Raw genomic sequence first — 57,671 nt, forward strand, 5'->3', positions numbered from 1 at the left:
AAGTTGTGCTCATCTACATTGTTCTTACTATAATATAAAACAAAATACCTCGGGAACTTCCCGAGGTCTTAATAATTTGTAATAACGATTAGGGTTATAGCAGATCAGCTGCCAACTGTGCGAGTTTGGAGCGCTCTCCTTTTTCCAACATAATATGCCCGCTAATCCCTTCTTGCTTGAATCGCTCCACCACATAGGTCAAGCCGTTACTGGCTGCATCCAGGTAAGGGTGGTCAATTTGCTCCGGATCGCCCATCAGTATAATCTTGCTCCCCTCACCTACCCGAGACACAATCGTTTTGATTTCGTGGCGGGATAAATTTTGCGCCTCATCAATAATGATAAATTGCCCAGGTATCGAGCGTCCCCGAATATAAGTGAGCGCCTCCACCTGTATACTGCCTAAGCCCATCAAAATTTTGTCGATATCGCCTGATTTTTTGGCATCAAACAAATACTCCAAATTGTCGTAGATTGGCTGCATCCAGGGGCGAAGCTTTTCTTCCTTTTCTCCCGGTAAATAACCGATATCCTTGCCCATAGGAACAACAGGCCGAGCAATTAACAGTTTCTTAAAGCGGTGCTCATCCTCTACTTTAAGCAACCCCGCCGCCAGGGCCAGCAGCGTTTTGCCAGTGCCTGCTTTTCCGGTAATCGTCACAAGAGGAATATCATCATTAAGCAAAAGCTCCAATGCCATCCGTTGCTGAGCATTACGCGCGCTGATTCCCCATACCGACTCGTTGCTTAAGTACAAAGGTTCTAATCGTTCTGCCTCCTGGTTTACTTTTAGCAGTGCCGATTTTCCAGTGCCCATTTCATCTTTCAATATAACGAATTCATGTGGATACAGCGTATAAGGTAGCTTCAGTGGTTTGATTGGTAAAAAACGGTTAGAGTAAAATTCATCTATGATGGACGGATGCACCTGTATTGCCGAGTATCCGGGGTACAATTCACTTGGATCGCCTGTTCTATCGGACAGGTAGTCTTCTGTCAGCAGCCCCAATACATCTGCCTTGATCCTGACCAGTACGTCCTTGCTAACCAGCACCACCGAACGCGGTTCAGATTGCTCCTGTTCTTCCAAATGATAATTTAAGGCGACCGCCAAAATTCGGTTATCGTTGGAAACCTCCCCGAACATCTCTTGAACTTTCAAAAAACTTCGGTGATTTAACTCAACCTTAAGCCTCCCCCCTTGGGGAAGTGGAACGCCACTATGAAGATGACCCACTTCTCTCAACCCATCTAACAATCGCGATACATTGCGGGCATTCCGTCCAATCTCATCCGCGTTGCGTTTTTTGGAGTCGATTTCTTCCAGAACAACAGCTGGAATAATAACTTCATGTTCTTTGAAGGTAAAAATGGCTTTCGGATCATGCAGCAGCACATTCGTATCCAGCACAAAAATTTTCTTCATTAAATCCCCTCCAAAGCGGCGTGGACAATCTCGTGTTTCATACCTATACCTATTCACCGGCTACCCAATACTTGCTGATTCTCTGGAAAAAGAACTCCAAAACAGCATAAGGAAACGAAAAGTCTAGCTGAAGATAGTCTCAGAGCCTGTACATTTTAAAATTAGACACAAAAGGCCCAGTGATTTCTCACTGGACCTAGACTGCGTTCACCCTACATTTAGACATACCTCAACCCCCTTATGTTATATAAGAGTTTTACTCGCTGAGAGTATAACATAAGCAGGGAAAAAGATACATACTCAGGAATTGGAAGAAGCTTCAGTGCTGTCGCTTGCTTTTTTGGCTAATTCCTCTTGTAGCGCTTGTTTGGCCGAATCGAGCTGTTGCTCATCAATGTACACATAAGGGCTACGCCACGTTCCTGCTACGGGGGTGTATTTTACATTTTGCTTGGAAATATTCCAATAGGTTTGTACGATATTTTTCATTTGCTGTGATTCGATATCCGTCATCATATTCTTATCAACCGATTTAATAATTGCACTAAACTTGGTCAAAGCGTTGAAGGTTTGCATTTGGTCAATTAGGGAATGAAGTACCTGATTTTGTCGGCGATTGCGATCAAAGTCGTCAGATTCAGCTGTTCTCGGACGACAATTCGATTTGCGGTAGCGGACAAAATCAAGAGCCTGATCACCGTTCAAATGCTTGGCCCCAGCTGTCAGGTTAATATCGGTACCGTCAGCACGGTCTCGGTAACACATGTTTTTATCAACCGTGACATCTACGCCACCTAGATTATCTACAACATCTCTAAAGCCCTGGAAGTTAATAACCGTTACATAATCAATATTAATGTTTAAATATTTGCCGATCATCTTCTTCATTTGCTCTTCAGCAACTTCGCCAGATTCTTTCTCTCTAGCCTTAAACACCGGATAATACTCATTCAGCTTGCGCGGTTTATATCCATCCATTTCCAGACGTGTATCACGAGGCAAGGACACAATGGTAGACGATTTAGTATTAGGATTCAATGTAGCTACCATAATAACGTCTGACAAATAAGTTGGATGGTCAGGCCGATAGTCGGTTCCAAGCAATAAGATAGTCAAAGGCTTAGTCTCAGCCAATTGCGTTTTGGGTACTTCCTTGTTGATTCCAGTATCCAAAACATCTTCTACCTGATTGTAAATATAGTAGGTATAACCAGCTGCCGCCAAGATCCCTATAATAAGCAGAAATAAGACAAACTTCATAAACGATCTGAAAAAGCTTTTTTTCTTTTTCGTTTTTTTCGGCTTGGCGGATTTTTTCCCACTTTGTGTCCGGGGAGGCAATCCGTTCGAAAGATTACTCATGCTTCAACACCTTTTCCTGCGTTTTGAGAAATATAGCTTTCTCCAAGTTTACAATCCTAAAACACATACAGCGGCGCATCCCGTTCCCAGGTGTCGCCGCTGTGGCTAAAGACCATCCAATTAATTACATATTTGCTTGTGCTGTCTTACGTTGTTTCTCCGCACGCTCGCGCTCACCTTTGTTCAAGATCTTTTTACGCAAACGAATGGATTTAGGCGTAATTTCACAATACTCATCATCATTCAGATATTCAAGCGCCTGCTCTAATGAGAAGATAACAGGTGTTTTCAATTTAACCGTATCGTCTTTTGTTGCGGAACGAACGTTGGTCAATTGTTTTTCTTTACAGATGTTAACGACAATGTCGTTATCACGTGTGTGCTCACCAACGATCATGCCCTCATAAATTTCAGTTCCTGGCTCCAAGAACAAAATACCGCGATCTTCTACGCCCAGCATACCATAAAATGTAGAGGTGCCGTTTTCTGTAGATACAAGTACACCTTGATGACGTCCACCCACTTGACCGCCAACAAATGGTCCATAGCTGTCAAATGCATGGTTCATTACACCATAACCACGAGTCAAAGTCAGGAAGTTTGTAGTGTAACCGATCAAACCACGTGCTGGAATCAGGAATTCCAAGCGAACTTGTCCGGTGCCGTTATTAATCATGTTGACCATTTCGGCTTTACGGGAGCCCAGACTTTCCATAACTGCGCCCATGCTTTCTTCCGGAATATCAATGAGGAGACGTTCAATTGGTTCCATTTTCTTACCGTCAATTTCCTTGACGATAACTTCCGGTTTGGACACTTGCAGTTCATAACCTTCACGGCGCATGTTTTCAATCAGGATTCCCAGATGCAATTCACCACGTCCAGACACAATAAAGGCATCCGGGCTATCGGTTTCATCAACACGCAAGCTGACATCTGTTTCGAGTTCTTTCAGAAGACGCTCACGCAATTTACGGGATGTTACCCACTTACCATCACGACCTGCGAATGGACTGTTGTTAACCAAGAAGGTCATTTGCAGTGTAGGCTCATCAATTTTCAGTACAGGCAACGCCTCAGGATGATTAGGATCGGCAATGGTTTCACCAATGTTGATGTCCTTAATCCCCGCAATCGCAACAATGTCACCCGCGCCCGCTTGATCCGTTTCAATCCGTTTCAGTCCTTGGAAGCCGAACAGCTTCTCAATACGAGCAGATTTACTGCTGCCATCACGTTGGATAACTGTGACCGCTTGTCCTTGCTTGATGATACCGCGGTTCACACGACCTACTGCAATTCGGCCCAGGTATTCGTTATAGTCCATCAATGTTACGAGGAATTGAAGAGGCTCATCTACTTTTTCAGTTGGAGCTGGGATATGCTCTACCACTGTTTCGTACAATGCTTGCATGTTGTCATCTTGCTTCTCAGGGTCCAAGCTGGAGGTTCCGTTCAACGCCGAAGCATACACAACAGGGAATTCTAATTGATCATCATTTGCGCCCAGCTCGATGAACAGATCCAGTACTTCATCAATAACTTCTGCCGGACGAGCTGCCGGACGGTCAATTTTATTGACTACAACGATAGGCGTCAGATTTTGCTCCAGCGCTTTACGCAATACGAATTTTGTTTGCGGCATGCAGCCTTCGTAAGCATCAACGACGAGCAAAACTCCGTCAACCATTTTCATAATCCGTTCCACTTCACCACCAAAGTCGGCGTGCCCCGGTGTATCTACAATGTTAATCAGGTAATCTTTGTAAGTGATAGCTGTATTTTTAGCCAAAATCGTAATACCGCGTTCACGCTCCAGATCGTTGGAGTCCATGGCGCGCTCCTGAACAGCCTCGTGTTCTCTAAATGTTCCGGACTGTTGAAGCAGCTTATCGACAAGTGTCGTTTTTCCGTGGTCGACGTGGGCAATAATCGCAATATTGCGAATGTTCTCTCTTGCATGCATGGTTTGTATCCATATCCTTTCCGTATATCAAAATAGTGTCTCTATCCTGAAGCAGTGCTCATTCCAAGGCTAACAATCGTTCTTTAGGCCCACTCCCTGCCAGCCTTCTATATGTTTCAGGCTTTATACAGACAGCTTCTCTCTCCGATTCGCGTGAAAACCTTAAAATAAGCGTCAGAAATCATTCCGACGCTCTTATCATATCCCTTATATTATAGTAGAAATATGTCATAAAGCAAGACATTATTGCCTGTACCGTAATTTACCGCCATGAAATCTGCACAGCTTGTCGGTTTACCATTTGTGTTTGCTACGGTTGCCGGCGACCAGCCAGACTCCAGCTCCGATCAGTAAAACGGCAATAATATACATAATGCCCGTACTCAGCAAGGTAATAATCAATAAAATTACCGATATCAAGCCTAGTAGTACGCCCCCTGTATATACATTGCGAGAAAGCGAATTATCATTAATGGCATACTCCCATAATCCAATCGCTATACCCAGAAGGAACAAGGGCCATAAGTAGGCCATTAAATGCCATCCCCAAGTATTGCAGAGAAAAAAGAGGAAGCCGTATACCGACAAAATTCCTGCTGGCAGCAACATAAAAGGTGATACTCTGCGCATCATGTACATTACATGCAGCACGATTCCTGGTATTAAAATCAGCAAGGGCCAAAGGTTTCGTCCCAAGAAGGAAAATATCCCTAATTTGCCCAACAAAATAATCAGTCCTACGGCAACAATGCCTACTCCGATCATACGCTCTTTTCCGGAATTCATCGTGGTCTCCTTTGTTTGCTGGATTTGTTTTTGTGTCATTAAATATAGTTGTTTTTAAGTACACTTTTATGAATATAGAATTTTTACAAAAACCGAGCAGACTCCCCGGCATTCGCAAAACCCTATGTCTAGTTTAGCCGATGTTTTCCAAAAAAACCACGTTCAAATATGACGGGCACGTAGGTGCTGGTATATTCCTGCTATGACAACTACTGCGGCCAACAAAGCCGGTAACCACGCATGCATGACCTCGCCCATGCTTGTTAACCATATGCCCAATTTGGGATCACGCAGTAGCATTTCTCCTGCCGTGAAGGCCAGGATGGCCGATCCGAGCAAAACAAGGATCGGGAACCGATGAAGCCAGATTGCTATCACATTGCTGCCCCAGACAACAATCGGAATACTAATCGCAATACCAATGACAATAATAGCAATGTCTCCATTAGCTAAAGCTGCAATAGCTAATACGTTATCCAAACTCATGACAAAGTCTGCTACGAGTATCACTTGTATCGCCTTCCATATGGTTGCTTCAGCCCTTACCCCCGCATGATCATCATTCTCATAGAGCAGCTTAAACGCAATCCATAACAGAAGTAAACCACCCGCCGCCTGAATGAAGGGTATACCCAGCAAAATAACAGCTATGAAAGTCAACACACAGCGTAGAAGAACCGCACCGACTGCCCCCCACCATATCGCTTGACTTCGCTGCCTTGCAGGCAGGTTTTTGCTCGCCATAGCTATAACAACTGCATTATCACCACTTAGCACAAGATTAATCATTAATATTTTCAACAGCAAAATGACATGCTCCATATGTACAAACACCCCCATCCTACATGTATGCGTAATCGGACGAGGCTATGCTTGCAAGCTTTTCGCGAATAATTCTTCATTTAGTAATAACTAACGGCAAATTGGTTGAGTATAAACCTTGAATCCAATAACAAACAGCAATATAATGAATCGTATTTCCGATAAACGGGTATTAACATAAACAACATGCAATGTTTTGAGGTTGTTTAATCAGGGAGATGAGAACGATTGAAATGTCTGGACTTCAGTTCTTTTGGCTACTGCTTAATGTGATATTTATTGATCTTTTGCTCGCAGGCGATAATGCAATTGTCATTGGACTTGCCGCCAGAAAGCTGCCTCCTGCAACGCAAAAAAAAGCGATTCTATACGGTACTGGTGGTGCCCTGCTTATCCGTATAGCAGCCACTATTGTGGTACTATGGTTGCTCCAAGTACCGTGGTTGTTACTCATCGGGGGTGTGATGCTAATCTGGATCGCGTATAAGCTGCTCGTGGACCAAGAGGACCATACCGAAGTTAAAGCTGGAACCACGCTATGGGGTGCTATTCGCACCATTATAGTCGCCGACGCAGCTATGGGTCTGGACAACGTGATTGCTGTTGCTGGCGCCGCCCAGCAGCATTTGCTACTTGTAGTGCTAGGCCTGTTAATCAGTGTGCCAATCGTTGTATGGGGAAGCACTCTTTTTATCAAGCTGATCAATAAATTCCCCTGGATTATCTATTTAGGATCGGCTGTGCTTGGTTATACGGCCTCTAATATGATCACCGAGGAACGTAAGCTGGAGCCCTATTTTACAGAGCATCCGGCACTCCGTATCTTGTTTATTGTCACCGTAATGGCTGGTATTTTGCTCACAGGATATCTTCAAAATCGCAGAGCAGTATCCCGTCGAGAAAAAGCCGTCTAAACAGGTTTCAAAAGAACCCACGCAACTAAAAAAGGCAGACCCAACATTGTTGCGAGTCTGCCTTTTTTAGTTAAAACCATTCTTCCTGTATAACTTCCTCTTTACGCCCCTCTACAGCTCCGCCTGCCTCAAGGACAATTGTCTCCGTTGTAGCTACAGCCTGATCGATCAAAGTATTTAAATCTCGAATAGAGGCTTCAATCTTTTGAACTACCCACAAATTTGGATTGGTCGTGGGAGATTTGGGAACAAACAATGTACAGCAATCCTCATACGGGAGAATGGATAAATCGTAGGTGCCAATTTGCTTCGCGATTTCTGTAATCTCCTGCTTATCCATCATGACAAGAGGTCGCAGCAAGGGGAGTTCCGTCGAACGACCAATCACATTCATGCTGGATAACGTTTGACTAGCAACTTGGCCCAGACTGTCGCCCGTCACGAGTGCCAGGGCCCCTTCTCTCTCTGCCAGCATCGTTGCAATTCGCAGCATTGACCGCCTCATTAACGTAATAATTAAATTATCCTGACCGGTACGTGTAAAGGCCGTCTGGACTTCTGTAAACGGTACGAGGTGGATTTTGATTTGACCCGCGTAGCCTGCTAATACTTTTGCCAGGTCAATAACCTTCTCTTTCGCACGCTCGCTTGTAAAGGGATAGCTATAGAAATGAACACATTCGATTTCCAAACCTCTACGCATGGATGACCATCCTGCGACCGGGCTGTCAATGCCACCAGATAGCAGCAACATTGCTTTGCCATTCGTTCCTAACGGAAAGCCCCCTACAGCCATAATAACATCACTAAAAATATAAGCCGCTTGCTCTCTTACCTCCACACGCAACTCAATATCAGGTTGACGCACATCGACCCTCAGCGCTGGAAACTTCCGCAATATAGGAGAACCAATTAAGTGATTCATCTCTTGTGAAGAATGGGGGAACCCTTTCCATACTCTGCGAGCATTGACCTTGAAAGTCGTTCCCTCGTCCACGTTCAGCTCATGCATTAAAGCCACAGCGCTCTCAATGATAGCATCCAGCTCAACAGGAGCCATTTTGACAGGACTGATCGTCGTGATGCCAAACACCTTTTGCAACACTTGAATGATCTGTTCATAAGGCTCTCCTCCGAGAACCACATAAATCCGTCCAAATTCCTTGCGCAGTGAAGCACCTGGAAACGGCTTCAGCAGCAGCTTTACATGTTTCAGTACAGCCTTTTCAAAACGAGCGCGATTCTTCCCTTTTAATGTAAATTCACCGAAGCGAAGCAACAGCATATCATAGTGCATTTTAACGTTTCCACCTTTCAAGGGATTCCAGCTTGGCTACAGCTTGTCGAAGTGCGAGTATGAGCTCATCGATATCCTGCTCCGTATGTTCATCACCAAAGCTGATACGAATGCCGCCGGATGCTTCGGCCTCATTGCGGCCCATTGCCAGCAGGACACGGCTGGGCTCGGCTAATCTTGAAGAGCAAGCCGATTTGGTGGACACCGCCACACCCAATTGCTCCAGCGTATGCAGCAGCACCTCGGCCTTCATGCCTGGATATGAAAAGTGTACAATATGGGGCGCTTCTTCCCCGCTGTTCAGCCGCAATTGCGGGATTGTTTTCACTTCTGCGGCTACCCGTTCTCTCCACTCGATCATGCGCTGTGCTGTCTCTGCTTGTCGTTCGCCCGCCAAACGTACCGCCTTGGACATACCGACAAGCAGCGGCACATTTTCGGTACCTGCACGAACCCCTTGCTCCTGAGAACCACCACTAAGCAAGGGGAAAAGCTCTACACCTTCCCGAACGAATAACAATCCTGCTCCTTTGGGTCCCCGCAGCTTATGCGCTGAAAGGCTATACAAATCAGCCTGCCAGCCCCGGATATCTACAGGCAGCTTTCCAAACCCCTGCACACCGTCAATATGAAACAGGACACGAGGGAACTGTTTCTTCAGCGCAGCTCCGATATCATGCACCAGTTGGATCCTTCCCGTCTCATTATTGACATGCATAATACTGACTAAAATCGTATCTTTGCGAACAGCTGCACAAACCTGTTCGGCACTCACATGACCTTCCTCGTCTACAGGCAGAAAAGTAACCTCAAAACCCAAATTTGTCAACTGTTTGCATGCTTCATACACAGACGGGTGCTCTGTCGATACAGTAACGATATGTTTGCCTCTGGTCTGATACTGCAAAGCCGCTCCCTTAATGGCAAGATTGTTGCTTTCCGTTGCCCCGGATGTAAAGACAATCTCCGAAGGAGATACTCCTAAAGCTGTGGCACATACTTCGCGCGAGCGCTTGATCAACTTATCTGCATCTTCTCCATATCGGTGCATGGAAGACGGATTGCCATAATGGCGCCTCATTACCTCGGCAACGGTTGTAATCACCTCTTCAAAAGGCGGAGTTGTCGCTGCATAATCAAAATATTTCATTAAACTCCCCTTTCTGCCCCGCAACTGCTACAACAAAAAAAGACCAAAACAGGGAAAGGCCGCTTCATTACAGCGACACCCTTTCCCCATATTGATCCTGCCTGCGGACCTCATCTAATTTGAATTACGCACTTTTATGCCATAAGCTGTAGGGCTTAGATCGTATATTTTTCACGTGCATTCTGAATTTTGGTAATATATCGTTGTGTTTCGGCCGGAAGCTTGTTCAGTACAGACATCAACTGCTCATCAGTACTTACACCAAGCCGCTGCACTCGTCCGGGACCTGCATTATATGCAGCCAGCGCCATATTTTCCTGCCCGTTAAAACGTTTAATCTGGTAAGACAAGTAGCGTACACCAGCGTCAATATTTTGTGCAGGATCATAGGGGTCACTAACTCCTAGACCTTGAGCTGTGGCGTCCATCAACTGCATAAGTCCTTTGGCTCCCGCTGAAGAAGTAACTGATGGATTAAATGAAGATTCTGTATCAATAACTGCTTTAATCAAAGCTACTGGAACGCCGTATTTCTGACTAGCCTCATTAATCAAACTATCATACGCTGTAGCTTTTGTAGGTCCATCCGTTGCTGTATTGGAAGAAGCAGGATAGACTGTCAATGGCGAAGCCGTTCCTCTCGAGGGTCCCAATTGAAGCCAGAGCAAGCCGTTCTCATCTCTGGTAACATCGCCTGAATTTTCTTGAGTGACAGCATCATCTGTTTCCAGCTGACCTACTTGTTCCAGTAATCCAGAAAAAGCGTCCGCTGTACCCGTCTGGGTCGTAGCACTCATATTATTTAACAGCTGCATGTCTAACATGGACTTGGACACGCGCGGATCAATTTGCATGTGGTGTTCCCAACTTTCTATTGTTGTTATATCCCAAATAGCTTGTCGTTATTGATATGATACAACTTTTTACTATGTACTTCCATACTTTTCAATGAAAAAAAGCTCCGTTTCTGTCGAAAAGACAACGGAGCTTTAGAAATTAGCTTAATGTAATTATATCACTAGGATAATCTTCCTCAGATATATACAGAAGATAACAGAACCTTTACCCAGCAGGGTTAACGCACAAACGGGATAAAAGCAAAATAACTCAATGTTGCCAGTGCACCAAGGCCTATTGACCAAATGCCAGTGGTTTTACTTCCATTCACATAAGCAAAAAAACCTAACACTGCAGCAAGGGGTCCCAGTACAATAGACCACATAAACAAGGATGCGATACCAGCAGCGAGCCCAACATAGCCGGAAATGCGGCCACTATTGTTGATAACCTGATCTTGACCCTTATCCTCATTTCGGTTCGCCACTGGCGAGCCAGGCGCAACCTCTGCTGCATATTCCTCACGATGATGACGCTTGGCAGAGCGTTCCTGAACGTGACGGGGATAATCTACACGTTGGCGGCTAACAGGGTCCTCATGCTTATGCTTGTCGTTTGTATGATCTTCCATTATTACGGCACCTCCAAATGTGAAATCAATCGAATTATAAATTTACAGGGACTTCGGCTTAAAGGTGTGGCAACAGGTTGCGGCAGACGAAGCAGCCTTATCACGTTCTTCTGAACTAAAGCTTTCCCCCGCGTATTCTTCTTTAAATTTCTTCTCGGCATGACCGTCTACTTCAATCATGATCAAATCTGCCTTGCAAAAGTTGTTTTCTCCCCAATAATGGCAATTGGCTACGCTACATTTTACGATTGGCTTGGCCTCTTGGCTCATGATCATCACCTCGGATTCATTGTCCCCCCACTGCACTACACCTATGCGTTCATGACATATGGCAGTTGGTGACATACGAAAAAAGCCGCTTTCCTTCGCCTCCTCCAGTCTGGCAGGAAACAAGTAGAAAACGGCTTGCTTGTCTTGTTTTAGTTTTTGATTAGAAATGGAAGTTGTTGGTTGAATGCTTTAGGCATGAGTACGGCGAGTCTGCATCCGACGCTGTGTCAAATAATCACTTTCATAATAAGTCAGGTCATCACGCAATTCTTCAAAGTTTTTCGTAATGTCCATGATCACTTCGCGTGCGGCTGGCACTGGCGTTTTACGGAAACGGATAGCATCTTGTCCCGTATAAGCATAGCGTCCGTCCTCTGCGTAAGATTCATTTTTGGGATAAAAAAAGCTGTTCACGCAGTCATGGTATACGTTATACAATGCCTTTTCCGCAAAATCGACGTCAAAGTTGGCACGGCGCAAAGCCACACCCAGCTTTTCATAGGATACTTCGGAGAAAACAAGGACATGGCGAAGGTCCGACAAAAAACCTTTGTAAAAAAGTACGGACTCCTCACTGCTATCCACAGCCAATTGTGGCAAAGCATGCTCATTGAGGAATGTTTCCACACGTTTCACGGCATTTTTCAGTTTCTCCTGCGCCGACTCACATAATTTTTGTACGTTGACTGCTGACATCAAGGCAGCTCCCCCTTATTTGTTGCTTGTTCATCAATTTGGTTACCCGAAAATTGTCCCTTCTAACCGAAAGAGCTGTAATTTTCAGTATTTATCCTACCACAAATAAGCATTGAAAGGTATAAAAACATGCCAACCTCCTCACGCTAAACCATAAATTTATGAATACTCAAGGAGGACGGTTCCATGTCTCGGCGAAAATGGTTAAAACCCCTGCTCGGAGCAGCTGCCGGAGTGCTTCTCATCACACTGATGCTACCTTCCCGTGATCACCGCCACACACCGCAGCCCGAATATACGACCAAAATGTTACCTCAGCAAGAACATCAGCTCAAAAAAGGAATGTTGGCTTCAGACCTGTCCGCTACAGATACCCTCACACGGATGGACGCAAGGCAGGACATTCAATACGTAATGCGGGAGCTTAATGGTAAAACTGCCGATCAGAAAAGAAAGTTTACTCACACATTGCAGCAATCACACAGTCATCTTCATACGCTCCAGTGGATTCACACTAGGGACGGGAAGACTAGCACCTACACAGGCGACAAAGCACAGACAAGTCTGCTGAACCATCCTCAAATCCAAAGCAGCTTGGCTGCAGCTCGTCGTTCTGTCATGCAGAACAAATCCTACGAATCCACTGCTTTTCAGGTGGAAGGCGGTAAATACTTTGTCATGGGTGAACCATCCGGGGACGGAACATGCGGCGTTGCTGCCCTCGTCAGTCAGCAAGTATTGCGTGACGTGGAGAAGCATCAGCGCAAGAATTTGCGCTTGATTCCCTATCCAAAAGAAGGAAGCTACAAAATTGAATCCGTACATCCCGACACATTGCACGATATCACTGTCAAGACGGGTCACGACAACGAAAATGCGAGCCATTATTTTGAAAACGAAATTGTCGTTCGCTTCCGTCACAATCCTGATGCACGACAATTGCAGGAAATTGCGTCAGATTTGCACTGTGAACCAGGCCGCAAGCTTGGTTATACTTATGTATTTCATTCGGATAAGATGAACTTTAAAGAGCTAAAGCAATATTTTTCACGAAAGTGGAACCCACTTTATGCTGAGCCTCACTATATGTATCTGACCAATGAAAAAGCGCCTATCAAAGCGGACAGCACTATTCCCAATGATCTGCTCTTTTCTCGGTATCAATGGAACCTACCTGCTACCGAAACCAACAAAGGTTGGAAATTAAGCAAAGGCAGCAAGGATGTAATTGTTGCTGTCGTAGACACAGGAGTAGATATGGATCATCCCGACCTGAAGGGTCAGATTCTTCCGGGACGCAACGTAGTAAAACCGTCTGAGAAACCTTATGATGACGTCGGTCACGGAACGCACGTTGCCGGTATCATTTCCGCGCTCGTAAATAATGGTGAGGGAGTCGCTGGTATGACATGGTACAACAAAGTCATGCCGGTCAAGGTACTTGACCAATCGGGATCTGGTACAACTTACTCGGTTGCAGAAGGTATTATATGGGCAGCTGATCACGGGGCCAAGGTCATCAATTTGAGCTTGGGCAACTATGCGCAAGCTTCATTTTTGCATGATGCGATCAAATATGCCTATGACAAAGATGTTGTATTGGTTGCAGCCACAGGCAATGATAATACAGAGCGACCTGGTTATCCAGCAGCGTATCCTGAAGTATTTGCCGTTTCCGCTACAGATTCTTCTATGCACCGTGCATCCTTTTCTAACTATGGTGATTACGTGGACGTCATGGCTCCAGGCGCAAGTATTGCCAGTACGTATCCTGGAAATCAATATGCTGCGCTGTCAGGTACTTCAATGGCCAGTCCACATGTATCAGCGCTTGCTGGCCTGATTCGATCCATTAACCCTGATCTAACCAATAAAGAGGTTATGGATTTAATGAGGGACAACGTCATTGATTTAGGCACACCAGGCCATGACAAATATTTCGGTTATGGTCAAATCGACGTGTATAAAGCATTGAAAGCAGCACAACGTCCATATGTTCCCCTGCAGCTCTATCCTCAGCACCTAAGTGAAAAGCTAAAATCCATCTTAAAAAAACTAGAAATCTAGGATATCTCTTTTTAGAAAAAGCAGCCATGGTCTCTCCATGGCTGCTTTTTCAGGCTTCTTAACGCTTTGAACTAGTACGGACAGGCCGCTTCCCAAGACTGCGAGTATGACAGCATGGATCACCAGGGTCCTTAACAACCACCGGAAATACGTGGTGAGGTACAGGCACAACGTGCGCCTGATTGATGATTTCAATGGGATGAACAACAGGCACCACTTGTGGGTAAAATTGATGATTTACAAATTGAATCGGCGGGCACACAACCGGATCGTAATGGCAATGACTCATAAAGTACAACTCCTTTCGGTGAATTAGTACAGCATATTAAGGAGGCGTATGCTGTGCTTGGATGTTTACCCCCCAATACAATTATCCCTTATAAAATAGGCTTTCGTTCCACAATGATCGAATGATCAAGAATTTCGCCCAACAAACTACATAGCTTGCGCAGACCTGATTTAAGCGTTTCCTTGTCCGCATACGAAAAAGAAATGCGGATATGGCTGCTGTCCATACCACCTGCATAGCACACGGTACCAGGTAAAAAGGAAATTCCTTCACGATCAGCCATCCGCTCTAACTCTGGAATATCCACTATAGAAGGGAGCTTAATCCATACATTGAGACCACCTTCAGGGGCATACCAGGTGACCTCTGGCGGAGCATAGCGATGGAGCGTGTTCAATGCAACAGTTAGACGATCTCGAAGTTGTTCCCGCAATGTAACGAAATGCTGGTCAAGCCGGTTCCTAATAAAGGGTAGCAATGCTTTTTGCGTTAATAGAGGGCTTCCCAAATCCGTAGTTGACTTGGCAGCCACCAAACGATCCATTACACTCCCCGTTGCCGCTACACAAGCTATACGGCAGCCAGGGGCAACAGTTTTGCTAAAGCTTTTGATATAAACAACATGCCCGGACTGATCGTGCGCCTTGATAGAGAGTGGTGGTTTTGTTTTGTAATACAGGTCAGAAAATGGATCATCCTCAACAATGAGGCAGTGATAACTTTGAGCCAAATCCAGTAATTGCGTGCGTCTGGTCATCGTTAAAGTTATGCCGGTAGGATTGTGAAAGGTAGGTATCGTATAGATCAATTTTGGAGGATGAGTATCACAGAGACGTGTTAAAATGTCAGTCCGCATCCCCTCCTCGTCCATGGGAATCATAATTACTTTGGCACCACGACTAGTGAACACATCAATGGCCCCGGTATATGTAGGAGCTTCCATGTAGACCACATCTCCCGGACCGACAAACGTACGTGCCACCAGGTCAATCCCCTGTTGTGCTCCGCTGGTCACAAGCAGCTGCTCTGCTACTATAGGTATCCCTCGTTCATTCAAGTGGTCTGCAAACACTTCCCTTAGTTCTGAATCACCTTCAAAAGCTCCATATGCGGCCAGTACATCGGAATTTACAGAGGATAAACGTTGTGTATCAGCGATGATTTCGCGCGTGGGAAGAAGCTCCGGCTGTATTGCAGCTATATGAAAAGAATAGGCAGCCCTTCGGCTATGGTTAAAGTTTCTCCATAACTGTGCGCGCGGCAAATAATCGATTAGCGACATCTGCCAGGACAAATCCTGCTTCCCCTCACGATGAACCGGTATAGAAGGTTCTGCCACATAGCAACCCTTTCCCTGCGTACATGTAACCAGATTCATGGACTCCAGCTCGGCATACGCCTTGCTTACAGTTACAGGACTCACCGCAAGCAAGCTGGACAGATGACGGACAGAGGGAAGCTTGGTACCCTGAGGTAATAACCCTGACTGAATGCGATCCGCTAATGTTTTAGCAATCTGTAAATATAATTTGACACTGCTATTGCGGCTGAGATCAATATGCATCGGAACCCTTCCCTCCAAAAAAATCAACTGTTACATTTAGACGTTTACTGTTATACTTCATTATCGATATAATACAACAAATTTAATAGCACAGTATAGAACACAGGAGATGATTGGATTGGAATACAAATTTTCGGGTATGGCTCGTACTCAGGGCTCGTCCATGGTAAGGGACATTTTGAAGCTGACACAGGGAACAGATGTATTATCTCTCGCAGGTGGCCTTCCGGCCGATGCCTTCTTCCCCGTCGACGCGGTTGCTAAAGCCTATGAGCGGGTATTCCGCCTCGGCGGTACCACTGCACTTCAATACGGCCTAACCGAGGGATATATTCCTCTACGGGAGCGTCTTGCAGCAATCATGTCTTCCCAAGGCATCTCCGTCACCAGAGATAACATCCTTATGACAACAGGCTCGCAGCAGACCATTGATCTAGTTTCACGTGTGCTGCTTGATCCACAGGATACTGTATTGGTGGAGTCCCCTACTTATTTGGCAGCTCTGCAGGTATTTAATTCCTATGGCGCAAATATTGTAAGTGTAGATACAGACGCTAACGGTATGAAATTAGATGATCTTGAGGCCAAGATCAAACAGCATCAGCCCAAATTCGTGTATGTCATCCCTACCTTCTCTAACCCGGCAGGAAGTGTATGGAGTATGGAACGCAGAACAGGCGTTGTTGAGCTATGCCGTAAATACGGAACTTTGATTTTTGAAGACGATCCTTACGGACGTCTCAAATTTGATGAAAATCTTAACTTCCCATCCTTATTTTCTATTGATCAACAGCTAGGTGGCGCTGGTCATGTAATGTACACTTCTACATTCTCTAAAACTGTCGCTCCAGGTGTTCGCTCTGGCTGGCTGGTAGCCGATCAAGCCATCGTCGTTAAGACCGCAAATGCCAAACAATCTGCCGATCTGCACTCCAGCAGTATTGACCAGCGTGCTTTGAACGAGCTGTTGGACTTCTTTGATTTGGAGGGACATATACGTACCGTGTCCGCTGAATATCACACTCGTATGTTGCGTCTTACATCGCTGATGAAAGAACGCCAATGGGAAGGAATTACCTGGAATGATGCACTTGGCGGCATGTTTATGTGGGTTACCTTACCTGAAGGCTTCCGTTCTGAGCAGTTGCTGCAACTCGCGATTCAGGAAGGAGTCGCATTTGTGCCTGGACAAGTCTTTTATGCTGATCTAAGCGGCAGCAACCATATGCGAATCAACTTCACGCATACCGATCCTACCCTGCTTCCAAAAGCAGTTGACCGATTGGATCGGGCCCTGAAGAAGTATATGGAGGAAAATGTAGTAAAAACCATGCGTTAATAGATTGCTGACTCTACGCTTATGCTTGCACGTTTTTACGTCAGAAGAATTGTAAGTTGAAAACACGCTAAAGCCCCCATTGACTATGCTGGGGGCTTTAGTCTATACAAGTACGAATTGCGTAATCCGGTCTATACACTAAAAAAGGTGCTTCATGATTCCCACAGGAATATGAAGCACCTTTTTTAGTTCAATAAATACAGTTGGATTAAAGATTACGCATGCAAACAGGTCATTAATAAAAGTTAAATTCATACATTGTAAGGTGTTGCAGTGGGGAAAGTTTTCCGTAAGCCGGGTTCTGTGCTATTCGTGGTACAAACGGGAACTACCCTCCCACTAAAAGCGACAATCATCTATCTAGGCCGAACATTGCTATTCAGCTCCAGCGACCAACCTAGACACGCCTCGGGCTAAGGCTGCTTCGCGAAGAAGCTGTGTCCCTTTAGGTCTTGCTCCAGATGGGGTTTACCAGGAACGAAGTCACCAGCGTTCCTCGGGGTCTCTTACACCTCGGTTCCATCCTTGCCTGTGCCGCAAGCGGCCATCGGCGGTCCATTTCTGTGGCACTATCCTTCAACTCGCGCTGACTGGACGTTATCCAGCATCCTGCCCTATGGAGCCCGGACTTTCCTCTCGTGGCTTACGCCACCAGCGATTGTCTGTCAAACTTTCCGAACAACATTACATAGTATACAGGGAACATGCGCAGGATACAACCCTGAAAATATTGTAAAACATAGAGATCTCTCTTTAATTGCTCAAATAAAATGGATGTACCTTTTTCTGTAATGAATCATCTGCTACATAATAAGCAGACCTTCCCACGTATAACGGAATAGAAAGCTTACTAAAATCTGGCATATCCTCATCCAGAAATAGTTCTTCATCCCGGTAGGTCTGCTGTATTTCACCGACAATCCAATCATGATCTCCGTAGGTATGAATATCCACTACTTTACACTCATAGGCAAGATACGCTTCCAGCAATATTGGCACATCCACTGAAATTCCGTCCTCATATGCAATCCCAAACTGCTGAAACTTATCTACATCTTTGCCGCTAAAGGTACCTACAGCCTGAATCCATTCCGATCTGTGCGCAGGCAAAAACTGAACACCAAAACCTCCGCTTCTCTTAATCAGTCCGTGAGAATACGTTTCCTTCCTCAATGAAATGCCATACATGCCCGGTGATGACCCGATATATGTATGCCAGCCTGAGGCCATGACATTATTTACTCCCTCATAGCGGGAAGTAACGACTGCAACCATGCCTGGATAAGCATGAATGGCAGACTCGGCTATCAACGTTCGCATACAACCTCTCCCTACGAAAAAATGTAATAGAGCATCTTTATTTTCTCATAGATGTGAAGGTTTTACAAAAATTGAAAAGGTTCGGTGTTCACTTCAGATACATATACTTCCGTTGAGTATCGACCTTCTGCCAAACGTTTGCGCATCCACTCTGCCGTTTTAGGCTTCATAATCTTTTCTGCGTTATGTCCAGGGTCAATAATAGCTATACCTGCCATCAGGGCATCGTGAGCCGTGTGATAGTCGATATCCCCCGTCACTAATACATCAGCGCCTTTAAAGAGCGATTTATTCACATAACGGCTGCCAGAGCCCCCAAGCACGGCTGCTTTTTTAACCACACGATCCAAGTCACCTACTACACGTACATGCTCAACGTTGAGACCGTCTTTCACAATGTCTACAAATTCCCTTAGCGTGCGGGCTTCCTTGAGCTTACCCACTCGTCCCAAACCAAAGGTGCGGCCTTTCAAATCCATAGAATACAGGTCATAAGCCACCTCTTCATAAGGATGAGCCTTCAGCATCGCTTGAACAACTTTATTACGTACACTCTGCGGTACAATGGTCTCAATACGAACCTCTTCACTACGTTCCATTTTACCAGGCTCGCCCAAAAACGGCTGTGTGCCTTCGCCTGGCACGAAAGTTCCGTAGCCATCAATGTTGAAGCTGCAATGGCTGTAATTGCCGATATGTCCAGCTCCAGCATTCAGAACGGCATCCAGCACACGTTGATGATGTGTTTTGGGTACGAAAACGACCAGCTTGAATAATTGCTCGGTGTGAACATCCTCCAGTGTACCTTCACTTTGAATACCCAGTGCTTCCGCCATCCAGTCGTTCATGCCGTCCTCTGCCGTATCCAGATTCGTATGACTGATGTAGACAGCAATATCATTCTTGATCAGCTTTTCATACAATTTGCCCGCAGGCTGATCCGTGTTCAATGCTTTAAGTGGGCGGAATATAATCGCATGATGCGCAATAATGAGGTCAGCCTTTATGCGGATCGCTTCTTCGACAACCTCATCATTGACATCCAGGGCCACTAATATGCTTTTGATGTCTTTTTGCAGGCTGCCCAGTTGAAGTCCGATTCTATCGTCTGGAACTGCCAAGTATTTCGGAGCCAGCTGCTCCATATAACTGATTACTGTCTGTCCTTTGGCAAACATGCAAGTACCTCCTCCAGCTGTTCAATTTGCTTGCGCAATTGCTCCTGCTTCTGCTGCGCGGATTCCTGATCTGACCGTGCCACTTGGGCCAGTACATCCTGAAGCTTGCGAATCTCCAATTGCCATTTCAAAAAAAAGATTTCATTTGGTGCTTTAACCAATAACGGTCCAAGCTGTATCAACAAATCCTCTGTTAGTACCAGCGAACTACCTGGAAGTTCCCATGGCCGATACAGGTCATCCTGTTTCAGTGAGCTTTCAGAAGCAGGTACTGCCGTTAGAACTTCGTATACTTTACCATCCTCTTCCATGATATGTTCGTTTGTGAGTACCCATTGATGCTTGATGAGCCAGCGTCGTAAAATATCCTCGCCCACGTTGGGCTGTAAAACAAGCTGTTTCACTGAAACAAGTTTGTCTTTCCCTTGCTCCAAAATGGAAGCAATCAAGGCACCACCCATGCCTGCTATCGTAATAACATCTACCTCATTAGCCTTAATTACAGCCAAGCCATCCCCTTTTCTAATCGCAATGCGATCTGTAAGGCCTGCTTCAGCCACCTGCTTTTGAGCCGCACGCAATGGTCCATCATTGACCTCACCTGCTACCGCTTGCGGTACTCTGCCACAACTCACTGCAGCCACAGGGAGTAGTCCGTGATCCGAGCCAATATCAGCTAGTCTGCTACCGGCAGGAATCTGTTCCAAAATATATTGTAATCGCTGAGAAAGTTTCATGACGTCACCCACGTAATCCATTTTTTTCGAGTCCAAAATAAAATCCCTACAACAAAAGCCAACTTCAGTATACTAAAAAACACCACTTCCCCCGCTGGTTGATGGCGCAGGATAATCGTGTCCGCTTCCGCCATGAACACTAGGGTTATGCCAATAGCAAAATAAACTAGCGCAAGACGCGGAAAGCGGTGATGCACCCACCAGCTTAAGCCAATCAACAATACTGCGTGTAAAATCCAAAATACCTCAAGCATCGCTAAAGTAGCTGTAGGCCAATAGCGGCCTATAAGAACCGCATACACTAAAAGCAGCCCCGCAAGACCACAGTAATGAAGCAAGCTGATACGCAAAGTTGATCCCACGAGACACCATATCAAACCGCATAGCCCCACAAGCACTAGAAACCAAACCTTAGCTTCACCTTGATGAAGCTGAATGATCCATACACCCGAACCCAGCATAATCGCACTGCCTAAAGTGCTCAACATTGCACTCATACTCTTTTCGGAAGACCGCCAAATTGCGGCCATTCCATAGCAAATCGCAGTAACTGCACTTGCCGAGAATATTTGCATTGCCAACGGAAAAGCGGTAAAATAAAAACCGATCAAACAAATGCAGGAAATAATGACAAAACCAAGAAGCCAGGCCATCCCATGCCCGTGTTTAAGATATGTAAGCAGCCCGGTATTGTTACGTTTCTGGCTTTGTGCCGGATTTTCATCGTCCCGATATAGGTTGGACAGAAAATCGCAATATTGCTCAGGGAGCAGTCGACTTTGCCGCCAATGCTCAATTTCATGTAACAGTATTGTCCGTTTTTTCTCCTGGTCCAAGCTTCTTCCCCTCCACCAAGGCTGCCATGAGATAAAAAAAGACCTTCTGCGCGCTTCAAGCCGCAGAAGGTCCGCGATGTTACCCTTCTATTCGAGGAAATCCTTCAGTCGCTTACTGCGGCTTGGATGGCGCAACTTACGCAGCGCTTTGGCCTCAATCTGACGAATACGTTCACGTGTAACACCGAACACTTTACCCACTTCTTCAAGAGTTCTGGTTCTTCCATCGTCCAAACCAAAACGAAGACGTAAAACATTCTCTTCACGTTCAGTCAACGTATCCAGTACATCCTCGAGTTGTTCCTTCAGAAGTTCATAGGCAGCCGCATCTGCAGGCGCCAATGCTTCCTGGTCCTCAATGAAATCCCCCAGATGTGAGTCATCTTCTTCACCAATTGGTGTTTCCAATGAAACCGGTTCTTGGGCAATTTTCATGATTTCCCGTACTTTTTCCACGCTCAGCTCCATTTCGGCAGCCACTTCTTCCGGCGTAGGTTCACGCCCCAGCTCTTGCAACAGTTGACGCGATACACGGATCAACTTGTTGATCGTTTCCACCATATGCACCGGAATACGGATCGTTCTCGCCTGATCCGCGATTGCGCGCGTAATGGCCTGACGAATCCACCAGGTTGCGTACGTACTGAATTTAAAGCCTTTTTCATAATCAAATTTTTCTACTGCCTTAATCAAGCCCATATTACCTTCTTGAATTAGATCCAAGAAAAGCATTCCGCGACCAACATAGCGTTTGGCAATACTTACCACCAGACGCAAGTTTGCTTCAGCCAACCGACGCTTAGCTTCTTCATCGCCATTGTTGATCCGTTTGGCAAGCTCCACCTCATCATCAGCAGAAAGCAACGGTACACGACCGATTTCCTTCAAGTACATCCGGACTGGGTCATTAATTTTAATACCGGGAGGCAGGCTCAGATCGTCATCGAAATTAAAATCATCCCCGTCATTGTTTTCCGGGTCGTCATTTTGACGCAATCTGGTAACTTCTTCGTCGTTGTCATTCACAACCTCAATCCCCAAGTCACCCAGCTGCTCATAAAACTCATCCATTTGCTCGGGGTCCTGATCAAACGGCGACAGTTTTTCCATGATATCTTTGTAGTTCAGAGAGGAACTTTTCTTACCCAACTCAATCAGTTGATCTTTGACCTGATCCAGTGTTAATTCCGTCTCCAGTTCAGTATGCTGATCATTCGCCATCTTTCGACTCCCTCCTCCTAGAAACATCCGACCTCTGTGTGTTCATTGTCTCTCTAGGGCTATAATCTCACTTGCAATTTGTGCTGCACGCAAAAAATCACCTGAGCGCTCAGCGATTTTCATTTCTTCTCTTTTCAAATCCAGTTGCTCCTGCAATGGAAATTTTCGCACCTGACGAATGTAATCATCCAAAATGTGCGGTGCCCATACGCCTGGAGCATCCATCATCATGATCGAACTTACGTTCTTCTCCAGTCGGTCGTCTTGCAAAGATGAAATAAAACGGCTTGTATCCGGTAACTTCCCTTGCGCGTAATAGGCATATAGATAAGCAGCAATTGCTGCATGATCCTCAATATTAAAGGCGTCGCCCAGATGCTTTTCTACATACTCTGCAGCTTCTAAATCCTGCATCATCCAGTGAAGCAGCCTGCGTTCAGCCACATGGTAAGCCGGCAACAGATTGGGCGTAGGGACCTGCCCTTTTTTATGCCTACCATTATTCCACCCATTTTCGTTATTATCCCCAAAGTTCTGTTTTTTTTGCAGGGATTGGCGGAGTAAATTGCATTCTTGCTTTAAGGTTTCAAAATCCACCTTGACTTCGGCAGATACTTCGCGCAAATACACTTCCCGCTCAGTCGGGGATGACAGAGGTGCAATGACATTTAATGCTTCGCGGGAATACGCGATTCTTCCTTCTTCCTCTTGCAGTATATGGTTTTTTTTCAGATATATAAGCTTAAATTTCACCGTTGAAACAGCACTTTCGATAATTTGGCGTTGAAATCGTTCAGCACCATATTGGCGGATAAAATCATCCGGGTCCATACCGTCGCTGACTATCGCTACTTTTACGTGAAGTCCCGCATTTTCCAACAGTGGAAAATTTTTAAGCGCTGCCGCTTGTCCTGCCCGGTCACCATCATAACAAATAATAACCTCGTCGCACAGTCCTTTTAACATCGTAGCATGATGCTCCGTTAGAGCCGTCCCCATGGCGGCCACTCCATTTTGCACGCCAGCTTCCCATGCCGAGATGACATCGCCATAACCTTCAAAAAGAACACTTTGACGAAGCTTGCGAATTGAGGTTTTAGCATGATGGAGATTGTACAGCGTTCGGCTCTTGTTAAAGAGCTTGGTCTCGGGTGAGTTCAAATACTTCGGCTGTCCCTCGCCCAGGATACGGCCTGCAAAGGCTATAACTTTGCCGTTACGATTCCAAATGGGAAACATGATACGATCTCTGAACCGATCTACATATCCATCTCCTTCATGCCGGGGAGAGATGAGTCCTCCCTTTTCCATTTCGACAGGATCAAAAGAACGCTTCTCTAGAAACTGAACGATCGTATCCCATCGGTTGGGTGCATAGCCAATTTGGAATTGGTCAATGATCTTGTCACTGAACCCCCGTGAACGCAAATATTCCATAGCTGGTTTGCCGTGCTCCGTATTTTTAAGCAAAAAATGGTACATCTTAGAAGTTAACTCATACGCTTGCAACAGCCTGTCCAACTCAGGATGCTGATGCGATGAATCACGTCCCTGCCATTCGCCGAGCGGAATATGACTTTCTTCTGCCATTGTCCTGACAGCTTCGGGAAAGGATAGTCCTTCGATTTCCATCATAAACTTGATGGCATTGCCTCCCGCGCCGCAGCCGTAGCAGTAAAAAATCTGACGATCCGGTGTCACGGTGAATGAAGGGGTTTTCTCGGAATGAAAAGGACAGAGGCCTTTCATATATTTCCCCTGTTTGGTCAAATGCACGTACTTGCTTACCGTATCTACAATATCATGATGTTGTAAAACCGACTCGATGATATCGTCCGGTATGTTGCCTTGTCCGGCACTCATATTAACCACCTTCATCTCTTTAGCACGTAAATATAATTCGATACCGTTACTCATTCTCCTGCAAGCGAAGTAAAAGTTTTGTCAGTTTATGTTGAAAAACTTCACGATCCTCTAATGTAAACGGTTTAGGGCCTTTGCCATAACGTCCTCTTTTCCGTTCTTTGGCAGAGGTATGACGCCGGTCAAGCATGAAGTCTATCGAATCGTTTCGATATATCGTTCCGCGAAAAGACATCACTTCACAACCTTTTGCCAAGGCAAGTGCAGCAAGACCATAATCATTGGTGGTTACAATATCTCCGCGGCGGATATGATTGGCAATATAGAGATCGGCACTCTGGTCGCTTCGGTCTACTCTAACAACGCTTACGCCTTTGCTGCCCTGAATGAGGTGATCATACGAAGATACCATAATAACGTCAATATGAAAACGGGAAGCTGTCTCTGCAATTTCACTTTTAACAGGACAAGCATCTCCGTCAACAACGATCCGTACATCCGGGAAATTTCCGGGCCCTCCCATGAGCATCCCCCATCTCCATCCGCAATCGAGTAAAATACGGAACGGCTGCAAGATCACTCTTACACCGTTCCGTATATTTATACCCATTTTTTCAAGTTGTTCATACTACCACAACCGAGTTTAAACTACAAGCTTGGAAAAATCGGCAAAGCGCTTCAATTCTGAGTCAATAGCAGCCAGCAATGCCAAGCGATTATTACGTACAGCATCATCCTCAGCCATAACCATAACGGAATCAAAGAACGCCGTCACCGCAGGAGTAATGGATGAAGCAAGTGCCAATGCCTGCGTCGCATCACCTTCCTGCAAGGCTGTACAATAAGACTCATAGGCGCCATACCATGCTTCGTACAGGTTTTTCTCGCCCTGTTCCGTAAATTCACCTGTATTCACTGACTTATGAACTGCTTTAGCAGCCAAATTACCTACACGATTAAAAGACTCTACTGTGGCCTTGAAGACATCACCCGTTTGTACCGCAGCCATTAATGCAGCTCCACGGTTAACCACAGAAGCAACATCGTCATATCCAGCTGAAAGCACAGCATCCACAACGTCATAACGAAGCGTCTCGGACAATAGTTTTTTCACACGCAAACCAAAAAACTCATGTAATTCTTTACGTATTTCATCTGCGGAACGTTTCATATTTCCAAAGTTGCTGTGCACATCGAGCGCGATGTTGAACACATCAGACAATGTAGCCGAAAGCTTACGATCCAGCAAGATCTGCACGATACCTGCTGCCTGGCGGCGAAGCGCGTAAGGGTCCTGTGAACCTGTCGGAATAATACCGATGGAGAAGCAGCCTGTAATGGTATCTATTTTGTCTGCGATACTTACAATCGCTCCAGCGTTCGTCGAAGGAACCGTTTCTCCTGCGAATCGCGGCTGGTAATGTTCAAACACCGCTCTTGCCACTTCTTCCTTCTCGCCAGCCTTACGAGCATAGTCCTCGCCCATAACCCCTTGCAGCTCCGGAAACTCATAAACCATTTGTGTTACAAGGTCAAATTTACAAATATCTGCTGCTCGGCTAACGGATTCCTGTGTATCTGGGGAAACGCGAAGCTTCTCTGCCAGAGCATCAGCAATGCGGCGAATTCGGCGTACCTTGTCTCCAACTGTTCCCAGTTCTTCGTGGAATACGATACTTTCCAGCTTGGAGAGTGCATCCTTAATTTCGAGCTTCTGATCTTCTTCGTAGAAGAATTTGGCATCAGACAGCCGTGCACGCAATACTTTTTCGTTTCCTTTTGCAATGACTTCCAGGGATTGACTGCCACCATTACGTACTGTAACAAAGTATGGCAGCAGCTTTCCTGTGCGATCCAGCACTGGGAAATAGCGTTGATGTTCACGCATAGAAGTAATCAATACATCTTTCGGAATGTTCAGGAATGCAGGGTCAAAGCCCCCGAACAGCACTGTTGGAGTTTCCACCAGATACAGTACTTCTTCCAGCAAATCATCCTTGACCGCAATCGTCCAATCTTTCTCGGTTGCCAATGCTTCAATCTGCTTCAAAATAAGTGATTGGCGTTCTTCAATGTCAACAATGACATGTTGCTTGCGAAGAACTTCAACATAATCTGCCGGACTTTCTACAACGGCCTCCTGTCCAAGGAAACGATGGCCTCTTGTTACATTCCCGGACTGCACGCCAGCAATCTCCAAATTAACAATATCGTTGCCAAACAAAGCAACCAACCAACGGATTGGACGAACAAATTTAAAGTCGTAACTCGCCCAGCGCATAAATTTAGGGAATGTCATGGCATGTAAAATGTGTAGTAAACCTTCGGATAGCACATCGGCCGTCGGTACACCTATGCTGCTCTTGGTCGCGTAAATATATTCCACGCCTCCAAGCTCTTTGAACGTAAACTGTTCAGGATCTACGCCTTGACTGCGGGCAAAGCCTAGAGCAGCCTTACTCCAGTTACCAGCTTCATCGAGCGCAATTTTGCGGGAAGGTCCTTTAACTTCTTCGTTAATATCTTCTTGCTTCTCCGCTACTTCCTTAACAAGTATTGCCAAACGACGAGGTGTAGCATAAGCCTCTACAGCACTGTAAGCAATACGCGAGCTGTCGAGCCATGCCGTCATACGTTCCTTCAACTGCTGAATCGCATTCGGGATAAAACGTGCAGGCACTTCTTCCAGCCCGATCTCAAACAATAAATCCTTAGACATTTGCTGCACCTCCTTTCTTCAACAGCGGGAAGCCCAGCTTCTCGCGCTCCTCTAGGTAGGTCGCAGCCACCTGGCGCGCCAAATTACGTACTCGGATAATAAAACCAGTCCGTTCTGTTACACTGATTGCTCCGCGAGCGTCCAGCAAATTGAACGTGTGAGAACATTTCAGCACATAATCATAGGCGGGGAATACAAGATGCTGCGCCATCGCTTTGTTCGCCTCTTCTTCATACATATTAAAAAGAGTAAATAGCATTTTGACATCAGATACTTCGAACGTATACTTGGAATGCTCAAATTCAGGCTGGTGGAAAACATCACCATACGAGATTCCATTAACCCACTCCAAATCGAACACATTTTCTTTGTCCTGGATGTAGGAAGCAAGACGCTCCATACCGTACGTAATTTCAACTGCAACCGGACTGGCATCAATACCACCCACTTGCTGGAAGTACGTAAATTGGGTAATTTCCATACCGTCCAGCCATACTTCCCAACCTAATCCCCAGGCTCCCAGCGTCGGTGCTTCCCAGTTATCTTCCACGAAACGAATATCATGCTCCAGTGGGTTAATACCCAAACGGCTCAAACTCTCCAGATACAATTCCTGAATGTTATCAGGTGAAGGCTTCAAAACCACTTGAAACTGATGATGCTGATACAGACGATTCGGGTTTTCCCCGTAACGTCCGTCTGACGGACGGCGAGAGGGCTCAACATAAGCTACGTTCCATGGCTCAGGTCCAATTGAACGTAAATACGTCATCGGATTCATTGTACCTGCCCCTTTTTCCGTATCATAAGGCTGTACAATAATACAGTTGTGTTCTGACCAAAATTGTTGCAGCGTTAAAATCATCTGCTGAAAATTCATGGATACACGCTTCCTTTCCAATTTCCTTAAAGTGTGGTGATTTCTAACCATTTAGCTCATATGTACAGGGCTAATTTATCCTATAAGCCTTGCTAGAGACAGCAAAAAGCCCCCGCCTCTACGCCTGTACAGACGTAGGGACGAGAGCTGACTCCCGCGGTTCCACCCTACTTGATTGCGATCCTACATCACCAGTCAGATCGTAATCCTCTTTTCCGTGTCCATTCAGACGCTCCCGAGTGCCATGTTCACGAAAAATTCCCGCTGGGCTTACACCGTTCCCAACTCGCTAATTACAGAGAATACATTTCGTTACTTTCTCGTTCAATGCATCTGCTCCCAAAGGAGATATATAGTAGGATATTACACGTTTTGAGCAATGCAGTCAAGAGAACAACCGTATTTCACATATCGTACTTATCAAGCTGGTCCAGAAAATTACGGGATTTCAGCTTGACCTCCAACTGCATATCCATGAACTGACGCATTACATGTTTGATCTCCAGCTTGGTGGAGTCCTTCACGTCGATATTGCCAAGTCGATTCAAATCAATTTGGGCAAACAAGCGCAGCAACTTCAATGTACGTGGAGAAACACTCAGCGCAGCCGGGTCAAAATGCTTATAGCCTCGACACAAAACCCCGCCTAACCTCGGGCTGATAAACATATCCTCATCAGCACATCGTTGGCCGCTAGAAATACAAGCATCAAGCTGAGGTGCATATCCGGCTGCCTGCAATATTTTAAATTCATAAATACTCATGACGATCAGTGGATCTTTGCCACTCTCCAATGCCTCTAAACAGGCTTTAAGCTGCTTAAACCAAAATGCGCCTGTTTCCTCATCCTGCAACACCCGATCAAGCAATTCACAAGCATAGGAAGCATAAGCAGCCTTTGTAATATCCTCGCGCAGTGTATGGTGGGATTGGATAATTTCACCGGCATTCAACGTGCCCAAGCCTGTATTGCGAAAAAAAACAAATTCACCGTAGGTAAACGGCTGTGTTAAAGCAGCATGACGGCTTTTGGATTTTTTCGCACCTCTGACCAGCACGCCTACTTTGCCGCCGCTTTCGGTGCAAAGCGTAATAATTTTGTTCCCCTCACCGTAATCCATGCTGCGGATGATGATTCCTTCCATCCTGTAAAGCATGCTTCTTCCTCCAAACATTCGCGAAGAAGCCAGTGGTTCGCACTATTCACAGGCTTCTTCATGCTCGTCCGACTCTCCTTCATCCGTGTCTTGCTCCCCTATCACGGCGCTCTCCCTGTACAACAGATACGCACCGACATCTCCAGTCATCGCAAAATACTTCCACGAAAAATCTCGCAATCGTATTCATCCCTTTCTTCGGAAATGACGTCTGCATCTCAAAAATAGGATGGTGCGAAGAGAGGGAAAGTATGTGATGAAATAAATGGATTACGTTGAAAAAGGCTACTGTATGTGGGTTGAGATGCCGCTCTGCGAATGATTTGATCTTACGATCGCTAACGCTTCTTCAGATTCAAATTCTCCGCTCCGCTGCAACGTGCACGCAGTTATAATAACTCTTTTAAAAGCACTCCTTATTTCATCACTTGAAGAAAAGGATAGAAAGAGCAAGAAGTTAAGTGCCGCTTATGCGCGGCGCTTTGAATGATCGGGAGACTGTTACTTATCTCTGCCATATAGAATCCGGGACGGCTTTTTTATGATGCTGCAACAATTATACGTTTTGATTGATATCAATTTTAGTCTGTATAGACCTTTGGACTAAAGTGATCGTAGATTTCGATATTTGCTTTTAAGCGTCGCGATGGAAGCCAAGGTCACGAAGGACACGTTCCTGATTGCGCCAGTCTTTTTTGACTTTAACCCAAAGTTCCAAGAAAATTTTGGAGCCTAACAAGTTTTGGATGTCTTGACGGGCCTGTTTGCCTACCTCTTTGAGCATAGCTCCCTGTTTGCCGATAATGATCCCCTTCTGGGAATCACGCTCTACAAAAATAACCGCCATAATATGCACAACACCATTATCCTGCACCTTCATGTCTTCAATCATAACCGCAATAGAATGGGGTACTTCCTCACGTGTCATATGCAAAATCTTTTCCCGTACCAGCTCGGCAATGACAAACTGCTCTGGATGGTCGGTAATTTGGTCATCAGGGTAATATTGTGGACCTTCTGGCAAGTATTTTTGTATCTGTTCCAACAAGGTGTTTACATTATTGCCCATTTTGGCTGAGATCGGCACAATTTCCGCAAAGTCATACAACTTGCGATACTGCTCAATCAGGGGCAACAAGGCTTCTGGCTCAATACGGTCAATTTTATTCAACACCAATATAACGGGTGTTTTTACTTGCTTAAGCTGTTCTGCAATAAAACGGTCGCCTCCGCCTAAACCTTCAGCAGCGTCAATAAGAAAAAGCACCGCTTCAACTTCACCCAACGTATTAAAAGCGGTCTGATTCATATAATCGCCCAATTTTGACTGGCGCTTGTGAATCCCTGGTGTATCCAAAAATACAATTTGTGTGTCCTCTGTGGTGTATACACCGTGAATTTTATTTCGTGTCGTTTGGGGCTTGTCTGACATGATGGCGATCTTCTGCCCAATAACATGATTCATCAATGTTGATTTTCCGACATTGGGTCTGCCAACAATTGCGACAAAGCCAGATTTAAAGTGTTTCTTAGCCATTTCATTTCCTCCAGCGCGTTAAGCACCTAAATTTTAGTTTACTTTATCATTAAAACAGCTGACTTATTAACGTCAACACAGGTCTATAAAATACAAATATACCAATAATTACAGCAAAAACCGCTGCCAGGAGCACGGCTCCGGCGGCGGTGTCTTTAGCTGCTTTGGCCAGCGGATGAATATCAGGTGAGATCAGATCCACCGCTGCTTCAACAGCGGTGTTGATCAGTTCGGCTACAATGACTATGGCAATGGCCAGGCACACGAATAACCAGTCGAGCCGGGAGATGCGCAAAGTTAACCCTGCCACTATGACAAGGAGCGCCACGACCACATGTATCCGCATATTTATTTGCGTACGCAGAGCATAGATCACGCCTTCTGCGGCATAGCGAAAGGTCATTCTCCAAGGCTGCCGTCTCATTACCGTGTCAACCCCACTTGAGCCAGCACAGCTTCCTGTTTACCCATCATTTCAGCTTCACTTGCATCGTCTTGATGGTCATAGCCTAACAGGTGCAGAAAACCGTGAACAAACAAAAATCCGATTTCACGCTCAATTGAATGTCCGTATTCTTCGCTTTGAGCTTGTGCTGTCTGTACAGAGATAATAATATCCCCCAGAACATCCGGTACATTATTTAACGGATTTTCTTCCGTTGGTTCGTAGATAATTTCAAGCTCTTTATCCAGTGTTTCCTTCATAGCAAAAGACAACACATCAGTGGGACGATCAATCCCCCGATAGTCTCGGTTTAACTCATGAATTTGATCATCATTCACGAAGGTAAGGGCGACCTCACCGTCTGTAATCCCTTCCGCTTTTCCAGCCTGCTCTAATAAGGTGTTCAGCAGCGTGATCAACGATTCGTTAATTTCCATATCGTTTTGTTCATTATTCCAAGCTAATTGAAGGCCCATGCCAACCGCTCCTTTTAATTCTAATGCTTTAGCTGTGCTTCATGCACAAGTAATATTAAGCTTTTCCATTTTCAGGCTTGGGTCTTTCCTCTGGGTATTCAATACGGGAATGAAAAATTCCCATTACGGTTTCCTTAAGAGTTTGAGCCACGATATCAAGCTCCCTCATGGTCAGTTCACAGTCGTTAAACTGGTGATCCTCTAGACGGCTCTTAATAATTTTCTCAATCATGGATTCTACCTGTTCCACTGTAGGTTTTCGTAAGGAACGAACCGCCGCTTCCACGCTATCAGCAATTCCTACTACAGCAGCCTCTTTCGACTGAGCCTTCGGTCCAGGATAACGGAAATCATCCTCTGTGAAATCAGGCTCCACCCCTCGCTCTTCCGCTTCACGCAATGCCTTGTGATAAAAATAGTGCAGGAATGTCGTTCCATGGTGCTGTTCGGCTATATCACGAATTGGCTTAGGTAGCTTGTAATCCAATTGCATCTCCACCCCATCACGAGCGTGAGCTATAATGATGGATTTACTCAGCTTGGGCTCTATTGTATCATGTGGATTTTCCATCCCATTTTGATTTTCAATAAAATACGAAGGTCTTTTCGTTTTACCAATGTCATGATAGTACGAACCAACCCGGCACAACAAGCCATTGGCCCCTATAGCCTCTGCTGCGGCCTCCGATAGATTACCTACCATGACGCTATGATGGTACGTGCCAGGAGTCTCGGTAAGCAGCTTGCGGAGCAATGGATGATTGGGATTCGACAATTCAACAAGCTTCAGTGCGGACAAGATACCAAAGGTGGACTCAAAAAACGGCATTAGCCCTATAACAAGGATCGCTGTAACCAGACCGCCTGCAAAAGCAAAGGCTATCCCATAGAGTGTCGTTGTTTGAGTCCAGTTCCCTTGGTCAATCAGCGCCAGAGAAAAAACAGCCAGAGCCCCAAACAGGCAGACCATGATAGCGCCCTTGAACAGGGTTGAACGCTGGCTGGCCCTGTGGGTGGAAAAAATCGCCGCCAGACAGACTACAAGGGCAAAGAATCCAAAATTAAAATCAAAAATCTGTCCCTGACGGACATTCAAAATCACACTTGCCAATATACTGAATATAAGGGCACACACGAATGCCAGCGACATATCAAGTAACAGCGTTACGAGCATAGCCCCAAGCGCGATAGGCGCTAGGTAGCCGAGGTAGGCTCGTTCACTAGTCTGCAGTATAGAAATTAACAGCATGGCCCCCACGGTGATCACAAAGATTAACACCAGCATGAGCAGCTGTGCATTATTATACTTAAAGTTTCGTGTTCGTGATTGGAATTGACGAATATACATAAACAGACCCAATGCCAGCATCATAGACAGCATCAGCAGGCCAAATTGTGGCCAATAGTTGATTTTATCCTTGAGTAGCTCGTTCTCATCAAGCAGTGTATAGATTTCCTGGGTAATAACCTCACCCTTTTTGACGAGTACTTCACCCTGTTTAATGTAAACTGTCGGTGTATCTTCACGAGCCTGTACTTTGGCATCCTTCGTAGCTGTATCATCATAAAACTTGTTGGCTGTAATCACAAGCCTTGCAAGTTCCTGAACAACCTCCCGGGAGGTACGTTTGGTAAGCGAGCTTGTACTCACACGCTCCGCCACCTTGGCCCGGGCTGTCTGGGCATCCGTAATTTGATCATTCATCAATCCTGTCACAATCTCACGGGCCACGGGCCGCATTTCAGCAATATCCTCAGATGTAAGTCGCGGAATTTTGATGTATGTTTCCTCTGGAATTCGGTACGTTTGCTCTTTCGTTTTTTCCAGCACCTCATCCAGCAACTTATCTGGGTAGGCATCCGCATTACGGCTATTGTTCACAAAATTTTGTACAAATTCCCGTGCACGTTGAGGAATCTCATCTTTATAAATTGCAATCTTGTCCGCTCTGGAGACCTGATCATCCTGATTGAGCCGTTCAATTCGATCCAAAATACCAGTAATCAGGTTATCATTGCGTATCGGTACAATAGTATACATGGGCTGAACGCGCTCAGCTGATTCCTCTTGGGCCTTCAAAGTCGCCTTACTGTTAGGAAGCTGCATTGGAGCAACAATTTCCTTTTCACTTGGTTGATTCACCCGGATATCATAGCGTTCGGGAAGCAGCTTGGACGCCAAACCCACATAAAAAAGAACCACCAAAAATAAAAACAGAAGATAGCGTGTTGCCACGCTATACTTCCATCCATTCATTCTATGCTGGAACGTTTTTCCCTTAGATAATTCCTTCGAGGTCATCTAAAACAATCCCTCTCCATCATCTTTTTCAAAGCAGCTACGCTGCTCGTTTTATACGTTTTCTGATCATACACACTATACTCCTACTTAGGGGCTTAAGCTTGATTCTCAGCAACACGGTCATAAGCGACGATGATTTTTTGAACCAGGGAATGGCGGACAACATCCTCTTCCGCAAACTGGACAAAGCCTATTTCCTCAATCCCTTTTAAAATCGTATTTGCTTCTATCAGACCGGATTTTTTGCCACGAGGCAAATCAATTTGCGTAACATCACCGGTGATAACCATTTTGGAACCGAAGCCAAGTCGAGTCAAAAACATTTTCATTTGTTCTGGCGTGGTGTTCTGAGCCTCATCCAAAATGATAAATGAGTCATCCAGCGTACGCCCCCGCATATAAGCCAGTGGTGCAATTTCTATCAATCCGCGTTCCAGTGCTTTTGCCGTCTGCTCTGGACCCATCACATCGTATAGGGCATCATACAGCGGGCGTAAATACGGATCAACCTTTTCCTGTAAATCCCCAGGCAAAAAGCCCAAGTTTTCACCAGCTTCCACCGCAGGACGAGTCAGCACAATACGCTTGACTGAACCTTCCTTCAAGGCAGCTACGGCCAGCACTACAGCCAGATAGGTTTTACCAGTTCCTGCCGGGCCAATCCCAAATACAATATCACGCTTCTTAATCGTGGTTACATAATGCTTTTGTCCAATTGTTTTGACACGAATCGGTTTGCCCCGAAACGTTGTCGTAATTTCTCCCTTGAACAAATCAAGCAACTGATCAGCGCGCAGATCTTTTGCCAGCTCAATCGCATAATGGACATCCCTTTCGGTCAGTATATACCCATTACGAATTAACTGGAGCAAAACATCGAACAATTGTTCGAGCACTTCCACTTCGTGAGCATCACCAAAAACATTAATTTCTGCCTCACGAGATGCTATTTTTGCAGGAATAGCTGCTTCGATCAATTTTAAAAAGGAATCCTGCGGGCCGAATAATGCCTGACCTTCTCCCGCACTGTTCAATGCAATTTGTATGCTGCGTTGTTGTTCTGCCAAATAGCCTCATTCTCCTTGGTTATGAACTAACGGAAGTTCTTCCGCAATATCCTGTTCCACTTCAAAAAGTACTTTCATATAAACTTTACCATTCTCTCTCTTCTCATGCAAAATTTTTTGGCTCATTATTTTCGTTCCTTTGCCGTATTTAGCTAAAATATCCGCGCGCGCGCCTTCTATACCAGACATTTTGGCTTCCGTTTCGGTTAACTTCTGCTCTTGTACCTTGGTCTCCCTCACACTTTCATTCATCCAACCCAGCGGAAGTTTGTAGGAACGCCATGTTAGAGGATCATGTTCAACGGTTGTTTTATGTGTGGAATAAGGTATTTTCCCATATCCCCACAATTGTATCGCACGATTACCCAGCACCAGATATAAGCGATCATGGCTATTACCTGTATATGTGCTGCTGCGTCGCACCATGGGGCTACTAATTTCATATTCATGCCACACAAGCCCCTTTACCTCTCCCTTGGCTACGACCTGTTGCTGATTCTCCTCATCGCCAAGCGTTCCTGAAATGAGAATGGCTCCTTTTTTGACACGCGTATTTCTATGCACAACAGGACGCCCCTGCTCGGCAAAAATTTCAGTGACCACTGCGTCGGCTTTGCTGATGAGATGACGTGGATTGTAGAGCGGCGGTGGAGTAGGCTGGGAAGCTTCTACGACCTGAATTGTCACCAAAGTCCCCTGCCTCTCTACACCGATCCAGGACGCCTCTGGCAGCTTCTGCATGAGTGCGCGCGCAAGCTTGTCCTGACTGGAAAGACGAAAATTCCATTGAAACGGATAAAGTCCCTCCTGCCGGGCTACCTTAAGAATAGTTTCTGTAGGGAGCTTATCATTCCCCTTCACTTCAATGTCCCAGATGAGCGATGACATGAGCAGGAGGCCTATCCAGAACAAGGCCAGTCCTGCGAGAAAAAATTTGCGTTTTGCGATTCGTACAACAGTGAAGGGAAGTCCTTGACGCTTCAGAATATGCATTTTGCAGCCTGTCCTTCTCAAAAGCGGACGCAACAGGAAGAAGTGCGGCAGCAGAAGGTTCATTTCTGCATGTCTGGCATCCATTGGCCGCACGTTCCAAACAGGTATTTGATGATCAGTCAGTACATTAATGAAAGCTTCCACACTTTCGCCCTCGACAGCTAGGGTAACCGTGCCACGCAGCTTTGCTAAAGCGGGATGTTTCACGAGCCTTCCTCCGTTCCTTCCATTTGAATATCTGTAATATGTCCCTCTACACTTACCTGATCTGGCAGGATAGACGTAATAATGAGATCATGGCCTGACACTCTTAGCCTGCCTTGCGCAAGTGCAAGCACGAGTTGATCTGGCGTGAAATCCACCACACCCCGGTGATTCTCTACATAAAGCTGGCGGCTGCCGATGAGGGTTAACCGCGGCAGGTCAAATAGAATGTCCTGCGGAAGCTCCAGCGTCTCGCTGGCCCACTTTCGCAGTTTGCGGCTCATCCGGCTCATACGGCGAAATCTCCTTTCCTGTCATCAAAATAACTGTTTTCCAACGGTTAATAGTTATTTTGATGGCAGCTATGCTGCTTTTTTTAAAAATCCATTGTTATGACCATTAAGCACTCCACAGTTGTTTCGACGACAGTTATGCTGCTATTTTTTCAGCTCTTGTTATTACCATTGGGTTTCATCCTATGTCTTGATCGTCACTGGACGCCGTTCGCCCACGTCACAGATATCTGTACTGTACATTTTATGATCCGGTCATCGCATTTATGAGGCTAAACTTACAATTCGTAGCAACTGTATTATTAAAGAGGAAACGACGCGGACTTTTAATAATTCACATAAAAAAGACAACCTTGTTTTCATATCAAAAACGAGGCTGCCTTATTCATTTTACAATATGAAATGGTTAGTTTTCGGAATCCCGATTTAACAAAGAATTTTTTCTGGAGTAGAAAAAGTAAATAGCCATACCAATAACAAGCCAAATGATAAAGCGAATAAACGTTTGACCATTCAGATTAAGAATAAGCACTCCGCAAGAAATAATAGCCAGAATTGGAACATATGGAACTCCCGGGCATCGAAAAGCTCTGGGCAAATCAGGTTGTGTTTTTCTCATTACTATGACAGCGACCGATATCAAAATAAATGCTGATAAGGTTCCAATGTTCACCAAGCTTGCTAACTCATCCAGCGGAATCAACCCACCCATTAATGCAGATAAAGTACCAAAAAACAATGTGTTAATATAAGGCGTTTTATATTTGGAATGAACCTTTGACAGTACTTTAGGAACTAAGCCGTCACGCGACATAGCAAACATAATACGAGTTTGACCATATAGCATGACCAGCATGACGGTTGTCATCCCTAAGATGGCTCCAATATCTACGATACCCGCCACCCAATTCTGACCAGCAATCTGCAAAACCAATGACACAGGATGGGAGATACCCTCAAATTGCATGAACGGCACAATACCTGTCATAATCGCGCTAACGATTACGTACAAAAGCGTACAAATAGCCAGTGAAAAGATAATGCCACGCGGTAAATCACGAGCTGGATTTTTGGTTTCTTCCGCCGCTGATGACACGGCATCAAAGCCAATGAAAGCAAAAAATACAAGAGCTGCAGCTCCAAACACCCCACTGTAACCAAATGGCATAAACGGTGTCCAGTTATCTGGCTTTACATATTTAGCAGCAACGATAATAAACAATAAAACGACAACAATTTTAACAATAACCATGATGTTGTTGATTCGTTTGGACTCTTTTATTCCGAAATAAAGCAAGAAAGTGATCGCCATCAAAATCAAAAAAGCTGGAAGGTTAAAATAAGTAGACTGACCTTTTAAAGCTCCTGGCGCAGCAGTCAATTCAATTGGAATATGAAGACCAATTCCTTTTAAAAAGGATACAAAATATCCCGACCAACCTGCAGAAACAGCGCTGGCCGCCAACATATATTCCAAAATTAAATCCCACCCAATAATAAAAGCCAATAGCTCCCCCATCGTAGCATATGTAAAAGTATAAACAGAACCAGATACTGGAACGGTGGAAGCAAACTCGGCATAGGCTAATGCGGCGAATAAACAAGCGAGCCCTGCGATCACAAAAGATATTACCAAGCCCGGACCGGCCGTAACTGCTCCTGTACCTGTCAAAACAAAAATCCCTGTTCCGATGATGGCTCCTATCCCAAGCATGGTTAAATCAAACGCACCCAATTCTCTTGTAAGTGCTTTTTCCCCACGTGTAGCAGCGAGCAGTTGATCAATGCTCTTCTTTCTGAACAAGCTATTCCCCATCTACTCCATCCTCCTAAACATAAATTTTCACCTTTTGATGAACCTGCTAAATCACCTCGATTTAAATCAAATTTCATCTAATTATGGAGTAAATTTTCATTCGTTCTATCGTTGAGAACATTATATATAAAAAAGAAAAAATGAAAACGACTTTCGGAAAGCTTTGTTCACAATCTTACATTTGATCATTTTTCACATACTTATTTTCATAAATGGGTTTCCAAATTAGACATTATGACGTCTTTTTTGATAACAACAAATGTAAGATTAATGTAGTTTATATGAGGCCATCACATTCCTTGTTAGATAATTAGAGCATTCGTCGTTGCGTCTTTTTTTATTCCAGCATGATTACGTATTGCTAAAAATATCGTAAAAAAATCCGCCACAGCCAAAGCCGTGACGGATTCATTATCATTTAACGTCTTCCTCCACCCATATAACGCTTGGAACGCGGAGGGCCTAATATTTCTGTCCAAATTACACCTTTACGAAGATCAGACACATTCACTGCATTATGCGCTTGCGAGGTTTGCTTGGGCTCATCTGTGATTTCTCCCGAATCTCTAACATTGGATATACGATCGAAACGGGATAAAACCGATCTACGCTCTTCTTCCATAGCACGGATTCGATCCTCTAGAGTCGTACTGTTATCCGATAAATCGCGATTCATCCCTTCTTCTGTTGCTACCCCATCTCCTGCTTCTTCTATACGACGGGCTTCCATTACCGCCCGTCGTTCATTAGGAAATTGACGCTGCAATTCTCCAGTAACGTCCTGCCGACGTCGCTCTTGCTCTGGTTCCATTGTGAAAGGTCTGGTTGACGTCGAGGGTCTTCGGGAACCATGATCACCACCAAAGGTAGGCATCCCTTGTCGCGGCGGAGATTTCCGCTCTCCGCTTTGAATGCTTTTCCCCAAGAAGGATACCAGCGCAAAGCCAATCACGATCAGGATATACAAATGATCTAAGATCCAACTGATAAAGTTCATCACTCACCGCCTAACTGCCTAATTCATTAGCTATATCCCGTTAATTAATCCCGGTTCTTGTTATCATTTCCCGAGTTCTCATTCGGTTTACCTAAGGAATTACGCATTTGCGTATCTGCCTCAACATTTTTTAAATTCATGTAATCCATGACGCCTAGTTTGCCGCCTCGCAGCGCTTCAGCCATTGCCAGAGGCACTTCGGATTCGGATTCCACCACGCGTGCTCTCATTTCTACGACACGCGCCTTCATTTCCTGTTCCTGTGCCACAGCCATCGCACGCCGCTCTTCGGCTTTTGCCTGCGCAATACGTTTGTCTGCTTCTGCCTGCTCTGTTTGCAGGAAGGCACCGATATTTTTGCCTACATCAACGTCTGCAATATCAATGGATAGAATTTCAAATGCTGTCCCTGCATCCAAACCTTTGGACAATACGGTTCTCGAAATGGAATCCGGATTTTCCAGCACGTCTTTATGCGAATTACTGGAACCAACCGTTGTTACGATCCCTTCCCCAACCCGAGCAATAATCGTTTCTTCTCCGGCACCGCCGACGAGCCGATCAATGTTGGCACGCACCGTAACACGAGCTTTAACCTTCACTTCGATACCATCCTTGGCGACGGCAGCAACAATAGGTGTCTCAATAACACGCGGATTAACACTCATTTGGACCGCTTGTAGAACATCCCGTCCCGCCAGGTCAATCGCAGCCGCACGTTCAAATTCAAGCGGAATGTTAGCCCGCTGCGCGGCGATCAACGCATTGATCACTCGGTCTACATTCCCTCCTGCGAGAAAATGACTTTCCAGCTGGTTGATATTTAAGCCCAGGCCAGCTTTGGTTGCCTTAATGAGGGGATTGACAATTCGGCTTGGTGTGACACGCCGCAACCGCATAGCTACCAGCGTAATGATACCGATCCGCACACCTGAAGCCAACGCCGAAATCCACAGCATCACCGGGAAGAAACTAAAAAACACGCTCAAAACAATAATCACTACTACGACAATCAGCAAAATGCTGACAATACCCGATTCGAACACTCGCATCAACCTCCATTAATCTAATTCTTCGTTGTTTACTTAGACGCTTGCGTCTGCCTTGACGACAATTCGCCCGCCTTCTACTTTGGATACGATAATTGGCATATCTGGGGCGATAAATTCCCCGTTCGTTACGACATCTACTCGCTCATCAGCGATTAGCACCGTCCCAGCTGGACGTAATGGAGTCAGACTGACCCCCCTCTGACCTAGTAGCGTCTCCCGATTCACAACCGAAGAAAACCCTTGGTCAGCCGTCAAACTTTCCTGAAGTATAAAACGGTTCCATATCCCTCGGTCCTTGAAGACAACCGCGATAATTGCCACCACGGCAACAGCCGCTGCAAATGCAATCCCCAAAGATATAAACGCATGCTGCATGTTATATGCTGCACGGACTACACCCGCGACAAGGCTGATCGAACCCAATATACCCAGAATGCCAAAGCTTGGAACGAACATTTCAAGTATAAGCAGAGCCAGACCGATAATGAACAATAGCCATGTCTCCGAACCGCCAAAGCCAGCAATATAATTACCAAAAAAGTACAAGCCAAACCCGAGTACACCCAAAATTCCCGGCACACCAAAACCGGGTACAAGCAGTTCAATAACTACACCTGCAATACCGATAAATAAAAGCAAGGTCTGCACGATCGGATGGGTCAATATCTCGGCTGCTTTCTCAGCCCATGTGCGCTCCACATGGATAACATCATCCGTACTGTAGCCCATCCACTGGATAACTTCTTGTTCTGAAGACGCGATGTGATCCGCATAACCCAACTTCAGCGCTTCCTCACTGGTTAAAGAAATGATCTGCCCATTTCCCTTATTAAAGTTCATCTCCGGAATAGAGACCGTTGTTTTGGGATCGACCATACCTCTGGCAATATCCGGATTGCGACCGCCAGCTTCTGCAGCAGATGCCATGCTACTCTTCCACCAAGCTACCGTTTTAGGATCGGTAATAGCCTGCCCCCTGCCGTCTACTAACGCTGCTGCTCCAATAATACTCCCTGGTTTCATAGCAATCTTGTTGGCACTCAACGCAATATAGCTACCCGCTGAGGCCGCTTCGCCTTTGATATAGGCAACGGTCGGAATGGGACTGTCTTTGATCAGTTTACCCAGCTTCTCCGCTGTATCTACCCGTCCGCCGGGAGTGTTAATATCCAGTACAATCAGACCGGCTTTGGAATCAACTGCTTCTGCAAATCCACGTTCCATAAATTTGCCCAGACCTTGTTCAATTTCCTGATCAACTGGTATAACAAACACAGCTCCACCCTTTGTTTGAGCTGCCGCTGATCCAGAATAAACTAAGGGTAATAACAAAACGGATATCATAATCCACAACGTTAAAAAGATCAATTTACGGCTGGAGTGGTGATCTTGTCTATGCATTTCTTTCCCCCCTTTCGATCTTTCCTTGTTACAGCATACCAAACTTTGTTAGACAAACTATACAGTTTTCAGGATTTAATGTGAAATTATTGGGTATATTGCTAATCCTGACGCCTGTCACATACTTTACGCCTCTAACAGACCACACGTTTCACACAATTATAGATAACGCTTTCATAAAGGTGTTCCCCCACCATTCCATTTTACGGTAGACACCAAGCAAATAGAAATAACACCCTCTGTAAACAGAGGGTGTTGTGTTTTCCTGTTTGTCTCAGGTTTATTGCAGAAATTGCTGAACCGCTTGGTTCACGAGCTTACCGTCAGCACGACCTTTTACCTTAGGCATCAAGGCCGCCATTACTTTCCCCATCTCGGCTTTTGAAGAAGCACCGGTTTCCTGGATGGTCTGCTGTACAATAACTTTAATTTCTTCTTCAGAAAGTTGTTCAGGAAGGTACTGAGCGATGATCTCTATTTCTGCTTTAGTGCTTGTCGCAAGTTCATCACGACCTGCTTTTTCAAACTCATGGAGGGCATCTTTTCGCTGTTTGATCTCACGACTCAGAATATCAAGCACTTCGTTGTCGTCCAAATCCCGTTTCAAATCTATTTCAAGATTTTTAATCGTAGAACGAACCATTCGAATGGTGGAGAGTTTGAACTTGTCCTTACTCTTCATTGCTTGCTTCATATCTTCGTTCAATCGTTCGCTCAAATTCATGATTACTTAGATCCTCCTAGAACTTTCTCTTACGAGCAGCCTCGGACTTTTTCTTGCGCTTTACGCTTGGCTTTTCATAATGCTTGCGTTTCTTCACCTCAGCCAATACGCCATCCTTAGCAATGGAACGTTTAAAGCGACGAAGTGCAGCATCAATTGTCTCGTTTTTGCGAACTTTAGTTTCAGACACCAGTTTTCCCTCCCTCCGACCAGACCGTCCAAGAGCAATAACACGGTTCATCAAATTTTATTATAGGTGAAACGGAAACCAGGTGTCAACCTATAAGAAAAAATGAGTACATAGAAGGACTTTTTTTCCCTCACTTCCGCATTACTGAAAAGAATAGCTCTGTCATTTTTAAGCATGCGAGTCTGAAATACCTGTCAAGGCACCCAATTGGGCGCCGCCCAGCAAGTGATAGTGCAGATGCCCTACCGCTTGTCCACTATCCGGACCGCAGTTGTTAATCAACCGATAACCAGACTCAGCGATTCCCAATTTTTTTGCAACCTCAATCGCAACACGATGAATCTCTGCAATAAGTGGGAGATCCTCCTCCGTTACAGCATTCATTGAAGGAATGTATTTTTTTGGAATAATGAGCACGTGTACTGGCGCCGCAGGCTGGATGTCATGAAATGCGAGCACATTGTCGGTTTCCAACACCTTTTTACTGGGAATGCTTCCATCCACAATTTTCAAAAACAGATCGTCCATTCAAAACCCTCCTTTGGCAGTGAGCCGATTCTAAGCCATTAAACATAGCAGCTTGCTCTCGGCATTCAAAGTTATGTATTTTCCACACCAAACAGAAACATAACCAATCATGATTGGCTATGCCTGTGTTTCTATATGTATCATAACGGAAAATGGGGCTTAATACCAGTTCCCCTTACTAACTTCCTCTATTATAGATTTGACACCTTGATCAATTTGCTCTGGCTGAGCACGCGAAATACTGATGCGCAAAAATTTTTGTTGTTCCCTGTAGCTTGATAAATAAAAGCCTTTGCCAGCTACAACCTGGATGTTTCTCGCCTTAAGGTTGTATACCAAACGCTCTAAATTCACCGTCCTCGGCAGCTTAAACGGCGTATAAACGCCTGAGGTTACAGCTGGAGTTTGAATGTACCCGGTCTGATTGTATCGCTCCAGCGCCTTGTTCAGAATATGAATGCGCTCCGAATACAGTTTGGATATGGTGTGTTTATGACGCTCATACATTCCATTTTTAATATAGATATCAAGTGCTGCCTGAGACAGAATCGATGTGTCAACATATCTTTTATAGGTACTGAACGTCTCTAATAGGTTTTCTGGCAGGACCGCAACCCCTAAGCGCAAACCAGGGAAAATGATTTTCGAGAAGCTTTTCAAGTAAATAGTGCGCTCCGTTTGATCGTATGCGTAAATGGGATCAACAAGAGGATCAACTCCCAAATCAGCCATATAGTCATCTTCTACGATAAACACATCATATTTGGCAGCTAAGGCAGCTATGGTTTTTCGTTCCTCTGTGTTATATGAGATACCTAGCGGATTATGATGCCTTGACATCGTATAAAAAAATTTGATGTTCTCCTGCTTAAATTGATTCTCTAGCTCATAAAAATCGAGCCCTTCCGCTGTACGGGCAATCGTATTGACAGGTATGCTTTCTTCCTCCAAAAAACGCAAATAAATATCGTAGCTGGGCTGCTCGACCAGAATCTTTTCTTTACCGTTGGGAAACGGCATTTTGGCGAGTATTTCTAATGCCTGTTGAACCCCTGAAGTAACGATAATCCGATCCTTTTTTGCAAATACCTGAGTATCGGCCAAATGCGAGACGAGCGTATAACGCAATGTTTCCAGTCCTTGCGAGTCCCCGTAAGTGAACAGATGATATTTATAGGTGTCAATAGCTTGATTTAGACAATGTTGAAAATCCAGATACGGAAATACATTTAAATCCGGGGATGCTGAAGCAAAATCAACACAGTCTGAACTATGGCCATGGTGTACATCGCTGTGGGTTTCCACTACATAGTATCCGCTTTGCGGTACGGAATAAATGGCATGCTTCCTTTCAAGTTCAGCATAAGCTCGCAGAATTGTGCTTTTACTGCACTTGTATTGCTCCGAAGCATCACGGACCGATGGCAGCTTGTAACCAGATCTATATTGTCCCTCGCGAATTTTAAGCTCTATATCTAATAAAATCGAAACATATTTTTTCACGATATCCTCCTGCCTGTTTTGTACTGTACATCCTTTTTATATCCTTCATCCTTCTTATGTACCTGTATACACTTGATGTTAACATGGTTTATAGCTTCTTTTCATTAAGTTGTATAATAGGCCCAATGGGTAATGAAACCGTAGATGTGAAAAAGAGGCTGTTTCTCCATACTGGAAGAAACAGCCTTGCATAGTGATGATGTATGGATGCGCCTATATAGCACTTGTACATTACAAGAGCTGTAGGCGGGAGAGAGCAGAGAGTTACACGATAATTTCACAAACTAAGAAGATTCTAGCAACTAAGAAGATAAGTTTAGTAATAAGGCAGTAAGCTAATTGCTGTCAACGCAGCAAGTGGCAGAACCAAACGATTAAAGCGGCGACGTCCGTATGGGAATCCGTAGGCATAAGCAGGGACTGGGTAAGGGTAAGGATACGGATAAGGGTATGGAGGATAATAAGGTGCATAGCCGCCATAAGCACGGGAGCCGCATCCACAGTTGTTAGGCGGATAGGGAAGATTCACATTCTCCATTTCTTCTCCACCCATAGGAACAGCTAAGTATAACTTTTCATCATCCACATGCTCTACAATCCCGTCATACGTTGTCCCGTCTTTTACCCATACGCATACATAACGATGCATATGCTGTTGACATAGTGTTTTAGCATCCATCTGTTGCGGTGCTGTAACATTTTCGGTAGTCATGCTTTTTTCCATGGTCGTTTCCTCCTAGACTTTTGCATGTATACCGTATGTTATTCAAAAACGGGCTATGTGCTACACCAAATTGGGCGAATTCATGCTTGCAAAAAAAAGAAGCACCCCGGGAGCTCTTGGCAGAGCCCCTCTGAACGGACGTATGACGGGAAGATTTCTTCCACAGCATACGTCCGCCGGGGTGCTGTATGATTAACTTGTCGGCTTAGCTGTATTATAACAACAGTTTGAAACTGTATCTATGATCTGTATCACATTATTTCAAAATGTTTCCATAACCACACGAGAGCCTCCACCAGCTTGCTCTGCAGGCAGAACAACCAGCTTGCGTGGGAGACGGGCCCGTAATTCAGGGACATGACTAATCACACCAACAGATAGTTGATCGTGATGCAGCTTTTCGAGCGAGGTGATCACGGTGTCAAGCAGTTCAGGGTCCAACGTACCAAAGCCTTCATCCAGAAAGAAAAATTGAAGAGGGTATTGACCCCGCAACTGAATTTGAGCCGACAGCGCAAGTGCAAGTGACAATGAGGTCAGGAATGTTTCCCCGCCGGACAAGGTCGATACCGGCCGTTTAACCCCACCATTGGCATCGTCACTAATGACAAAACCACCGCTCGAATCTACTTCGAGCGCGTAACGTTGCTTAGTCAGAAAACGCAGGCGGCGTGAAGCCGATTGACTGACCTGCATAAGCTGCTCCTCGGCAATATATTCAACGAAGGCATTACCGCGAAAAACCGACTGGAGCTTGGACATTTTCTCTGCCTCACTACGCAGGTGTATACGATTGGACTCCAGCTCCATCCAGCGGACGTGCCGACGCTGCAAGTCCTCTAAATCACGCTCAGCCTTGGCGCGATTCTGAAGCGCCTCTTCGTCGCTTGCACGACAATCACGCAGCCTCGCAGTGGTCGTTTCCCACTGTTCCTCTGTTACTGTTGCTCCATTCAGCTGCTCCTCGACATGCTTTAAGCGGGAAGTCAGCTCCTTCTCCCGTTCTCGATGCACACTCACTTCATGTTCATAACGTGCTGCTTCTTCTGGTCCCAGGCAGCATTCCACGACCTCCGCTTCCGTAGCAAAAGAGGAAGCTTCCAGACGGGTGCCCCAACGGGATTCTGCCGTCTGCCGTCTTTCTTCTGCCGAGTCGGAAGCCTGGCGCGCGATCAGTGAAGCATGAACGGCCTGCTGCTTGCGTTCTTCCGCTTCGGCACGGCGTCGTGCTGCCGCTTCGGCCCCATTTTTTAGTCCCAGCAAGCGTGAGGTCGCTTCTTCCAGCAATGAAGCTGCTCGGCCTTCTCCAACCCACTTTTGGAGCTGTTCTAACTTTTCACGCAGCAGCTCATCTTTGCTTTGCAGCCCTGTACGACGGGCAATAATGATTTTGTCTTCCTCGATGATGCTTTGCTGTATCTGCTGTACACGCACTGCCTTTTCTTCGAGGAAGGTGACACTTGTCTCCAGCCGGGACCGCAGCTCCTCCGTACGTCGGTCGCGCTCCTGCATGGCGCGATAACGCTCCGCAGCTTGGTCCGGGCCGACATCCGGCAGCTGCGCCGCCCATTCGGCGCGCAGCCCCTCGCTGCGCGTGGTACATGCCTCGCGCTTGCTCCGCGCCAGCGCCAGCGCTGTCACCGCCGCCTCCTGCTCGGCGGCTGCACGGATACGGCGCTGCTGTCCGGCGGCGTCTGCCTCACGCAGTGCCTGTGCCTGGGCAGGCAGTGTATGCGCGCGAACTGCCAGCTCAGCCGCAGCGCGCTCCAGCGCTGCACAGCGCTCCGCCCATGCAGCGACACCACGCGCCACAGTTGGCGCTGCCAGGGGCGCAGTTGGCTCGCCCGTGGCGGCAGCGCCGCTGTCTGTGGCGGTAGGCTGCACCAACAAGCTGCGCTGCTCGTGCAGCTGCTGGCGCAGCGTAAGGCGCAGCTCCTGCAAGCCAAGCCGCAGGCGGTGCAGCTCATCAGGCGCGGCGGAATCTGCGCTATGGGACGCAATAGCGGCAGGCGCAGGATGATGCAGAGAGCCACACACTGCGCATGGCTCTCCTTCGCGCAGCTCGGTAGCGAGGTGCTGCGCGAGACGCCCGAGCTCCTCGGCACGAAGCTCATGACGCAACTGCTCCTCCTCGGCAGCCAGTGCTGACACGTCGGCTGTAATTTCCGACTCCAGCGCCAGCAACGCCTCAATGCCTTCAGCCGCCTGGGCAGCAAGGACAGAACGTCGTGCCTCGGTCTCCTGTGTCTCCTGCTCCATTAGCTTTAGACGTTCGTCTGCTAGCGCAAGTCGTTTCTCCTGAGTTAAATACTCCTGTTCAGCTTCACGCCATTGCTCATGCGCTGTCTCCAGCTGTTGCAATCGCTGCATTGCCTCTTGCAGCATACGCCGCTCATCTGCCCGCACTTCATTTTGCTTTAGCTCCTGTTGAAGCTCCTGCTGCCGCTTCAAACCTCGTGTCTGTAACTCTTGTTCCTTTGCAAGAGCTGCGGCATGCTCCGCAAGGGTTTGTTCACTATGTGCTAGTTCGGCCGCCAAACGCTCCCGTTCGGTCCGCAACACTTCCGTATCACGTTCCAGTTGAAGTGCCTGCTCCAATTGATCGATACGAAGCAATAGCTTTGGTTCTTCGGCACTGAGTACTTGCCGCGCCTGCTCATCTGCTTGCACAGATGCAAGCGCCGCCTCCGCTGCGGAGGCAGCCAGGACTGCCATTTGTTCAGCATTCTTTTGTCGTTTGTCTGCATCGGCAACGGCTTCCTTCCAATCCGTCAGTGCAGGCAGCAACGTCTCCGCTGCAGATGCTTGTCGCAGCTTGCGCTCCAGCAAAGCAATGCCCGGCTCCTGTCTTGCCATCTCCTCCAGCTCGTTCACTCTTTGGCTAAGCTCGATAACTAGCTCCCGTGTTTTATTCAGCGCCTCCGCTTCCTTTGCAACACGCTCCAGCTCGCGGCGTGAAGTCTCTGCATGGGCAATTGCTTCTTGGAGGCGCTGCTTTACTAGCTCAAGCGCTTCAGCACTCGCATCCCCCAGCCCTTGCTGCTCCGCCTCCAACGCTTTCAGGGCGATGTCGTTGTCCTTCACACGGCGGCTCAGTTTTTGTGCAAGTTGATCTCCGTACTTTTCCAGATGGAACAAGCGCTGCAGCATCTGTCTGCGCTCACTGCCCTTTAAGGACAAGAATTCCGCAAACTTCCCCTGCGGTAATACGACAGCGCGTGTAAAATCGTCCATTTTCAGGCCAATATACTCCTCCACACAGCGTGTCACATCCTGTACCTTATCAGCAAGCACTTCCTCGCCATCTTCTGTGTATGCAATAAAACGGCTAAGCGTATTATTAACCGATACGCCTCCTGCACGTTTGAAACGTCTTTCTACACGGTAACGGCGAGGTCCTTGAGCTGACATTAATTCAAACGTAAATGCTACAGACAACGTATCCTCGGCATGGTTCATAATGCCTTGTGTACCATTCACCGCCCGCTCCACTTTACCATACATAGCCAACGTAATGGCATCCAGCAACGTTGATTTACCGCTACCCGTTGGACCAAAAATTCCGAACAGTCCCGTTTCGGTCAAATCGTCGAAACGAATTTCCTGCGACTCCCGGTAGCTTTGCAACCCCGCCAGTTTCAGAAGGATCGGTTTCATACATCACCCTCCTCAGCCTGGTCTCTTGCATCATCCTGTTCTACCAGTTCCAGAAATAACTGTACTAATCCGTCATCCGGCTGTGCTCCGCCCGTTTGTCGTTGGTAAAACGCCCGAAACAGCTCATGAACCGGTAATTCTGAACGTTGGTGTTCCAACTGTGCTACAGCCATTTCCGGGTACACAGGGCGAATATGAATGATGCCTTCACGGCTTTTGCGCAACCGTTGAATATCTCCCATCGACATTGCTTCATCCAGTGTAATTTCCAGGTCAATAAAGGCATCCGCATCCAGTCCTTCGTCCAGCCAACGATATACCTCCTCCAGACCTCCCCGTGCTCGCCACCGCACTAGTGGGCGTCCACTGGTAATATACAGTTCTTCAACCTGTGCTGGCTTGCCGGCAATCACGTCAATTAACGTAACCGATTTGGCTTGTCCAGCTTCGGAAAAGCTATAAGCCAGCGGAGAGCCACTATAACGCATCAGTCCATCGCCCTTCACATATTGGGGACGATGCAAATGCCCCAGAGCCGTATACTGCGCTCCAATGCTCAAAGCAGACGGATCTACGGTATAGGCTCCCCCGACCTGAATCGGGCGTTCCGAATCCGACTCCAGCCCGCCAAGTACATAAATATGGCTCATCGACAAATTAACCGTATCGGGCCGAAATGCTGTACCCAGCTGCGACATCAGCATCCCCACACGGCGGCTATAGGCCTCACGTAATATGGTTTCATCTCCGTCTTCAGACAATAGCTCATTCAGGCGAGACTCGGAGGGATATGGCAAGGCTGCAATACATGCCATTTCATCCGTTCGTGGTGTATGGACGCGCACTGCTTCCCCATGAGGCAGCCCCAGTAATGTAATTCCGCGCCCGCTTACCAGCGGGGTGACTGAGGCTACCCTTTCCGGCTGATCATGATTGCCCGCAATGACCACTAACGGTCTTCCTCCAGCTGTAAGGCGCGCAGATGCTTCATAAAACAATTGTTCTGCAGCGGCCGAAGGATTTACCGAGTCGTACACGTCCCCAGCCATCATAATCAAATCCGCCTGCTGGTCGTCAGCCATTTTCACCAATTCTTCCAAAAACGCCTCCTGCTCCTTCAGACGGCTGCGCCCTTCCAACGTACGACCCAAATGCCAATCACCTGTGTGCAAAATCCGCATGCTATTCCCCTCTCCTTAACTATAGCTGCACACACTCTCCAGCTTCTATAAAATACAACCATTTCTCAGCAACCTTTTTGCCTGTAATCTCTTCAATCACATGGGCGTACAGCTCCAATTGAAAACGATATTGGTCTGTTAAGTGTGATAGCGTACGATATTCGGATATCCGGTCTGTTTTATAATCCAGCAGCACAAGCCCTTCAGAAGTTTCAAACAGACAGTCAATGATCCCGTTCATCAGAACTTTATCGTCCTGCCCGCCTTCCGTAACTGTCTTCTGTTCAGGCAGCACCGCGGGTAAGCTGTGGTTCCAGTAATCGGTGGCCCGCATGGTATAAGTAAACGGAAGCTCACGTTGAATACGGGATGAGCCTAGCATTCTGCACCCCAGCTCACTAGTGAAAAACCGTAATATTTTATTCGTATCCAGCGCCTTTGCATGAACATCCAGTAAAATGCGTTGATTCAGCAAACGAGCCTTTGTTTCCTCAATGACCTCAGCGCTCATTACTCCATCTAGGGGCAAATGCAGCATCAACGTATGATAGACCGTCCCTCGTTCCGTAGGAGTCAGCCGCTGATTGCCCATAAACTTAGGTCTGCGCAAGTGTAATTGACTGCTCCGAGTGTCAGAATCTTCACGATCCTCCGATAAGTCGACTTGTTGGGAGACAGAAGATAAATTCAGCCAATCGTCCGATCCGATCTCCTGCATTTCCAGCCATCTTTTCATCTCCGTGACCGATGTATTGGCTGCTGTCTTGCCGGCCCGTTCATACGGGTAGGTCCAAGAAAGAGCACCGGCAATATCCGTTTCACTCTCTTCGGTCAATTCAACTGGCTTCGCACTTCTCAGTGCTTCTGTTTTCTTTTGCCGCTCTTCAGCCAACACCTCTTCTTGATTCGAGTTCACACGAGAGCCAGAAAGTTTTTCTGAGGCCACAATTTTAAATAGCCAGTCCGCCCCTGGCATGTGCTCCAGCCTGTGAAAGTACCCATCCTGATCGCCTGCTGCTTCCCTCAGCGAAATCGCAGACGGATGCCGAATCAACGCAGGACCTACCCAGTCCAGATAGCTGCGGCCTGCCGCCAGCATATAGTCTGGTAATACTGTATCCGCATGCTCCTTGACACGTGCCCAGCCCGCTGCGCGGGAAGCGAGATCCTTCACAGTTCCGGTCATAATCAGCTTTTCACGTGGACGCGTAAGCGCTACGTATAGCACCCGCATTTCCTCGGCCAACAGCTCCAGCTGTGAGCGTCGACGGATCGCTAGATTAGGCAGCGTTGGGTAGCTGACACGGTTTTGCTCCTCCACATATTTAGGACCAAATCCCAATTCCTTGTGCATAAGAAACGGTGCATTCAGATCCTGCTGATTGAACATTTTTGCCGTCCCCGCAATAAACACAACAGGAAATTCAAGTCCTTTACTTTTATGAATGGTCATAATGCGGACAGCCTGATCGGGCTCAGCCCCCCCGCTGATCGATCCTAAATCACCGCCTCGCTCCCGTAGACGAGAAATAAAGGTCAGGAATCGAAACAAGCCTCGGTTGGACGTAGAAGTTTCATACTGTCTCGCTCGGTCATATAGAGCCCGCAGGTTGCTTTGACGCTGTGAGCCGCCAGGCAATCCGCCCACCCAGTCCAGATATCCTGTTTCCTCCAGCACATTCCAAATCAATACACTTAGACTGCCTTGTCTGGCTTCCTGCCGCCATGCGTCCAAATTACGCAAAAATGAACGTAATCGGGCAGACAACGTATTCCCGTCATCCCTATGGACAGGGTCAAGTGGAGATAACGAGTCCTCAGTGAAAAGATCCATCTCCATAACGTCAGCAGAGATCCCTTTTACACTCTGCTCGACTTGTTCATTCTCTGCTGCCGCCAGCAATGCATCATAAAATAATCCATCCGGCTTCTCTAGCCGAATTTGTGCCAGTTCATCTTCGGTCAAGCCGACAATTGGCGAACGAAGCACAGATGCAAGCGGGATATCCTGCTGCGGATTATCAATAATATGCAGCAGGGACAACATCACCTCAACTTCTGTTGCTTTAAAAAAGCCCGTCGTCTGCTCTCCCGAGGCAGGAATGCCCTCAAGCCGCAGCTCCTCGACAATTAGGGGAGCCCAAACGCTTGCTGAACGAAGCAAAATGACAATATCACCGTAGACTGCTGGACGCATCGCTTTTAATCCTCTGTCGTAAATCAACAGTGGTTGTCCAGTATCTCCAGTCAGCTCCTTGATCCGTTGCGCGATTGCACGGGCCTCTAACTGAGCCGTTTCAAGCTCAGCAAGCTCGGCCAGCTCACTTTCCTGCAAAGCCGATTCGTCCCCAGTTTCAGGCAACTCCGAAGTCTCGGAAAGACCACGCCCGCCTTTATCAACTAACAGCAGCTCAGGTGCGTATGCAGACACAGCGTCCTGCTCTGCCTTCTCGGGATAGGACGCGCCGTGTACGAGCCACGCTCGTTCATCGTACTCAATTTCTGCTACATCCACACTCATAATCTGGCGGAACACCAAATTGACTGCATCGACAACTTCCTCCCGACTGCGGAAATTACGCGCCAGATCAATCAAAAAGCCATCTTCCTGATCCTGCATGCCGTACCGTTGATACTTATTCAAAAACAGCCCTGGCTCGGCCAGTCGAAACCGATAAATACTCTGTTTCACGTCTCCCACCATAAAACGGTTACCCGGTTCCTCACGTGATACTAGCTTGACAATATCCTCCTGTACGGTATTCGTATCCTGATACTCATCCAGCAGCACCTCGTCGAACTGCGCCTTGTATTCAAGTGCAGCATCGGACGGCAGCAGCTTGTACGGCGTAGAGTCGGGATGTCTTAATATTTTCAGACAATAATGCTCCAAATCTCCGAAATCCACCAATCCTTTTGACTGCTTGTGCTGTTGAAATCGTTCCCCGAAAGCAATCACGGTTTCTACCAGTTCGTCCATCAGAGGAGCCGTTGCATGCAGTTCTTCCAAATAAGCTTCTGCTCTCCTACCGAACAGGGAAGCCTTCATATCCGTCATCATTTTTTTGGCGGCTTCGCGTAACGTCTTAACCCGTTCCTGCAATGCAGGCTCAGTTTGATCTTTTTTGACTGGCTTGAGCTTACCAAATGACGCTACTTGAAAATGATCATACAAGGACGCCCATGGCTGTGTTTCCAGTGCCTGCAGCAATTCATTCACCATCGCCGCATCTTCTTGCAGCGTCATGGCATATGGCGCAGGGCCGCCGGGCTGGATAGCTGTTTCATGCGCCTGTTCGAGCAAACTCGCTGCTCCGCGCAACGAAAGGGCAGCATCCGTCAAAATACTGCGCACCCAGGGAGTCTCGCCCAACGCAGCTACATCCTGTACACGAAATGCTGCTGCCATCTCCCGCAGCCAATGCTCCGGCCAAGGATGGCTTTGCGAAAAATCGTACAGCCGCTGAACAAGTACATACATTGCATCATCGGTGCGCTCTCCACTAAACCAGTCGACCAGCCTGCGAAATGTGCTGCCTTCATCATGGGCCTCATATTTTTCCTCAAACAGTTCTTCTAAAAGCTCTTGACGCAGTAATTCTGTTTCATGCTCGTTCATAATCCGAAAACTGGGATCAAGAGGAATGGCCTGATAATGCCTACGAATAACCTCCATACAAAAAGAGTGAAGCGTCGTAATCGAAGCCCGATTCAACAACGATAGCTGGCGGCGCACATGTTCACTTTCCGGTTCCTGTTCCAGCACACGTTCCAGTGCTTCGCGTATCCGTTGACGCATTTCAGCGGCTGCAGCCTTCGTAAAGGTCGCTACCAGCAACCGATCCACACTAAAGCCGAGCTGGGGGTCGATAATTTTGCGAATAATACGCTCTACCAGCACTGCTGTTTTACCAGAACCCGCCGCTGCCGCAACCAGCATGTTGTTACCAGACTCCGAAATGGCACGCCACTGATCATCGCTCCACATGCTTCCTTCTGGCTTGGGCAAGCCACCTTTAGCGTTTGACGTGCTTATCATTGCTTCATTCCTCCTTTCCCTTCCTGTGTATGGCTGAGCAGATCCCAGACCTGATCCTTACCCGGTTTAACCCATTGATTGTAACCACTGCCTTCCAGACTGTCGTCAAATTGACAAACAGGCTTAAAAGAGCAGAAAGTACATGCCGTCTCTTGCTGGATACGATAAGGTTCAATGGCCACATCGCCCTCTGTCATCCGTGTACCAATTGTCCGAATATTGTTACGCACCGAAGCTAGCAGGCTATCCCACTGTTCAGGCGAAGCAACGGAAGCACTGCTGTAAAAACTGCCGTCTGCTTTCACCGCGACAGGTAAAATAGAGGAATATCCCTTGTCCAATGCTGTATCCATTTGCCCAACTACATCCCGATCCGCGAGCAACAATCCCTTCATCTTAAAACGTTTCAAAAGCTCCTGACGAGCCTGTTCTGCGCTAAGGCCATTAGGTGATTGTAGCATCGGATTGTGGACGTGAAAATACAGTGTACCCGCCGGATAAGCAGTCTCGCCCAACCATTCCTCCGCCGCATTCAGCAGCACGTCCAGGTACGTGAGCATTTGCAAGGACAAGCCATAATACACCTCATGCAGCTTAAGATCCTTTTGGCTGGACTTGTAATCAATAACACGCAGAAGCAATCCTTTTTCTCCTTCTGCCACATCTACACGGTCAATCCGGCCAACAATTTCCATCACAACACCGTTATCTAACTGAAAGCTTAACGGAGGAAGCGGCTGACCCGGTCCGAAGTCCAACTCCAGTCCAATCGGCTCAAAGCTACCTCTCCGTGCATGTTCACCCAAAATTAACGAAGCACGGCTCACGATGTCTTTTAACTTGCGTAAAATATAGCCATACCGCTTGGAACTCATTAAAATCTCGCCTTGCAGGCGAGGAGCCAGACGCTCCACCGTACTTTCTGCCTCTCGGCGACATTCCTCGGTGGTAAGGCTTCCCCAGCTGACATTGCGTTCACGCAGATTGATCGCCATCTCACCAAGCGCTGCATGGAATAATTGTCCGATGTCCGGGGCCTTCAGACGATACATTTGACGTTCCTTCAAGCGAAGACCATGAGAGGCAAAGTGCGAGAATGGACATGCGACAAAGCGTTCCATACGAGATACGCTGGTGCGCAGCTTGCTGCCATATAGACGGCGACTCGTTTCCTTCTGCATTTCGGCATGGTTCTCGTAAAATAGTGAAGTCAACAGCTGACACAGCTTGTCCTTCTCATGTCCTTGCTGATTGGCATACCAGTTATATACCTCCCACCAGGAAGGTAAAATATCACCACCACGCCGCCAATGACGTAATTGCGCGATGAGCTGGGGCAAAGCCTCAGATGGATGGGAAGCATACTCCCATTGCGTCGTCCAAGCGTCTCCAGGCAAAGGATATCCGGCCAGTGGGCGTTCGTCCAGATCAGGAAACAGTTGCCGCACATGTCGTACTAACTCTGACGGCAGCAACGGCTTGCCTTCTTCATCAGTCACCGCACAGCTCATCCACAGGCTTTTACCGGCAGAGGTAAGGGCCGTATAAGCAAGAAACCGTTCGTCCAACAGACGTCTTGTCATATCTGGCGCCAGGTCTACACCTTGTTCGTTTAATGCCGTACGTTCCTGCTCATTCAGCACACCATCCTCATGAAACACAGCCGGCATTACACCTTCATTCATCCCTAGCACAAAGGCATGTTGAATACCGGATACACGCGTACGGTCCGTGTTCCCGACGAGAACCTGATCCAGAGCCGGCGGAACAAGTCCCATACGGAACTCAGCCAATCCCGTTTCCAGCACACCCGCAAACAAAGAAGTATCCAGTCTCTCATCACCCATCATTTCGACGATTTGATCCAGCAATTCAAGCACCGCATCCCATACCTGACGATGCTCCTTCGCCTGCTCGGGATTTCCTGCTTCCTCTGCCTGATGAATGAAGGTGTCCAGCTTGTGACCGATTTCTGCATCCTCCAGCAACAAATACACGGCCTCACACTTCTCAAGTGCCGTTCGCGCCTTCCCCATACGCTTCTCAAACGTATGTAGAGGCGTCACGATCACATCTCGGCACAATTCCATCAAATCCAGCGTTTCATCCCGTTGACGATTCCGTTCCTGCTCCTCCAGCTCCAATGACAAGCTGGGTACAGCCTGCCATGGTCGGCCATCTGTCCAACGGCTGCCTTGTATTCCACAGGCCAGCACATAGTTTTCCAGACGGTCCATCTGTTCACGGCTCACTCGACCGTCCAGCGGCAACAGAAGATCTGTTTTGACCGCACGAAATACATCCTCATATCGCCAGCGTCGCTGCACGATATCCAGTGAAGCCCGAATCAGTTCCACTAAGGGATGATGAAGTATGCTTCTCCGCTGATCCAAAAATACAGGAACCTCATATTGCTTGAATATCGACTCCACCCAAGGCTCATAATCTTCTATATGACGCACAAACAGGGCCATCTCCCGATAACGCGCGCCCTCTTCGCGGGCCAGGCGGCGCATTTCGCGTACGGCTCCTTCCAGCTCGGCGCGGCGATTTGCCGCAGCATACAGTTTTATGCCCTCTGGTTGCGTATCTGCCCATTGCTCTCGTAGCTGCTGAAGCCGTATCCGGTGTCCCGGATTCCGCAGCCCTGTACGATGTTCAAAGTTAGCCTCCAAATACGCCAACGCTGGACGCTCCTTAAACCGAGGCATCGGATCGGGACGTAGTAACTGCGTTTGCGTTTCAATCATCAGCTCCTCTGCCATTCCTTTCAGCTTGACGTAAGTAGCTGCAGAAGGATGAAACAAATCCAGCTCATGCGGAAGCTGTCCGCTTTCGTAGCTGCGGTTACAGGTCAACGCCACTGTCAGCGAAGAGGCGTGCAGCATAAGCTGCTCCACCACCTTGTATTCATGGGGTGTAAACCGCCGATAGCCATCCATCCAAATGTCTGCTCCGCGTACAAGCGAAGACTGTGCAATCTGTTCTGTCAGCATACGAAGTGTATCTTCACCATCGATATATTTAAGCGTCAGCTCCCGTTCAAAATCCTCATAGATTAGACTGATATCCTTAAGCTTGCCTCTTAATATCGGAGCGGACTCTCCCGCAGCATGCATTCTCTCCAGTTGCTCCGGTACAGACCGAGCATCATTTCCGTACTGCTTTAGCTCCGTAAACAACGTATTCAACCGATCTACAAAACCGAGCTGGTC

At 46.7% G+C, this 57,671-nt stretch carries 48 protein-coding genes and 1 other RNA gene (2 of these 49 cut by a window edge); 4 read left to right on the forward strand and 45 right to left on the reverse strand.

Annotated features, from left to right (window positions below):
• On the forward strand, window positions 1-2 hold a 2-nt sliver of the coding sequence (locus FKV70_RS18330; protein ID WP_142613758.1) for a coiled-coil domain-containing protein. 1,081 nt of this gene lie to the left of the window's left edge; just 2 of its 1,083 coding nucleotides fall inside the window; the start codon falls outside the window, past its left edge; its stop codon straddles the left edge of the window (only 2 of its three bases are visible, at window positions 1-2).
• 92 nt (window positions 3-94) lie between these two features.
• Here FKV70_RS18330 and FKV70_RS18335 read toward each other — a convergent pair whose 3' ends face one another.
• The 5 genes from FKV70_RS18335 to FKV70_RS18355 all read right to left on the reverse strand — a co-directional run bounded on the left by FKV70_RS18335 (window position 95) and on the right by FKV70_RS18355 (window position 6,362).
• Entirely contained in the window at window positions 95-1,426 is a 1,332-nt protein-coding gene (locus FKV70_RS18335; RefSeq protein ID WP_063210122.1) for a PhoH family protein, read from the reverse strand.
• Between the two features lie 300 nt (window positions 1,427-1,726).
• Window positions 1,727-2,788, reverse strand: coding sequence for an LCP family protein (locus FKV70_RS18340; RefSeq protein WP_063210121.1), 1,062 nt, complete (start codon window positions 2,786-2,788; stop codon window positions 1,727-1,729).
• 124 nt (window positions 2,789-2,912) lie between these two features.
• The gene (gene typA, locus FKV70_RS18345; protein ID WP_064796046.1) at window positions 2,913-4,754 is read right to left on the reverse strand and encodes a translational GTPase TypA; all 1,842 of its coding nucleotides are present in this window, start codon (window positions 4,752-4,754) and stop codon (window positions 2,913-2,915) included.
• A gap of 294 nt (window positions 4,755-5,048) precedes the next feature.
• The gene (locus FKV70_RS18350; protein WP_142613759.1) at window positions 5,049-5,540 is read right to left on the reverse strand and encodes a hypothetical protein; all 492 of its coding nucleotides are present in this window, start codon (window positions 5,538-5,540) and stop codon (window positions 5,049-5,051) included.
• A gap of 162 nt (window positions 5,541-5,702) precedes the next feature.
• Window positions 5,703-6,362 carry a TerC family protein gene (locus FKV70_RS18355; protein ID WP_142613760.1) on the reverse strand — a complete coding sequence of 220 codons (660 nt, stop codon included), beginning with the start codon at window positions 6,360-6,362 and terminating at the stop codon, window positions 5,703-5,705.
• Window positions 6,363-6,595: 233 nt separating this feature from the next.
• Here FKV70_RS18355 and FKV70_RS18360 point away from each other — a divergent pair, with 233 nt between their 5' ends.
• Entirely contained in the window at window positions 6,596-7,276 is a 681-nt protein-coding gene (locus FKV70_RS18360; protein WP_425280367.1) for a TerC family protein, read from the forward strand.
• A 70-nt stretch (window positions 7,277-7,346) separates the two neighbouring features.
• Here FKV70_RS18360 and thiI read toward each other — a convergent pair whose 3' ends face one another.
• The 6 genes from thiI to FKV70_RS18390 all read right to left on the reverse strand — a co-directional run bounded on the left by thiI (window position 7,347) and on the right by FKV70_RS18390 (window position 12,157).
• Entirely contained in the window at window positions 7,347-8,573 is a 1,227-nt protein-coding gene (thiI, locus tag FKV70_RS18365) for a tRNA uracil 4-sulfurtransferase ThiI (protein WP_142613762.1), read from the reverse strand.
• Window position 8,574: 1 nt separating this feature from the next.
• Window positions 8,575-9,723, reverse strand: a complete 1,149-nt coding sequence (locus FKV70_RS18370) for a cysteine desulfurase family protein (RefSeq protein ID WP_142613763.1) — start codon at window positions 9,721-9,723, stop codon at window positions 8,575-8,577.
• A 155-nt stretch (window positions 9,724-9,878) separates the two neighbouring features.
• Complete coding sequence (locus tag FKV70_RS18375) at window positions 9,879-10,577, reverse strand: lytic transglycosylase domain-containing protein (protein WP_142613764.1); 699 nt, start codon at window positions 10,575-10,577, stop codon at window positions 9,879-9,881.
• A gap of 221 nt (window positions 10,578-10,798) precedes the next feature.
• The gene (locus FKV70_RS18380) at window positions 10,799-11,191 is read right to left on the reverse strand and encodes a hypothetical protein (RefSeq protein WP_142613765.1); all 393 of its coding nucleotides are present in this window, start codon (window positions 11,189-11,191) and stop codon (window positions 10,799-10,801) included.
• 42 nt (window positions 11,192-11,233) lie between these two features.
• Complete coding sequence (locus FKV70_RS18385; protein WP_063210251.1) at window positions 11,234-11,461, reverse strand: DUF1540 domain-containing protein; 228 nt, start codon at window positions 11,459-11,461, stop codon at window positions 11,234-11,236.
• Window positions 11,462-11,650: 189 nt separating this feature from the next.
• Entirely contained in the window at window positions 11,651-12,157 is a 507-nt protein-coding gene (locus tag FKV70_RS18390; protein WP_063210112.1) for a YpuI family protein, read from the reverse strand.
• 186 nt (window positions 12,158-12,343) lie between these two features.
• Between FKV70_RS18390 and FKV70_RS18395 the strand changes: the two genes are divergently transcribed.
• Window positions 12,344-14,224, forward strand: coding sequence for a S8 family peptidase (locus FKV70_RS18395; protein ID WP_063210111.1), 1,881 nt, complete (start codon window positions 12,344-12,346; stop codon window positions 14,222-14,224).
• Between the two features lie 58 nt (window positions 14,225-14,282).
• On the opposite strand, the gene FKV70_RS18400 is transcribed toward FKV70_RS18395, so the two are convergent.
• Window positions 14,283-14,513 (reverse strand): hypothetical protein, encoded by a 231-nt coding sequence (locus FKV70_RS18400; protein ID WP_081276747.1) that lies wholly within the window; start codon window positions 14,511-14,513, stop codon window positions 14,283-14,285.
• 88 nt (window positions 14,514-14,601) lie between these two features.
• Window positions 14,602-16,077 carry a MocR-like pyridoxine biosynthesis transcription factor PdxR gene (gene pdxR / locus FKV70_RS18405; protein ID WP_142613766.1) on the reverse strand — a complete coding sequence of 492 codons (1,476 nt, stop codon included), beginning with the start codon at window positions 16,075-16,077 and terminating at the stop codon, window positions 14,602-14,604.
• A 118-nt stretch (window positions 16,078-16,195) separates the two neighbouring features.
• Between pdxR and FKV70_RS18410 the strand changes: the two genes are divergently transcribed.
• Entirely contained in the window at window positions 16,196-17,416 is a 1,221-nt protein-coding gene (locus FKV70_RS18410) for an aminotransferase-like domain-containing protein (RefSeq protein WP_063210108.1), read from the forward strand.
• A 275-nt stretch (window positions 17,417-17,691) separates the two neighbouring features.
• On the opposite strand, the gene rnpB is transcribed toward FKV70_RS18410, so the two are convergent.
• From rnpB to addB, 32 genes are all read right to left on the reverse strand, one after another.
• Window positions 17,692-18,090, reverse strand: an RNA gene (rnpB, locus tag FKV70_RS18415) — RNase P RNA component class A.
• A 79-nt stretch (window positions 18,091-18,169) separates the two neighbouring features.
• Window positions 18,170-18,736 (reverse strand): flavin reductase family protein, encoded by a 567-nt coding sequence (locus FKV70_RS18420; RefSeq protein ID WP_142613767.1) that lies wholly within the window; start codon window positions 18,734-18,736, stop codon window positions 18,170-18,172.
• 62 nt (window positions 18,737-18,798) lie between these two features.
• A complete protein-coding gene (locus FKV70_RS18425; protein WP_063210106.1) occupies window positions 18,799-19,914 on the reverse strand; it encodes a Nif3-like dinuclear metal center hexameric protein in 1,116 nt (371 codons plus the stop codon).
• The gene (locus FKV70_RS18430; protein ID WP_142613768.1) at window positions 19,890-20,651 is read right to left on the reverse strand and encodes a tRNA (adenine(22)-N(1))-methyltransferase; all 762 of its coding nucleotides are present in this window, start codon (window positions 20,649-20,651) and stop codon (window positions 19,890-19,892) included. Before FKV70_RS18430 ends, FKV70_RS18425 begins: the two co-directional genes overlap by 25 nt.
• A complete protein-coding gene (locus tag FKV70_RS18435) occupies window positions 20,648-21,487 on the reverse strand; it encodes a hypothetical protein (RefSeq protein WP_142613769.1) in 840 nt (279 codons plus the stop codon). Before FKV70_RS18435 ends, FKV70_RS18430 begins: the two co-directional genes overlap by 4 nt.
• 87 nt (window positions 21,488-21,574) lie before the next feature.
• Entirely contained in the window at window positions 21,575-22,708 is a 1,134-nt protein-coding gene (rpoD, locus tag FKV70_RS18440; RefSeq protein ID WP_007431230.1) for an RNA polymerase sigma factor RpoD, read from the reverse strand.
• A gap of 42 nt (window positions 22,709-22,750) precedes the next feature.
• Window positions 22,751-24,625, reverse strand: a complete 1,875-nt coding sequence (dnaG, locus tag FKV70_RS18445; RefSeq protein ID WP_196771818.1) for a DNA primase — start codon at window positions 24,623-24,625, stop codon at window positions 22,751-22,753.
• A complete protein-coding gene (locus tag FKV70_RS18450) occupies window positions 24,618-25,094 on the reverse strand; it encodes a YaiI/YqxD family protein (protein ID WP_081276752.1) in 477 nt (158 codons plus the stop codon). Before FKV70_RS18450 ends, dnaG begins: the two co-directional genes overlap by 8 nt.
• Before the next feature lie 120 nt (window positions 25,095-25,214).
• Window positions 25,215-27,290 carry a glycine--tRNA ligase subunit beta gene (gene glyS / locus FKV70_RS18455; protein WP_142613770.1) on the reverse strand — a complete coding sequence of 692 codons (2,076 nt, stop codon included), beginning with the start codon at window positions 27,288-27,290 and terminating at the stop codon, window positions 25,215-25,217.
• The gene (gene glyQ / locus FKV70_RS18460) at window positions 27,283-28,170 is read right to left on the reverse strand and encodes a glycine--tRNA ligase subunit alpha (protein ID WP_013372135.1); all 888 of its coding nucleotides are present in this window, start codon (window positions 28,168-28,170) and stop codon (window positions 27,283-27,285) included. Before glyQ ends, glyS begins: the two co-directional genes overlap by 8 nt.
• 404 nt (window positions 28,171-28,574) lie before the next feature.
• Entirely contained in the window at window positions 28,575-29,327 is a 753-nt protein-coding gene (recO, locus tag FKV70_RS18465) for a DNA repair protein RecO (RefSeq protein ID WP_142613771.1), read from the reverse strand.
• Window positions 29,328-29,369: 42 nt separating this feature from the next.
• Window positions 29,370-29,507, reverse strand: coding sequence for a YqzL family protein (locus FKV70_RS18470; protein WP_081276746.1), 138 nt, complete (start codon window positions 29,505-29,507; stop codon window positions 29,370-29,372).
• A gap of 454 nt (window positions 29,508-29,961) precedes the next feature.
• Window positions 29,962-30,864 carry a GTPase Era gene (era, locus tag FKV70_RS18475; RefSeq protein ID WP_063210100.1) on the reverse strand — a complete coding sequence of 301 codons (903 nt, stop codon included), beginning with the start codon at window positions 30,862-30,864 and terminating at the stop codon, window positions 29,962-29,964.
• A 49-nt stretch (window positions 30,865-30,913) separates the two neighbouring features.
• A complete protein-coding gene (locus FKV70_RS18480) occupies window positions 30,914-31,288 on the reverse strand; it encodes a diacylglycerol kinase family protein (RefSeq protein WP_063210099.1) in 375 nt (124 codons plus the stop codon).
• On the reverse strand, window positions 31,288-31,785 hold the full coding sequence (ybeY, locus tag FKV70_RS18485; protein WP_142613772.1) for an rRNA maturation RNase YbeY: 498 nt from the start codon (window positions 31,783-31,785) through the stop codon (window positions 31,288-31,290). Before ybeY ends, FKV70_RS18480 begins: the two co-directional genes overlap by 1 nt.
• Before the next feature lie 55 nt (window positions 31,786-31,840).
• Complete coding sequence (locus FKV70_RS18490) at window positions 31,841-34,087, reverse strand: HD family phosphohydrolase (protein WP_064796034.1); 2,247 nt, start codon at window positions 34,085-34,087, stop codon at window positions 31,841-31,843.
• 95 nt (window positions 34,088-34,182) lie between these two features.
• Window positions 34,183-35,154 carry a PhoH family protein gene (locus tag FKV70_RS18495; RefSeq protein ID WP_063210096.1) on the reverse strand — a complete coding sequence of 324 codons (972 nt, stop codon included), beginning with the start codon at window positions 35,152-35,154 and terminating at the stop codon, window positions 34,183-34,185.
• A 6-nt stretch (window positions 35,155-35,160) separates the two neighbouring features.
• A complete protein-coding gene (gene yqfD, locus FKV70_RS18500) occupies window positions 35,161-36,354 on the reverse strand; it encodes a sporulation protein YqfD (RefSeq protein ID WP_064796033.1) in 1,194 nt (397 codons plus the stop codon).
• Window positions 36,351-36,644, reverse strand: coding sequence for a sporulation protein YqfC (gene yqfC, locus FKV70_RS18505; RefSeq protein ID WP_013372145.1), 294 nt, complete (start codon window positions 36,642-36,644; stop codon window positions 36,351-36,353). Before yqfC ends, yqfD begins: the two co-directional genes overlap by 4 nt.
• A gap of 406 nt (window positions 36,645-37,050) precedes the next feature.
• Complete coding sequence (bcaP, locus tag FKV70_RS18510; protein WP_142613773.1) at window positions 37,051-38,460, reverse strand: branched-chain amino acid transporter BcaP; 1,410 nt, start codon at window positions 38,458-38,460, stop codon at window positions 37,051-37,053.
• A gap of 418 nt (window positions 38,461-38,878) precedes the next feature.
• Window positions 38,879-39,457 carry a hypothetical protein gene (locus FKV70_RS18515; RefSeq protein ID WP_142613774.1) on the reverse strand — a complete coding sequence of 193 codons (579 nt, stop codon included), beginning with the start codon at window positions 39,455-39,457 and terminating at the stop codon, window positions 38,879-38,881.
• A 44-nt stretch (window positions 39,458-39,501) separates the two neighbouring features.
• Window positions 39,502-40,503 carry a flotillin-like protein FloA gene (floA, locus tag FKV70_RS18520; protein WP_269452450.1) on the reverse strand — a complete coding sequence of 334 codons (1,002 nt, stop codon included), beginning with the start codon at window positions 40,501-40,503 and terminating at the stop codon, window positions 39,502-39,504.
• Between the two features lie 39 nt (window positions 40,504-40,542).
• Window positions 40,543-41,910, reverse strand: coding sequence for an NfeD family protein (locus FKV70_RS18525; protein WP_142613775.1), 1,368 nt, complete (start codon window positions 41,908-41,910; stop codon window positions 40,543-40,545).
• 280 nt (window positions 41,911-42,190) lie between these two features.
• Window positions 42,191-42,634 (reverse strand): GatB/YqeY domain-containing protein, encoded by a 444-nt coding sequence (locus FKV70_RS18530; protein ID WP_063210090.1) that lies wholly within the window; start codon window positions 42,632-42,634, stop codon window positions 42,191-42,193.
• Between the two features lie 16 nt (window positions 42,635-42,650).
• Window positions 42,651-42,824 carry a 30S ribosomal protein S21 gene (gene rpsU, locus FKV70_RS18535; protein WP_005547957.1) on the reverse strand — a complete coding sequence of 58 codons (174 nt, stop codon included), beginning with the start codon at window positions 42,822-42,824 and terminating at the stop codon, window positions 42,651-42,653.
• 168 nt (window positions 42,825-42,992) lie between these two features.
• Window positions 42,993-43,352, reverse strand: a complete 360-nt coding sequence (locus tag FKV70_RS18540) for a histidine triad nucleotide-binding protein (protein ID WP_063210089.1) — start codon at window positions 43,350-43,352, stop codon at window positions 42,993-42,995.
• A 159-nt stretch (window positions 43,353-43,511) separates the two neighbouring features.
• Window positions 43,512-44,855, reverse strand: a complete 1,344-nt coding sequence (locus tag FKV70_RS18545; RefSeq protein ID WP_142613776.1) for an aminotransferase-like domain-containing protein — start codon at window positions 44,853-44,855, stop codon at window positions 43,512-43,514.
• A 316-nt stretch (window positions 44,856-45,171) separates the two neighbouring features.
• Window positions 45,172-45,579, reverse strand: a complete 408-nt coding sequence (locus FKV70_RS18550) for a hypothetical protein (RefSeq protein WP_142613777.1) — start codon at window positions 45,577-45,579, stop codon at window positions 45,172-45,174.
• Between the two features lie 261 nt (window positions 45,580-45,840).
• Complete coding sequence (locus tag FKV70_RS18555) at window positions 45,841-49,236, reverse strand: AAA family ATPase (protein WP_142613778.1); 3,396 nt, start codon at window positions 49,234-49,236, stop codon at window positions 45,841-45,843.
• The gene (locus FKV70_RS18560) at window positions 49,233-50,417 is read right to left on the reverse strand and encodes an exonuclease SbcCD subunit D (RefSeq protein ID WP_142613779.1); all 1,185 of its coding nucleotides are present in this window, start codon (window positions 50,415-50,417) and stop codon (window positions 49,233-49,235) included. The genes FKV70_RS18555 and FKV70_RS18560 overlap by 4 nt, the downstream gene beginning before the upstream one ends.
• 19 nt (window positions 50,418-50,436) lie before the next feature.
• Window positions 50,437-54,456, reverse strand: coding sequence for a helicase-exonuclease AddAB subunit AddA (addA, locus tag FKV70_RS18565; protein ID WP_142613780.1), 4,020 nt, complete (start codon window positions 54,454-54,456; stop codon window positions 50,437-50,439).
• Window positions 54,453-57,671: the 3' portion of a helicase-exonuclease AddAB subunit AddB gene (gene addB / locus FKV70_RS18570; protein WP_142613781.1), read on the reverse strand. It continues 348 nt past the right edge of the window; only the last 3,219 of its 3,567 coding nucleotides appear in the window; its start codon lies beyond the right edge, outside the window — the gene reads right to left on this strand; the stop codon is at window positions 54,453-54,455. Before addB ends, addA begins: the two co-directional genes overlap by 4 nt.

It is taken from the genome of Paenibacillus ottowii, from assembly GCF_006874425.1.
Classification (GTDB): domain Bacteria; phylum Bacillota; class Bacilli; order Paenibacillales; family Paenibacillaceae; genus Paenibacillus; species Paenibacillus ottowii.

Coding starts and splice junctions, on each gene's coding strand:
- FKV70_RS18395 (WP_063210111.1), top strand. CDS start 12,344: ATGTCTCGGCGAAAATGGTTAAAACCCCTGCTCGGAGCAGCTGCCGGA.
- rpoD (WP_007431230.1), bottom strand. CDS start 22,708: ATGGCGAATGATCAGCATACTGAACTGGAGACGGAATTAACACTGGAT.
- FKV70_RS18400 (WP_081276747.1), bottom strand. CDS start 14,513: ATGAGTCATTGCCATTACGATCCGGTTGTGTGCCCGCCGATTCAATTT.
- FKV70_RS18515 (WP_142613774.1), bottom strand. CDS start 39,457: ATGAACTTTATCAGTTGGATCTTAGATCATTTGTATATCCTGATCGTG.
- FKV70_RS18555 (WP_142613778.1), bottom strand. CDS start 49,236: ATGAAACCGATCCTTCTGAAACTGGCGGGGTTGCAAAGCTACCGGGAG.
- addA (WP_142613780.1), bottom strand. CDS start 54,456: ATGATAAGCACGTCAAACGCTAAAGGTGGCTTGCCCAAGCCAGAAGGA.
- FKV70_RS18390 (WP_063210112.1), bottom strand. CDS start 12,157: ATGTCAGCAGTCAACGTACAAAAATTATGTGAGTCGGCGCAGGAGAAA.
- pdxR (WP_142613766.1), bottom strand. CDS start 16,077: ATGCATATTGATCTCAGCCGCAATAGCAGTGTCAAATTATATTTACAG.
- FKV70_RS18540 (WP_063210089.1), bottom strand. CDS start 43,352: ATGGACGATCTGTTTTTGAAAATTGTGGATGGAAGCATTCCCAGTAAA.
- ybeY (WP_142613772.1), bottom strand. CDS start 31,785: ATGGGCCTTCAATTAGCTTGGAATAATGAACAAAACGATATGGAAATT.
- glyS (WP_142613770.1), bottom strand. CDS start 27,290: ATGTCTAAGGATTTATTGTTTGAGATCGGGCTGGAAGAAGTGCCTGCA.
- FKV70_RS18430 (WP_142613768.1), bottom strand. CDS start 20,651: ATGAAACTTTCTCAGCGATTACAATATATTTTGGAACAGATTCCTGCC.
- dnaG (WP_196771818.1), bottom strand. CDS start 24,625: ATGAGTAACGGTATCGAATTATATTTACGTGCTAAAGAGATGAAGGTG.
- FKV70_RS18425 (WP_063210106.1), bottom strand. CDS start 19,914: ATGTTTGCCAAAGGACAGACAGTAATCAGTTATATGGAGCAGCTGGCT.
- bcaP (WP_142613773.1), bottom strand. CDS start 38,460: ATGGGGAATAGCTTGTTCAGAAAGAAGAGCATTGATCAACTGCTCGCT.
- FKV70_RS18355 (WP_142613760.1), bottom strand. CDS start 6,362: ATGGAGCATGTCATTTTGCTGTTGAAAATATTAATGATTAATCTTGTG.
- thiI (WP_142613762.1), bottom strand. CDS start 8,573: ATGCACTATGATATGCTGTTGCTTCGCTTCGGTGAATTTACATTAAAA.
- yqfC (WP_013372145.1), bottom strand. CDS start 36,644: ATGAGCCGGATGAGCCGCAAACTGCGAAAGTGGGCCAGCGAGACGCTG.
- FKV70_RS18385 (WP_063210251.1), bottom strand. CDS start 11,461: ATGAGCCAAGAGGCCAAGCCAATCGTAAAATGTAGCGTAGCCAATTGC.
- FKV70_RS18525 (WP_142613775.1), bottom strand. CDS start 41,910: ATGCATAGACAAGATCACCACTCCAGCCGTAAATTGATCTTTTTAACG.
- FKV70_RS18375 (WP_142613764.1), bottom strand. CDS start 10,577: ATGCAAATTGATCCGCGCGTGTCCAAGTCCATGTTAGACATGCAGCTG.
- typA (WP_064796046.1), bottom strand. CDS start 4,754: ATGCATGCAAGAGAGAACATTCGCAATATTGCGATTATTGCCCACGTC.
- FKV70_RS18335 (WP_063210122.1), bottom strand. CDS start 1,426: ATGAAGAAAATTTTTGTGCTGGATACGAATGTGCTGCTGCATGATCCG.
- recO (WP_142613771.1), bottom strand. CDS start 29,327: ATGCTTTACAGGATGGAAGGAATCATCATCCGCAGCATGGATTACGGT.
- FKV70_RS18480 (WP_063210099.1), bottom strand. CDS start 31,288: ATGAGACGGCAGCCTTGGAGAATGACCTTTCGCTATGCCGCAGAAGGC.
- FKV70_RS18420 (WP_142613767.1), bottom strand. CDS start 18,736: ATGCGAACGTTGATAGCCGAGTCTGCCATTCATGCTTATCCAGGCATG.
- FKV70_RS18550 (WP_142613777.1), bottom strand. CDS start 45,579: ATGGAAAAAAGCATGACTACCGAAAATGTTACAGCACCGCAACAGATG.
- FKV70_RS18560 (WP_142613779.1), bottom strand. CDS start 50,417: ATGCGGATTTTGCACACAGGTGATTGGCATTTGGGTCGTACGTTGGAA.
- FKV70_RS18380 (WP_142613765.1), bottom strand. CDS start 11,191: ATGGAAGATCATACAAACGACAAGCATAAGCATGAGGACCCTGTTAGC.
- FKV70_RS18340 (WP_063210121.1), bottom strand. CDS start 2,788: ATGAGTAATCTTTCGAACGGATTGCCTCCCCGGACACAAAGTGGGAAA.
- FKV70_RS18450 (WP_081276752.1), bottom strand. CDS start 25,094: ATGGGAGGGCCCGGAAATTTCCCGGATGTACGGATCGTTGTTGACGGA.
- FKV70_RS18350 (WP_142613759.1), bottom strand. CDS start 5,540: ATGAATTCCGGAAAAGAGCGTATGATCGGAGTAGGCATTGTTGCCGTA.
- FKV70_RS18360 (WP_425280367.1), top strand. CDS start 6,596: ATGTCTGGACTTCAGTTCTTTTGGCTACTGCTTAATGTGATATTTATT.
- FKV70_RS18530 (WP_063210090.1), bottom strand. CDS start 42,634: ATGAATTTGAGCGAACGATTGAACGAAGATATGAAGCAAGCAATGAAG.
- FKV70_RS18490 (WP_064796034.1), bottom strand. CDS start 34,087: ATGACCTCGAAGGAATTATCTAAGGGAAAAACGTTCCAGCATAGAATG.
- glyQ (WP_013372135.1), bottom strand. CDS start 28,170: ATGAATTTTCAGCAGATGATTTTAACGCTGCAACAATTTTGGTCAGAA.
- era (WP_063210100.1), bottom strand. CDS start 30,864: ATGGCTAAGAAACACTTTAAATCTGGCTTTGTCGCAATTGTTGGCAGA.
- FKV70_RS18370 (WP_142613763.1), bottom strand. CDS start 9,723: ATGAAATATTTTGATTATGCAGCGACAACTCCGCCTTTTGAAGAGGTG.